This window comes from Agrobacterium sp. 22-210-1 (genome assembly GCF_053522525.1).
Genome location: NZ_JBNWCI010000001.1, coordinates 2,466,209 through 2,523,021, shown reverse-complemented (window position 1 = coordinate 2,523,021; position 56,813 = coordinate 2,466,209). Strand labels below are relative to the sequence as shown.

The 56,813-nt window shown below is 59.2% G+C and carries 52 protein-coding genes (2 of these 52 running past the window's edge); 21 read left to right on the top strand and 31 right to left on the bottom strand.

Annotated elements, in window-relative coordinates; all coding sequences use genetic code 11:
- From cyoC to cyoA, 3 genes are all read right to left on the bottom strand, one after another.
- Positions 1 to 413: the 5' portion of a cytochrome o ubiquinol oxidase subunit III gene (gene cyoC / locus ACQZ5F_RS12655; protein ID WP_142840769.1), read on the bottom strand. Its footprint begins 214 nt before the window's first position; 413 of the gene's 627 nt are visible here — the first part of the coding sequence; the start codon lies at positions 411 to 413; its stop codon lies beyond the left edge, outside the window.
- Between the two features lie 5 nt (positions 414 to 418).
- Positions 419 to 2,422 (bottom strand): cytochrome o ubiquinol oxidase subunit I, encoded by a 2,004-nt coding sequence (gene cyoB / locus ACQZ5F_RS12650; protein ID WP_046799148.1) that lies wholly within the window; start codon positions 2,420 to 2,422, stop codon positions 419 to 421.
- Between the two features lie 73 nt (positions 2,423 to 2,495).
- Positions 2,496 to 3,569 carry a ubiquinol oxidase subunit II gene (cyoA, locus tag ACQZ5F_RS12645; protein ID WP_046799149.1) on the bottom strand — a complete coding sequence of 358 codons (1,074 nt, stop codon included), beginning with the start codon at positions 3,567 to 3,569 and terminating at the stop codon, positions 2,496 to 2,498.
- Between the two features lie 305 nt (positions 3,570 to 3,874).
- On the opposite strand from cyoA, the gene ACQZ5F_RS12640 reads away from it, so the two are divergent.
- From ACQZ5F_RS12640 to ACQZ5F_RS12630, 3 genes are all read left to right on the top strand, one after another.
- Positions 3,875 to 5,203, top strand: a complete 1,329-nt coding sequence (locus ACQZ5F_RS12640) for an MFS transporter (protein WP_225339613.1) — start codon at positions 3,875 to 3,877, stop codon at positions 5,201 to 5,203.
- A gap of 409 nt (positions 5,204 to 5,612) precedes the next feature.
- Complete coding sequence (locus ACQZ5F_RS12635) at positions 5,613 to 11,117, top strand: glutamate synthase-related protein (protein WP_263647278.1); 5,505 nt, start codon at positions 5,613 to 5,615, stop codon at positions 11,115 to 11,117.
- Positions 11,114 to 12,880 (top strand): diflavin oxidoreductase, encoded by a 1,767-nt coding sequence (locus tag ACQZ5F_RS12630; protein ID WP_082178953.1) that lies wholly within the window; start codon positions 11,114 to 11,116, stop codon positions 12,878 to 12,880. Before ACQZ5F_RS12635 ends, ACQZ5F_RS12630 begins: the two co-directional genes overlap by 4 nt.
- 43 nt (positions 12,881 to 12,923) lie before the next feature.
- On the opposite strand, the gene ACQZ5F_RS12625 is transcribed toward ACQZ5F_RS12630, so the two are convergent.
- From ACQZ5F_RS12625 to fabA, 5 genes are all read right to left on the bottom strand, one after another.
- Positions 12,924 to 13,517 (bottom strand): TadE/TadG family type IV pilus assembly protein, encoded by a 594-nt coding sequence (locus tag ACQZ5F_RS12625; protein WP_046799152.1) that lies wholly within the window; start codon positions 13,515 to 13,517, stop codon positions 12,924 to 12,926.
- Entirely contained in the window at positions 13,514 to 14,110 is a 597-nt protein-coding gene (locus ACQZ5F_RS12620) for a TadE/TadG family type IV pilus assembly protein (RefSeq protein ID WP_046799153.1), read from the bottom strand. Before ACQZ5F_RS12620 ends, ACQZ5F_RS12625 begins: the two co-directional genes overlap by 4 nt.
- A 185-nt stretch (positions 14,111 to 14,295) precedes the next feature.
- Positions 14,296 to 15,102, bottom strand: coding sequence for an enoyl-ACP reductase FabI (fabI, locus tag ACQZ5F_RS12615; protein ID WP_046799154.1), 807 nt, complete (start codon positions 15,100 to 15,102; stop codon positions 14,296 to 14,298).
- 6 nt (positions 15,103 to 15,108) lie between these two features.
- Positions 15,109 to 16,332: a beta-ketoacyl-ACP synthase I gene (fabB, locus tag ACQZ5F_RS12610; RefSeq protein ID WP_137085683.1), complete on the bottom strand. Its 1,224-nt coding sequence runs from the start codon at positions 16,330 to 16,332 to the stop codon at positions 15,109 to 15,111.
- A gap of 75 nt (positions 16,333 to 16,407) precedes the next feature.
- On the bottom strand, positions 16,408 to 16,923 hold the full coding sequence (fabA, locus tag ACQZ5F_RS12605; RefSeq protein WP_035219583.1) for a 3-hydroxyacyl-[acyl-carrier-protein] dehydratase FabA: 516 nt from the start codon (positions 16,921 to 16,923) through the stop codon (positions 16,408 to 16,410).
- Between the two features lie 317 nt (positions 16,924 to 17,240).
- Here fabA and irrA point away from each other — a divergent pair, with 317 nt between their 5' ends.
- Positions 17,241 to 17,660, top strand: a complete 420-nt coding sequence (gene irrA, locus ACQZ5F_RS12600; RefSeq protein WP_046799156.1) for an iron response transcriptional regulator IrrA — start codon at positions 17,241 to 17,243, stop codon at positions 17,658 to 17,660.
- Positions 17,661 to 17,733: 73 nt separating this feature from the next.
- Here irrA and ACQZ5F_RS12595 read toward each other — a convergent pair whose 3' ends face one another.
- Positions 17,734 to 18,372, bottom strand: coding sequence for a trimeric intracellular cation channel family protein (locus ACQZ5F_RS12595; protein WP_046799157.1), 639 nt, complete (start codon positions 18,370 to 18,372; stop codon positions 17,734 to 17,736).
- Between the two features lie 76 nt (positions 18,373 to 18,448).
- On the opposite strand from ACQZ5F_RS12595, the gene ACQZ5F_RS12590 reads away from it, so the two are divergent.
- Complete coding sequence (locus ACQZ5F_RS12590) at positions 18,449 to 18,967, top strand: hypothetical protein (protein WP_046799158.1); 519 nt, start codon at positions 18,449 to 18,451, stop codon at positions 18,965 to 18,967.
- A 12-nt stretch (positions 18,968 to 18,979) separates the two neighbouring features.
- Here the strand turns inward: ACQZ5F_RS12590 and ACQZ5F_RS12585 are convergent, their stop codons facing one another.
- Positions 18,980 to 19,690, bottom strand: coding sequence for a YoaK family protein (locus ACQZ5F_RS12585; RefSeq protein WP_225339611.1), 711 nt, complete (start codon positions 19,688 to 19,690; stop codon positions 18,980 to 18,982).
- A 201-nt stretch (positions 19,691 to 19,891) separates the two neighbouring features.
- Here ACQZ5F_RS12585 and ACQZ5F_RS12580 point away from each other — a divergent pair, with 201 nt between their 5' ends.
- The 8 genes from ACQZ5F_RS12580 (at position 19,892) to ACQZ5F_RS12545 (ending at position 27,244) form a co-directional block, all read left to right on the top strand.
- Positions 19,892 to 20,833 (top strand): ABC transporter substrate-binding protein, encoded by a 942-nt coding sequence (locus ACQZ5F_RS12580; RefSeq protein WP_225339610.1) that lies wholly within the window; start codon positions 19,892 to 19,894, stop codon positions 20,831 to 20,833.
- Positions 20,834 to 20,975: 142 nt separating this feature from the next.
- Positions 20,976 to 21,749, top strand: a complete 774-nt coding sequence (locus ACQZ5F_RS12575; RefSeq protein WP_225245025.1) for an ABC transporter permease — start codon at positions 20,976 to 20,978, stop codon at positions 21,747 to 21,749.
- Positions 21,749 to 22,534 (top strand): ABC transporter ATP-binding protein, encoded by a 786-nt coding sequence (locus ACQZ5F_RS12570; protein ID WP_046799161.1) that lies wholly within the window; start codon positions 21,749 to 21,751, stop codon positions 22,532 to 22,534. The genes ACQZ5F_RS12575 and ACQZ5F_RS12570 overlap by 1 nt, the downstream gene beginning before the upstream one ends.
- A 35-nt stretch (positions 22,535 to 22,569) precedes the next feature.
- On the top strand, positions 22,570 to 23,307 hold the full coding sequence (gene hutC / locus ACQZ5F_RS12565) for a histidine utilization repressor (protein WP_052820138.1): 738 nt from the start codon (positions 22,570 to 22,572) through the stop codon (positions 23,305 to 23,307).
- Positions 23,308 to 23,500: 193 nt separating this feature from the next.
- Complete coding sequence (gene exbB, locus ACQZ5F_RS12560; protein ID WP_225339609.1) at positions 23,501 to 24,709, top strand: tonB-system energizer ExbB; 1,209 nt, start codon at positions 23,501 to 23,503, stop codon at positions 24,707 to 24,709.
- A 6-nt stretch (positions 24,710 to 24,715) separates the two neighbouring features.
- Complete coding sequence (gene exbD, locus ACQZ5F_RS12555; protein WP_046799164.1) at positions 24,716 to 25,201, top strand: TonB system transport protein ExbD; 486 nt, start codon at positions 24,716 to 24,718, stop codon at positions 25,199 to 25,201.
- Positions 25,198 to 26,124, top strand: coding sequence for a TonB family protein (locus tag ACQZ5F_RS12550; protein WP_052820140.1), 927 nt, complete (start codon positions 25,198 to 25,200; stop codon positions 26,122 to 26,124). Before exbD ends, ACQZ5F_RS12550 begins: the two co-directional genes overlap by 4 nt.
- Before the next feature lie 130 nt (positions 26,125 to 26,254).
- Positions 26,255 to 27,244, top strand: coding sequence for an Ldh family oxidoreductase (locus ACQZ5F_RS12545; RefSeq protein WP_225339608.1), 990 nt, complete (start codon positions 26,255 to 26,257; stop codon positions 27,242 to 27,244).
- A gap of 223 nt (positions 27,245 to 27,467) precedes the next feature.
- Here the strand turns inward: ACQZ5F_RS12545 and ACQZ5F_RS12540 are convergent, their stop codons facing one another.
- The 16 genes from ACQZ5F_RS12540 to phnG form a co-directional block, all read right to left on the bottom strand.
- Positions 27,468 to 27,713, bottom strand: a complete 246-nt coding sequence (locus tag ACQZ5F_RS12540; protein ID WP_046799167.1) for a helix-turn-helix domain-containing protein — start codon at positions 27,711 to 27,713, stop codon at positions 27,468 to 27,470.
- Between the two features lie 468 nt (positions 27,714 to 28,181).
- Positions 28,182 to 29,222, bottom strand: coding sequence for a helix-turn-helix domain-containing protein (locus ACQZ5F_RS12535; RefSeq protein ID WP_225339607.1), 1,041 nt, complete (start codon positions 29,220 to 29,222; stop codon positions 28,182 to 28,184).
- Positions 29,223 to 29,309: 87 nt separating this feature from the next.
- The gene (gene phnN / locus ACQZ5F_RS12530; RefSeq protein WP_052820143.1) at positions 29,310 to 29,909 is read right to left on the bottom strand and encodes a phosphonate metabolism protein/1,5-bisphosphokinase (PRPP-forming) PhnN; all 600 of its coding nucleotides are present in this window, start codon (positions 29,907 to 29,909) and stop codon (positions 29,310 to 29,312) included.
- Positions 29,906 to 31,042 carry an alpha-D-ribose 1-methylphosphonate 5-triphosphate diphosphatase gene (locus ACQZ5F_RS12525; RefSeq protein ID WP_046799170.1) on the bottom strand — a complete coding sequence of 379 codons (1,137 nt, stop codon included), beginning with the start codon at positions 31,040 to 31,042 and terminating at the stop codon, positions 29,906 to 29,908. The genes phnN and ACQZ5F_RS12525 overlap by 4 nt, the downstream gene beginning before the upstream one ends.
- Positions 31,039 to 31,737 carry a DUF1045 domain-containing protein gene (locus ACQZ5F_RS12520; protein WP_225339606.1) on the bottom strand — a complete coding sequence of 233 codons (699 nt, stop codon included), beginning with the start codon at positions 31,735 to 31,737 and terminating at the stop codon, positions 31,039 to 31,041. The genes ACQZ5F_RS12525 and ACQZ5F_RS12520 overlap by 4 nt, the downstream gene beginning before the upstream one ends.
- A gap of 285 nt (positions 31,738 to 32,022) precedes the next feature.
- Positions 32,023 to 33,372, bottom strand: coding sequence for a phosphonate ABC transporter, permease protein PhnE (gene phnE, locus ACQZ5F_RS12515; RefSeq protein WP_225339605.1), 1,350 nt, complete (start codon positions 33,370 to 33,372; stop codon positions 32,023 to 32,025).
- On the bottom strand, positions 33,372 to 34,358 hold the full coding sequence (phnE, locus tag ACQZ5F_RS12510) for a phosphonate ABC transporter, permease protein PhnE (RefSeq protein WP_046799172.1): 987 nt from the start codon (positions 34,356 to 34,358) through the stop codon (positions 33,372 to 33,374). The genes phnE (ACQZ5F_RS12515) and phnE (ACQZ5F_RS12510) overlap by 1 nt, the downstream gene beginning before the upstream one ends.
- A gap of 72 nt (positions 34,359 to 34,430) precedes the next feature.
- Positions 34,431 to 35,336, bottom strand: coding sequence for a phosphonate ABC transporter substrate-binding protein (gene phnD, locus ACQZ5F_RS12505; RefSeq protein WP_046799173.1), 906 nt, complete (start codon positions 35,334 to 35,336; stop codon positions 34,431 to 34,433).
- A gap of 85 nt (positions 35,337 to 35,421) precedes the next feature.
- Positions 35,422 to 36,282, bottom strand: coding sequence for a phosphonate ABC transporter ATP-binding protein (gene phnC, locus ACQZ5F_RS12500; RefSeq protein WP_137085693.1), 861 nt, complete (start codon positions 36,280 to 36,282; stop codon positions 35,422 to 35,424).
- Between the two features lie 238 nt (positions 36,283 to 36,520).
- Positions 36,521 to 37,138, bottom strand: coding sequence for a transferase hexapeptide repeat family protein (locus ACQZ5F_RS12495; protein ID WP_052820147.1), 618 nt, complete (start codon positions 37,136 to 37,138; stop codon positions 36,521 to 36,523).
- Complete coding sequence (phnL, locus tag ACQZ5F_RS12490; RefSeq protein ID WP_046799176.1) at positions 37,135 to 37,842, bottom strand: phosphonate C-P lyase system protein PhnL; 708 nt, start codon at positions 37,840 to 37,842, stop codon at positions 37,135 to 37,137. The genes ACQZ5F_RS12495 and phnL overlap by 4 nt, the downstream gene beginning before the upstream one ends.
- A 4-nt stretch (positions 37,843 to 37,846) precedes the next feature.
- Positions 37,847 to 38,623 carry a phosphonate C-P lyase system protein PhnK gene (gene phnK / locus ACQZ5F_RS12485; RefSeq protein ID WP_003524419.1) on the bottom strand — a complete coding sequence of 259 codons (777 nt, stop codon included), beginning with the start codon at positions 38,621 to 38,623 and terminating at the stop codon, positions 37,847 to 37,849.
- On the bottom strand, positions 38,620 to 39,522 hold the full coding sequence (locus tag ACQZ5F_RS12480; protein ID WP_448730446.1) for an alpha-D-ribose 1-methylphosphonate 5-phosphate C-P-lyase PhnJ: 903 nt from the start codon (positions 39,520 to 39,522) through the stop codon (positions 38,620 to 38,622). Before ACQZ5F_RS12480 ends, phnK begins: the two co-directional genes overlap by 4 nt.
- Before the next feature lie 133 nt (positions 39,523 to 39,655).
- The gene (locus ACQZ5F_RS12475; protein WP_225339604.1) at positions 39,656 to 40,765 is read right to left on the bottom strand and encodes a carbon-phosphorus lyase complex subunit PhnI; all 1,110 of its coding nucleotides are present in this window, start codon (positions 40,763 to 40,765) and stop codon (positions 39,656 to 39,658) included.
- Between the two features lies 1 nt (position 40,766).
- Entirely contained in the window at positions 40,767 to 41,375 is a 609-nt protein-coding gene (gene phnH / locus ACQZ5F_RS12470; protein WP_225339603.1) for a phosphonate C-P lyase system protein PhnH, read from the bottom strand.
- Complete coding sequence (gene phnG, locus ACQZ5F_RS12465) at positions 41,375 to 41,836, bottom strand: phosphonate C-P lyase system protein PhnG (protein ID WP_137085705.1); 462 nt, start codon at positions 41,834 to 41,836, stop codon at positions 41,375 to 41,377. The genes phnH and phnG overlap by 1 nt, the downstream gene beginning before the upstream one ends.
- Before the next feature lie 82 nt (positions 41,837 to 41,918).
- Here phnG and phnF point away from each other — a divergent pair, with 82 nt between their 5' ends.
- Positions 41,919 to 42,656 (top strand): phosphonate metabolism transcriptional regulator PhnF, encoded by a 738-nt coding sequence (gene phnF / locus ACQZ5F_RS12460; protein WP_225339602.1) that lies wholly within the window; start codon positions 41,919 to 41,921, stop codon positions 42,654 to 42,656.
- A 2-nt stretch (positions 42,657 to 42,658) separates the two neighbouring features.
- Here phnF and dapB read toward each other — a convergent pair whose 3' ends face one another.
- The 4 genes from dapB to mepA form a co-directional block, all read right to left on the bottom strand.
- Positions 42,659 to 43,486 (bottom strand): 4-hydroxy-tetrahydrodipicolinate reductase, encoded by an 828-nt coding sequence (gene dapB, locus ACQZ5F_RS12455; protein WP_225339601.1) that lies wholly within the window; start codon positions 43,484 to 43,486, stop codon positions 42,659 to 42,661.
- Between the two features lie 139 nt (positions 43,487 to 43,625).
- A complete protein-coding gene (locus ACQZ5F_RS12450; RefSeq protein WP_225245033.1) occupies positions 43,626 to 44,648 on the bottom strand; it encodes a glucokinase in 1,023 nt (340 codons plus the stop codon).
- 25 nt (positions 44,649 to 44,673) lie between these two features.
- The gene (locus ACQZ5F_RS12445; protein ID WP_046799184.1) at positions 44,674 to 45,057 is read right to left on the bottom strand and encodes a methylglyoxal synthase; all 384 of its coding nucleotides are present in this window, start codon (positions 45,055 to 45,057) and stop codon (positions 44,674 to 44,676) included.
- Positions 45,058 to 45,158: 101 nt separating this feature from the next.
- Positions 45,159 to 46,214 carry a penicillin-insensitive murein endopeptidase gene (mepA, locus tag ACQZ5F_RS12440; protein ID WP_225339600.1) on the bottom strand — a complete coding sequence of 352 codons (1,056 nt, stop codon included), beginning with the start codon at positions 46,212 to 46,214 and terminating at the stop codon, positions 45,159 to 45,161.
- Between the two features lie 202 nt (positions 46,215 to 46,416).
- On the opposite strand from mepA, the gene ACQZ5F_RS12435 reads away from it, so the two are divergent.
- The 7 genes from ACQZ5F_RS12435 (at position 46,417) to ACQZ5F_RS12405 (ending at position 56,474) form a co-directional block, all read left to right on the top strand.
- Complete coding sequence (locus tag ACQZ5F_RS12435; protein WP_225339599.1) at positions 46,417 to 48,261, top strand: extracellular solute-binding protein; 1,845 nt, start codon at positions 46,417 to 46,419, stop codon at positions 48,259 to 48,261.
- A 140-nt stretch (positions 48,262 to 48,401) separates the two neighbouring features.
- Positions 48,402 to 49,496, top strand: coding sequence for a microcin C ABC transporter permease YejB (locus ACQZ5F_RS12430; RefSeq protein WP_046799187.1), 1,095 nt, complete (start codon positions 48,402 to 48,404; stop codon positions 49,494 to 49,496).
- Positions 49,496 to 50,641, top strand: a complete 1,146-nt coding sequence (locus tag ACQZ5F_RS12425; protein WP_225339598.1) for an ABC transporter permease — start codon at positions 49,496 to 49,498, stop codon at positions 50,639 to 50,641. Before ACQZ5F_RS12430 ends, ACQZ5F_RS12425 begins: the two co-directional genes overlap by 1 nt.
- 5 nt (positions 50,642 to 50,646) lie before the next feature.
- Positions 50,647 to 52,287 carry an ABC transporter ATP-binding protein gene (locus ACQZ5F_RS12420; protein ID WP_225339597.1) on the top strand — a complete coding sequence of 547 codons (1,641 nt, stop codon included), beginning with the start codon at positions 50,647 to 50,649 and terminating at the stop codon, positions 52,285 to 52,287.
- Between the two features lie 101 nt (positions 52,288 to 52,388).
- Positions 52,389 to 53,636, top strand: coding sequence for an NAD(P)/FAD-dependent oxidoreductase (locus ACQZ5F_RS12415; RefSeq protein WP_225339596.1), 1,248 nt, complete (start codon positions 52,389 to 52,391; stop codon positions 53,634 to 53,636).
- A gap of 173 nt (positions 53,637 to 53,809) precedes the next feature.
- On the top strand, positions 53,810 to 55,171 hold the full coding sequence (locus tag ACQZ5F_RS12410; protein WP_046799191.1) for a glutamine synthetase family protein: 1,362 nt from the start codon (positions 53,810 to 53,812) through the stop codon (positions 55,169 to 55,171).
- 1 nt (position 55,172) lies between these two features.
- Entirely contained in the window at positions 55,173 to 56,474 is a 1,302-nt protein-coding gene (locus ACQZ5F_RS12405) for an NAD(P)/FAD-dependent oxidoreductase (RefSeq protein WP_225339595.1), read from the top strand.
- 58 nt (positions 56,475 to 56,532) lie between these two features.
- Here ACQZ5F_RS12405 and ACQZ5F_RS12400 read toward each other — a convergent pair whose 3' ends face one another.
- Positions 56,533 to 56,813, bottom strand: the 3' portion of a protein-coding gene (locus tag ACQZ5F_RS12400; protein WP_046799193.1) for a gluconokinase. It continues 208 nt past the right edge of the window; 281 of the gene's 489 nt are visible here — the last part of the coding sequence; the start codon falls outside the window, past its right edge; it ends in the stop codon at positions 56,533 to 56,535.

Below are 56,813 nucleotides of genomic sequence, written 5' to 3'. Positions count from 1 at the left end.
GCCGAACGCTGTGGGCCGGCGCCTTCCGCGATCAGGTGATGGAACTCGTAGATTTCGACCGCGAGGAAGGCGAGGCCGAACAGGCCGGTGACGCCGAGCCATATCAGCGTCGTTTTCACCTTCTTCTTTTCCATTTCCAGCATGGCGAAGCCATAGGTGATGGAGGAGAAGAGCAGGAAGCCGGTGTTGATGGCGACCAGCTTCAGGTCGAACAGGTCCGCACCCGAAGGGCCGGCCGCATAGTTGCGGCCGACAACGGCATAGGTGGCAAACAGCGTCGCGAAGATGAGGCAGTCGCTCATCAGATAAAGCCAGAAGCCCAGCGACGTGCCGTTCTCCGGATGGTGGTCTTCCTTCAGGTAGAAGACCGGTGGTTCAGCGCCGGCGGCGCTTTGTGCAGGTGCATGAGCCATATTCGTTACGCCTGTTCCGCAAGCAGCTTTGTACGCTCAGCCTCAACGGTCGAAACGTCGGAAGCCGGAATGTAGTATTCGCGGTTGTAGTTGAAGGTGTGGGCAATCGAGACTGCGATGATGGCAAGCATCGAAAGAGCCGCAAGCCACCAGATATGCCACACCAGGGCGAAGCCGAGGACGACGCTGATGGCGCTGATGATGACGCCCGCGCCGGTATTCTTCGGCATATGGATCGGGATGAACCCTTCCTGCGGACGGTCGTAACCACGCTTCTTCATGTCCGCCCAGGCATCCACGTCATGAATGACCGGCGTGAAGGCGAAGTTGTAGGCGGGCGGTGGCGACGACGTCGACCATTCCAGCGTGCGGCCATTATAGGGGTCGCCCGTCACGTCGCGCAGCTGATCGCGCTTCAGGTAGCTGACGATGAGCTGAATGACGAAGGAGGCGATGCCGAGCGCGATCAGGAAGGCGCCGAAGGCGGCGATCAGGAACCATATCTGCAGCGAATTGTCTTCGAACTGGCTGATACGGCGGGTAATCCCCATCAGGCCGAGAATATAGAGCGGCATGAAGGCGAAGTAGAAGCCGATGAACCAGAACCAGAAGGACAGCTTGCCCCAAAACGGATCGAGACGGTAACCGAAGGCCTTCGGGAACCAGTAGACGATACCTGCAAGCACACCGAACACCACGCCACCGATAATGGTGTTGTGGAAGTGGGCGATGAGGAACAGCGAGTTGTGCAGCACGAAATCCGCAGGCGGAACGGCAAGAAGAACGCCGGTCATGCCGCCGATGACGAAGGTGATCATGAACCCGATCGTCCAGAGCATCGGAACGTCGAAATTGATGCGGCCCTTATACATGGTGAAGAGCCAGTTGAAGATTTTCGCGCCCGTCGGGATCGAGATAATCATCGTGGTGATGCCGAAGAAAGCATTGACGCTTGCACCGGAACCCATGGTGAAGAAGTGGTGCAGCCACACGATGTAGGCAAGGATGGTGATGACACCCGTTGCATAAACCATCGAGGCATAACCGAAGAGGCGCTTGCGGGAGAACGTCGCAACGATTTCCGAGAAGACGCCGAATGCCGGCAGTACCAGAATGTAAACTTCGGGATGGCCCCAGATCCAGATGAGGTTGACGTACATCATCGGGTTGCCGCCGAGATCGTTGGTGAAGAAATTGGTGCCAACGTAACGGTCGAGGGTGAGAAGCGCGAGTGTGCCGGTCAGGATCGGGAACGAAGCCACGATCAGGATGTTCGAACACAGCGATGTCCAGACGAAGATCGGCAGGCGCATCATGGTCATGCCAGGCGCGCGCATCTTGATGATCGTCACGATCAGGTTGATGCCTGAGAGTGTCGTTCCCACACCGGCGATCTGCAGACCCCAGATGTAATAATCCACCCCGACGCCCGGGCTGCCATCAATACCGGAAAGCGGCGGATAGGCGAGCCAGCCGGTCTGCGCATATTCACCGATGAACAGCGAGATCATGGTTATGACGGCGCCGGCCGTGGTCATCCAGAAGGAGAAGTTGTTGAGGAAAGGGAACGAAACGTCGCGGGCGCCGATCTGCAGCGGCACGACGAAGTTCATGAGACCGGTGATCATCGGCATGGCCATGAAGAAGATCATGATGACGCCATGGGCCGTGAAAATCTGGTCGTAATGGTGTGGCGGAAGATAACCTTCCGAGCCGCCGGAGGCGATCGCCTGCTGGACACGCATCATGATGGCGTCGGCAAAGCCGCGCAACAGCATGACAAGCGCCAGAATGATGTACATGATACCGATCTTCTTGTGATCGATGCTCGTGAACCATTCGTTCCAGAGATAACCCCACAGCCGGAAATAGGTGAGGGCGCCAACGACGGCGATGCCGCCCAGCGCCACGGCCGCGAAGGTGGCGACAAGAATGGGCTCGTGAAGCGGGATGGACTCCCATGTCAGCTTCCCGAACAGGAACGACGTTTGATCGGAATTGACGATCATTTTCAGCCTCTTGCGATTCTAAGACGTAAGGTCGGCGCAGCCAGGCCGCGCCGAAGAATGCCGGGACGTATCGTCAGCCAGCGACTTGTTTGGTTTCCGGCAGCGCCGCAGGTTCGAAAGTCTGACCTTTGATCGCAGCTGGAGTGGATTGGGGGCCGCTGGCGACGCCGTAAGGCGCAAGCGGTGTGCAGACAACGGAGTTCAGCGCCTTGGCGATGTCGATGCCTTCCTTGCCTCCGCCGCCCTTGGCGTCGATATGCATCATGTCGCGCATGCAGAGCTTGTTGGGTTCGACACAGCGGTTGAGGATGGCGCTGTAAAGCTGCGGATCGACCGAGGCGAAATATTGCACCGGCTCGCGCTCCGAGGGCTTTGCAAACTCCAGATATTCCTGACGGCCGAAGCCCTTGCCGCCTTCTTTCGCCTTGGCAACCCACTCATCAAAGCCTTGCTGGCTGAGACCGTGGAACTTGAAGCGCATGTGGGAGAAGCCGGGGCCGGAGAAGTTGGCCGAGAAGCCGTCATAGACGCCTTCCTTGTTGATGACGGCGTGCAGCTTGGTCTGCATGCCGCCCATGGCATAGATCTGGCCGGCGAGTGCGGGAACGAAGAAGGAGTTCATCGCGGTCGTGCCGGTGATCTTGAAGTTGATCGGAACATCGACCGGAGCGGCGAATTCATTGACGCTGCCGATACCGAGTTCGGGATAGAAGAACAGCCACTTCCAGTCCATGGCCACCACTTCGACAGTGATCGGCTTGATATCGGCGGTGACCTGACGGTTTTCGTCGATGCGCTCCAGAGGACGGTAGGGGTCGAGACGGTGGGTGGAAATCCAGGTGACCGTGCCGAGCATCAGGATGATGGCGACAGGGGCCGACCAGATCACCATTTCAAGGCGCGTGGAGTGGTGCCATTCGGGATCGTAATCCTCGGCTTTCGCCGATTCGCGATATTTCCACGCGAAGAACAGCGTCAGCACGATGACCGGGACGATGATCAGCAGCATCAGAACCGTGGACGTGATGATGAGATCGCGCTGCTGGATGGCGACGTCGCCCGAGGGATTCATGACCACGAGGTTACAGCCGCTGAGCAGCAGCAGTACCGGAATAGCCAGAAGGGCGGATGGGATTTTTTTGATCATGCGCACGTTCTCTGAACTCGTACAGTTTGGATTATGCCGCGAATAATTGCCGAACATCATTTTTAGAATGAGGTATATTGTCGCGGTGCAGCGAAACCTTCGCGATGCACCATGTGCGGGCAGAGCTGCGTTTGAAGGCGGAGCGGCTGCATTATCGCATAGCGAGCTTGCGGGGCAAGCCTTTCTTATCAAACTTCAATTGACGTTACGGAGGGTGCGTGTGACAATCCGTCGCATCGTAACGCAACGGAAGAGGAGCCCGAGCGTTACAGGGAATGGTTCGACCATGACGCAGGAGGGATATTATGAGTTATAGCAATGCTGCTCCATCATTTGGGCAGGCGCCGGAAGCCAATGGTCATGGAACAGATCCGGTCAAGGTAGATCCGGATCGCATCACGATTGCGGTCATTCTTGCCAGAATGACGGAGTTTTTCGACTTTTTTATCTATGCCATCGCCTCCGCCCTCGTTTTTCCGCACGTCTTCTTTTCCTTCGTCGATCCGCTGACGGCCACGCTTTACTCCTTCGCGGTGTTCTCTCTGGCCTTTATCGCAAGGCCGATCGGCTCGCTGATTTTCCTCCAGATCGACCGCAAGTTCGGCCGCGCCGTCAAGTTGATGGCGGCCCTGTTCACGCTCTGTGGCTCCACCATGGCGATCAGTTTCCTTCCGTCCTATGCGGAAGCAGGAATGCTTGCTCCCTGTCTTCTGGCAGTGTTCCGCATCGGCCAGGGTCTCGGTCTCGGTGGTGCCTGGGATGGCCTCGTCTCGCTGCTTGCCATGAATGCACCGCAGAAACAGCGTGGCTGGTACGCCATGATGCCGCAGATCGGTGCGGCCATGGGCTTCGGTCTTGCCAGCGCCTTTTTCATCGTTTTCGTCACGCAGCTTTCCAATGCGGAATTCCTCGCCTGGGGCTGGCGTTTCCCCTTCTTCGTGGCGCTGGCGCTCAATGTTCTCGCGCTCTTTGCCCGCCTGCGCATGATCGTCACGCCGGAATTCCAGGCCATGCTGGAACAGCATGAGCTGGAGCCGCGCCCGATGTTCAAGATGCTGCGCTCGCAGTTTCCGGTCGTGGTCACCGGTGCCTTCGTGCCGCTGGCAAGCTTTGCGCTCTTCCACCTCGTCACGGTATTCCCGCTGAGTTGGGTGTCGCTCAATACAAGCCAGCGTGTCTCGGACTTCCTGTTCGTGCAATTCGTCAGCGCCATCATCGCCGGCGGTATGATCGTGGTGTCCGGCATTCTGGCCGACAGGATCGGGAGGCGGAAGCTTCTGGCTATCGCTGCGGTTCTCATCGGTCTTTTCAGCGTCGTGGCACCCGTTCTTCTGGGTTCCGGCGATATCGGCCGCTACTTCTTCGTTCTGATCGGCTTCGCGTTGCTTGGCCTGTCCTTCGGTCAGGCGGGCGGTGCACTGGCATCCCGCTTCAGCCGTGAATACCGCTATACCGGCGCATCACTTACCTCGGATATTTCCTGGCTGATCGGCGCCGGTTTCGCACCGCTCGTTGCACTCGGATTTTCGTCCAAATTCGGACTGTTCGCCGTCGGAATTTACCTGATGTCGGGTGCCGTCTGTACGCTGGTTGCCCTCTGGTTCAGCCGAACGCTGGAAATGCCTTCGGACTGATCTGGGCAATTTAACAATCCCTGCAGCCATCGCGCCGCGGAATCCTGTCGGATTTCGCGGCGTTTTTGTTTTTTTATTGCGCAAGACCGATTTTAATCTTGACTCACTACATCATGAAATATTATGTAAGCAATACTGACATAATTAAGTGTGTCTCAGTGCCGGAAATGCCGGCCATCAGGGAACGCGATGCGAACGACGACGATCATTATTTGCGAAAAAGCGGCCATTGCCGCCACGCCGTTTGCCGGCCGCAAAACGACCGTTCGCGCCATTAAACGCCGATAAGCAGAAAAAAGAGGAGCAGCCAGGTCGCCTGCGGCTCCGCCCGCAGAGTGCCGGCTGACGCGCCGGGTTTCGGGAAAAAGAGGGTGATGCCGCGCGAAATGCGCAATGAGAGGAGAGTGCCTTGAGCGTGACGGAGCAAAAATTCGGCCTTTACGATGCGGCTTTTGAAAAAAGCAGCTGTGGCGTCGGTTTCATCACCCGCAAGGACGGCGTGCAGACGCATGATGTGCTGAAGCGCGGTCATGAGGCGCTCTGTGCCGTGCCGCATCGCGGCGGCATGTCGGCGGAAGGCGTTGGCGATGGTGCGGGCGTGTCGCTGGACCTGTCGCTCTCCTTTTTTCGTGAGCTGACGGGACAAGGTGCCCTCAAGGCCGGCCGGTTCGGCGTCGGCAATTTCTTTCTGCCGCAAAACCCGGCTTTCCACGGTGAGGCCGTCGGTATTATCGACAGCGCCCTGAAAGAGCAGGGCTTTTCGGTCCTGCTGGTCCGCGATGTACCGGTCAATGACGCGGCCATCCGTCCCGCCGCAATCCCCTACCAGTTACCGATTCGCCAATGGGTCTTTTCGGCACCAGTGGAATGCGCAACCCTTGCCGAGTTCGATTGGCGCATCCACAAGGCGCTGCTTGCCATCGAAGCGCTCGCTTACACCGTGCCGCAGCTTGCCGGTTTTTACCCTCTGTCGCTCAGCGCGCGCACGCAGGTGCTCAAGGGCCGTCTGAACTCCCAGGAGGTTATGCCCTATTTCTGCGATCTGACCGACCCGCGCCATGAAGTGCATACGATGTATTTCCACACGCGGTTCTCCACCAATACCGATCCGCACCCCTCCATGGCGCAGCCCTTCCGCCTGATGGCGCATAATGGTGAGCTGAACACCGACAAGAAGAACCGGCTGTCAGAAGCGGCGGTGGCGCTGGCGAAGAATGCCAGCATTATCCGGCCGAAGGGCCAGTCGGACAGCTGCCGTCTGGACCAGACATTGCAGGCGCGGGTGATGGAGGATGGCCTCGACCTCGTCACCGCCGTGGTCTCGATGATGCCGCCGGCCTGGGAAAACGACGACACCCTGTCGCCGGGTGTGAAGGCGATGCTGGAATATTTCTCGCTCTATGAAGAGAAGAACGACGGCCCCGCCGCGCTGATCTTCGGCGACGGCACGATCATTGGTGCGCGTCTCGATCGCCTTGGCCTGCGCCCGCTACGCACCGTCGAGACGGAAGACTATCTCTGCGTCATGTCTGAGGCAGGTCAGATCGCCTTTCCGGCGGAAAGCGTCATCCGCCGCGGCCGCATTGAGGCGGGCGGCATGCTCTATTACGATCATGCCGAGCGTCGTGCCTTTTCCACGGTCGAGGCGCTGGAGCTTCTGGCCTCGCAGCGGGACTATTCGTCGCTGCTATCGGAAGCGCGCGTGATGCTTGGTGATCTGCCGGAAGTGCCCGCCGACAAGCAAGGCTCACCGTTGCGCTATAATGGCGATCTGGAACGGCACCAGCGTTATGTCGCCTATTCGCACAATCAGGAGAGCTTCAAGTTCCTGATGGACCCGATGCTGGCCTCCGGTGCGGAAAAGATTTCGGCGATGGGTTACGGCAATGCCATCAACGCATTGTCCGATCAGGAAGGTGGGGTTGCGAAGTATTTCTCGCAACGTTTCGCGCAGGTCACCAATCCGCCGCTCGACAGTATCCGTGAGGCCGATGGTATGACGCTGCGGGTGGCGTTGGGCGCAAAGCCGAATAGCGGCGCTGCCAAGGCCCGCCAGATCGTCGTGCGGTCGCCGATCCTCACCCACCTCGACATGCTGCGTATTCGCGAGCAGCCCGAGACACCGGTTCGTCGTTTCGAAATGCTCTATACGCCGATCTTTGATGCGGCTGATGCCAATGAGGCAGTGCTTCGGCAAGCGATCGATGGCCTCTGCGACGAGGTTGCGGCTTTCGCAGCCGAGCAGGGCGGGATTGCCGTCATCACCGACCGCCATGTCTCGGCAGGCCGCGCGGCCTTGCCGATGATCATGGTCGTTTCCGCCATCAATCAGCGGCTGATCGAGGAAGGTCTGCGGCTACGTGTTTCCCTGATCGTCGAGAGCGGCCAGTTTTCCTCCTCCCATCATATCGCTGCCGGCCTCGGTTTCGGTGCTTCGGCGGTCTATCCGCTCGGCGTACAGTTCCGTGCGGAAGAGAAATTCGGCGCCGAGGCCGACAAGGCGTTCAAGCGCTTCGCCAAGGCGGCGGAAAAGTCGCTGATGAAGACCATGGGCAAAGTCGGCCTGTGCACGGCGGAAAGTTATATCGGCGGCGAGTTCTTCGAGCCGAATTTCCTCGACACCAACGATCCCGTCCTGAAGCGCTATTTCCCGAATGTGAAGACCCCGGTTGGCGGCGTCACCTTTGCCGTCATCGCGCAGGCTGTTGCGGACTGGCACCGCAAGGCGCTTTCGGTGAAGGGGGAGAACGACATTCCGCTGCTCGGTCTTTTCAAGGAACGCGCTGAAGGTGCCGGGCATTCCTATGGCACGACGGCAGTTCGCGGCTTCGTGGACATGACGGAGGAAAAGATCGGTTTCGACAAGGGAACCGAAAACGAGGAGGCTCTGCGCCTTCTGCCGCTCAACCGGCTGGAGGACGCTTTCGGTCTTAATGATGCGGCCTATTATCACAACAGCTTCGACCGACTGACCCCGGAGGCCATCGACGCATTCGAGGTGACGCCCGGTTATCGTTCTTTTGCTCGTATGATGGCAGAAGAAAGGGCGCGCCGCCCGGCCGCCCTGCGCGATGTTCTGGAATTGCCGGCCGATGTGACCTTTGCCGGTTCGGCCGAAGAATTCCGCCGGGAAATGGGGCGGTTTTCCCGGCAGGGCAATAACAGCTTCATGGTGCGCGGATTGCGCTGCGAAGAGGCAGGAGACAGCGCGTTCCGGCTACAGCTGATCGGCCCACACGGTCATGAACTTGCCCGCCTAGCGGCACTCGGCCAGTCGCTGCTCGACCGTTTCGGTGACGACATCGCCGGCCATTGGCTGGAAGGTGGTGCGCTCATGGTGCAGGCGAAGGGAGAGGCATCCGCTTATCTCTCACTTATCCGCACCGCACCTGATAGTATTCCGCTTGAGACCGTGCAAAAGGCCAGTGAGATCACCAAGACCCTCGCATCGGGTGCCATGAGCCACGGCGCGTTGGTCGCGGCTGCCCATGAGGCGGTTGCCCACGGCACCAACATGGTTGGTGGCATGTCCAATTCCGGAGAGGGCGGCGAGCATATTTCCCGTTACGGCACCATCCGTGCCTCGCGCATCAAGCAGTTCGCCTCCGGCCGCTTCGGTGTCTGGGCCGGTTATCTTGCCGATCCAATGCTGGAAGAGATCGAGATCAAGATCGGCCAGGGCGCAAAGCCGGGCGAGGGCGGGCAGTTGCCGTCTCCCAAGGTGACGGTGGAAATCGCGGCGGCACGCGGCGGCACGCCAGGCGTCGAACTCGTCTCGCCACCGCCGCATCACGATACCTATTCGATCGAGGATCTGGCCCAGCTCATTCATGACGCCAAGGCGGCGCGGGTGCGTGTCATCGTCAAGCTCGTGTCGTCGGAAGGCATAGGCACGATTGCAGTCGGCGTTGCCAAAGCTGGTGCCGACGTGATCAACGTTGCAGGCAATACCGGCGGCACTGGTGCGGCGGCCGTTACCAGCCTCAAATATACCGGCCGCGCGGCGGAAATCGGCATTGCCGAGGTGCATCAGGCGCTCTGCGCCACCGGCCTTCGTGCCAAGGTGCTGCTGCGTTGTTCCGGCGCGCACCAGACGGCGAGCGACGTGGTGAAGTCGGCGTTACTTGGCGGCGACAGTTTCGAATTCGGCACAACGGCGCTGATGATGCTGAAATGCGTGATGGCGAAGAACTGCAACATCAAGTGCCCGGCCGGTCTCACCACCAATCAGGAAGCCTTCAACGGCGATCCGCGGGCGCTGGCGCAATATCTCATGAACATCGCCCATGAAACGCGCGAGATTCTGGCCGGGCTTGGCATTGCCTCGCTGCGGGAAGCCCGTGGTCGTTCTGACCTTCTTCACCTCCTCGATCATCCGGCAAGCGTCGGCCAGCTTGACCTCCGGGCAATGCTTGCCGTGGTCGAAGAGGTGAAGATCGACAGCCCGGTCTATATGGAAAAGGACTTCGCACTCGACGATGCCTTCATCGATCTCGTGCGTTCGGCGTTGGTTGACAGCAAGCGCGAGAACATCGAGCTTGGCGGCAATCGTTTCCTCAACAATTGCAACAAGAGCGTCGGCGGCCAGCTCGCCGTCGATATCGAACGCATGTTGAACCACGAACTTTCCGATGAGCAGCTGGACGCGCTTCCGGCCGTCAAGCGGGATGGCCGTGGCCGCCGTTTTCTGGAAGCGGGTTCGGTGCGCATCGATACGTCAGGTTCCGCCGGTCAGTCCTTCGGCGCTTTCTGCAACGACGGCATGGTCATGGTGCATACCGGCACCTGCAATGACGGTGTCGGCAAAAGCGCTTGTGGTGGCACCATCGTCGTGCGCTCGCCCGGCGGCGGTTCGCAAGAGGCGGGTGGTAATGTGCTGGTTGGTAATTTCGCGCTGTTCGGCGCAACCGGCGGCCGCACCTTCGTGGAAGGGCAGGCGGGCGACCGTTTCGCGGTGCGTAATTCCGGCGCCACCGCCGTGGTCGAAGGCGTCGGCGATTTTGCCTGCGAATATATGACCAACGGCGCGGTTCTCAACCTCGGCAGTTTCGGCAAGGGTTTTGGTAACGGCATGAGCGGTGGCTTCGTCTATCAATATGATCCCTATGGCGATCTGCCAAAGAAGGTCAGCCACGACTCCATCCTGCTCGGCTCGATCACCGGTGAGGATGAACAGGCAGCGATCCACAATCAGGCAGTCCACCAGCTTCTGAGCCTGCATGTCGCAGAGACCGGCTCGGCCAAGGCGGCATGGCTTCTGGAAAACTGGGAAAGCGAACAGCATAATTTCGTCTACGGTATGCCGCGCGCCCTGCTGCTTTATCAGGACAGCGACGAAATCCTCAAAGCCAAGCCCCGCAAGGAGCTGCTGGAGGAGCTGGCGTCGGCACTTGCCGCCCATCAGCTGCGCAAGTTCAAGCTCGCCTATCGCGACCGCAAGGCTGTTTTGAATGGAACGGTGCCGGGTTATGGCGAGACGGATACGGAAGACATGTATGCGCTGCTCAATAACTATACCGTGTTGAGCATGGCGCAGGCCATCGCCCTGCAACGGTTGCCGATGGCATCCGGCCCTTCTGATCCTGCCATCGAAAAGGCTGTGCGCAATCTCATCCTCACGGAAGATTACGCGCTGATGCAGCGGCTGCTGAAATATGCCCGCGAAGCGCTTTCCGACCATAGCGACGAACAGCTTGCGGTGATGATCGCGGCCAAGCGGCTTGACGATTACAAACAGGCGCTGGCGCGCCGGAACATCTGGTCGGTGGATAGCCCCGGCACCTATGGCTGGATCATTCAGCAGAACCGGAAAAACATCGAGAAGATCGGCCGCCTGCCGGGCTTCGAGGAGCTTTTCGCCGCTCGCGCCATTCCAGACCTTGCCACCGCATCCAGCCAGAACAGGGCAGCATGATGAAGATACCTTACATTCCACAGGATGCGCCGTTTAACGGCGACCAGCGCGCCTGGCTCGCCGGTTTTCTGGCGGGGCTCCACTCCCGCACCGCCATCAGCCTCGACACATCGGTGGCCGCTGCTGCCCCCAAGGCGGCGGCCAGCCTGCTGAACATCCTTGTCGGCACCCAGACTGGCAACGCCGAGGCCTTGGCGATGGATATCGCTGCCGCTGCCCGCACCCAGGGCATGCAGCCCGTGGTAACGGCGCTGGACGACGTTTCCATGGACAGTCTCGGCTCCATGAAGCGGGTCATCGTGGTCACCTCAACCTATGGCGAAGGCGAGATGCCTGACAATGCCCAGCTGTTCTGGGAAGCGCTTGCCGCCGATGGTGCACCACGATTGGATGAGATGAATTTCGCCGTTCTTGCACTCGGCGATACCGGTTATGACGGCTTCTGCCAGGCGGGCAAGCTTATCGATACGCGCTTCGAACAGCTCGGCGGCAAGCGCATGAAGACGCGTATTGACTGCGATATCGATTTTGAGGATGCCGCCGCCGCCTGGATCGGCGAGACGCTGCCGCTTGCCCTCGCCATCGATGGCGGCAATGCAGCCGCGGTGACGCCTGTGGTCGCCGAGCCGCCGGCACGGGCAAAACAGGGCTGGGGTCGCAAGAACCCCTATTCGTCACGGGTGAGCGTCAATCGCCTCCTTTCCGGCCCGGCCTCGTCCAAGGAGATTCGTCATTACGAATTCGATCTCGGCGCGAGCGGCCTCGACTATGAGGCCGGTGATGCACTTGGTGTGGTCCCCCTCAACGATCCGAAACTGGTCGGTGCTCTGCTCGATTGCTTTGGAGCGAGTGCGGATGGCGAGGTCGCCGGGCTCGACCGGCCGGTTGGCGATGCGCTTCTGAACATGTTCGAGATATCGACGCCTTCGCGTGAGTTGGTGGCCGAAATCGGCAAGCGCGCAGGATATGACGAGTTGAGCCATATCCTTGCCAACGGAGACAGGGAGCAGCTTGCCGCCTTTCTCTGGAGCAAGGATATTCTCGATCTGCTCAATCTCGGCGGAAAGCCCATATTCGATCTTGCCGAATTCGTGACCTTCCTGAAGCCGCTGCAGCATCGCGCTTACTCCATCTCCTCCAGCCCACTGGTTGCGGAAAACAGCGTGCATCTGACGATCGCCAGCGTGCGTTATCGTGCCGAGGGCCGCGAGCGTGGCGGCGTATGCTCCACCTATCTGGCGGATCGGGTGGAAGCCAACCAGAATGCCGGGATTTTCGTTTCGCCCAACAAAGCATTTCGCGTGCCGCAGAATAATGACGCGCCTGTCATCATGGTCGGACCGGGCACGGGCATCGCGCCTTTCCGGGCCTTTCTGCAGGAGCGGCAGGCAAGGGGTGCAAACGGCAGGAACTGGCTGTTCTTTGGTGACCAGCACCGCCAGTCGGATTTCATCTACGAAAACGAGCTTGGCGACATGAGTCGTGATGGCGTGCTGACGCGCCTCGACCTTGCCTTCTCGCGGGATCAGGCGGAAAAGATCTATGTCCAGACCCGCATGCGCCAGAACGGCAAGGCGCTTTATCAATGGCTCGAAGAAGGCGGATATTTCTACGTCTGCGGTGATGCGACCCGCATGGCGAAGGATGTAGATGACGCCCTGCACCAGATCGTCGCCGACGAAGCCGGCATTTCTGCTGAAGCGGCAAGCGATTATGTGAACCGGTTGAAGCGCGAAAAGCGTTATCTGCGTGACGTCTATTAGAAGCGGAGTATGTGGGAGGTCCCCTCTTGCTGCGCCTTATGGCTCAGCAATTGGTGCAGGTGACCTCCGCATCGCGCTGCTTGAAGAAATAATCACGGCCGATGGTGATCGACCTTACGCCGGACGAGGCGATGTCGGGCATGAACATCAGCAACTCATGCTGGATGGAAAGCTCGACGTGAATGAGAAAGCTGTTTTCGATGAGCAGGCGGGTTGGAACCGCCACTGCCGATCCCACCGCATATGGTCTCTGGTCGTTCTCATCCCAGGACCAGGCAATTTTCGCTTGTTTCTGCTTGTCAATCGTTACGCCACTGATCTTCAGCTTCAAACCGTTCGTGCTGTAAGGCGCGAAGACAGCCGCCGCAACATTCTGCATGTTTTTGAGATAAGTCTTGTCGACGGAGCTCGTTTTGGAGATCAGGTCGTTTATCGTCGCTGAAGCGCTGCTTGCCCGCTTATAGGTATTGTAACCGATGGTCAGCTCGAAGGATGTCACGTAAAGGGCGAGCAATATCGGGAAGAGAATTGCGAATTCCACAGCGCCCACACCACGGCGATCTTTTACGAAGCGTGTGACGAGTGCTGTAAAACGAAGTCTGCCGTTCGCGACGGCGGCCATCAGCCCTGCCATCATGAGCCCCCGCTTGTGGTGTATTTCTCGTTCACGAAAGCGTCGGTCGCGACGATAAGGAAATGCGAGGGCATAGACCCGTCAGCTGGACGTATTTTTGTAAGATAAGGTCGGATGATATCGGCGATGACACGCCAGCGATAATAAACGCGCAGCATGTTGATCGTTTCCGGTCCGCCCGGCTTGAAGCCGAATTGCGCCGTGTCGAGATCGTAATATTCGCCGTAAGCCTTCAGTGGTACCGTCGTGGGAATGTCCTTGAAGGCAGGAAAGGAGCGAAGGTCGATATAGAGTTTTTGTTCGGTTTTGATCTCATCCGCAGAGCAGGTGATCATCACCGAGACTTCGTTGCAGAAGCTCTTGCGAAAATCCTCTTTCGAAATCGAACTGCTGATCTGCCCGGTGCGCAGACGCCTCGCCATGGTTTCCGTGGCATTCACGACGACCTGTTCCGCCATCAGGGCGATGAAAGTCTCAATAATCGCAAAAACGACGAGGAAATAGGGAATGGCGAGAATCGCGAATTCAATGGCCGCTGTCCCTTCGCGCGAGACCCCGAATTTTTTCAGCAATGGCGTCAGTCTGGCCAGTCGCATATGTGTCGATCTCTAGAATATGCGGCAAGCGCAACCGTTGAATTTGTTGCGGACCATAACCAGCCCGGTGTTTAAATTCAGTTACTTCGATGAATTATACTTTAGTGATTTCCGAAATTGAGACGGTGCATAATACAAAAAGCCCGGCATATTGCCGGGCTTTCGTTGAACCTGAAAAGGCTGGGTTATTCTGCATCCGCTCTGGAGAGAACCTCGAGCGTGGGTGTCGAGGTGATGTTATAACCGCAGTCCACATAATGGCATTCGCCGGTTACGCCGCGCGACAGGTTGGACAGCAGGTAAAGCGCCGATCCGCCGATATCCTCGATATCCGCCGTACGCCTCAGCGGCGCGTTCTTCTGGTTCCATGCGTAAATAGCACGGGCGTCAGAAATGCCGGCGCCCGCCAGCGTGCGGACCGGGCCAGCCGAGATGGCGTTGACGCGAATATCGCGCGGGCCGTAATCGGCAGCGAGATAACGCACGGACGCTTCGAGTGCCGCCTTGGCGACGCCCATGACGTTGTAGTTCGGGATGACGCGTTGCGAACCATTATAGGTCAGCGTCAGCATCGAGCCGCCATTCGTCATCAGTTCAGCGGCACGCTTGGCGATTTCCGTAAATGAGAAGCAGGAAATGACCATGGTGCGGCTGAAATTGTCGCGGGTTGTGTTCGCGTAGAGACCCTTCAGCTCATTCTTGTCGGAAAAGCCGATGGCGTGCACGACGAAATCCAGCGAGCCCCATTTTTCGCGGATTGCCGCAAAAAGCGCGTCCACAGAGGCGATGTCCTCGACATCGCAAGGCACGATGAAGTCGGAACCGAGTTCTGCGGCAAGCGGTTTTACGCGTTTGCCAAGCGCTTCGCCCTGATAGGTGAAGGCCAGTTCCGCGCCCTGCGCCGCAAGTGCCTTGGAAATACCCCAGGCGATGGAGTGATTGTTTGCGACGCCCATGATGAGGCCGCGTTTACCCTGCATGATGCCGTTCATGGGCAATTATCCGTTATGACGCTGGAAGACCAGCGTGGCGTTGGTGCCGCCGAAGCCGAAGGAATTGGAAAGGATGGTGTCGATCTTGGCGTTGTCGATGCGGCTGCGAACGATCGGAACGCCCGCAAATTCCGGGTCAAGTTCGGAAATATGTGCGCTTTCGCCGATGAAGCGTTCCTGCATCATCAACAGGCCGTAGATCGATTCCTGCACGCCGGCCGCACCGAGCGAATGGCCCGTGAGGGACTTGGTCGACTGGATATGCGGGATCCTGTCGCCGAAGACTTCCCGGATAGCACCGATTTCCTTGCTGTCGCCAACCGGCGTCGAGGTGCCGTGGGTATTGATGTAGTCGATGTCGCCCTTGACGGTGGCGAGTGCCTGCCGCATGCAGCGGATCGCGCCTTCGCCTGATGGAGCCACCATGTCGTAACCGTCGGAGGTTGCCCCGTAACCGACGATCTCGGCGTAAATCTTCGCACCACGCGCCTTTGCATGTTCCAGCTCTTCGAGAACCAGTACGCCAGCGCCGCCAGCGATGACGAAGCCGTCGCGATTAACGTCATAGGCCCGCGAAGCGAGGGAAGGCGTTTCGTTATATTTGGACGACATTGCGCCCATGGCGTCGAAGAGGTTGGACATCGACCAGTCGAGGTCTTCGTGGCCGCCTGCAAACATCACATCCTGCTTGCCCCACTGGATCATCTCGGCGGCGTTGCCGATGCAATGCGCCGAGGTGGAGCAGGCTGACGAGATCGAATAGTTGACGCCGTGGATCTTGAACCAGGTGGCGAGTGTCGCGGACGCGGTGGACGACATGGCCTTCGGCACGGCGAAGGGGCCGATACGCTTCGGGCTGTTGTTCTTCAGCGTGATATCGGCCGCTTCAACGATGGTGCGGGTGGAAGGACCGCCCGAACCCATGATGATGCCGGTGCGTTCATTGCCGCTGATGTCGCTCTCTTCGAGACCGGAATCGGCGATCGCCTGTTTCATGGCGACATGGTTCCACGCGCCGCCCTGCGACAGGAAGCGCATGGCGCGGCGGTCGACCAGTTCGGTCGGGTCGAGAGACGGCTTGCCCCAGACCTGGCATTTGAAACCGTGTTCGGCAAAATCCGGCGAAAATGAAATGCCGGATTTGGCATCGCGCAACGATGCGGTGACTTCAGCGGCATCACCGCCGATGGAAGAAACAATACCGAGGCCGGTGACAACAACTCGTCTCATGAAAGGGACCTTTTCTTAAGATTTCGGCTGGACGACCGACGCCGCCCGGCCTTGCCAAGACTTATTCCGTCTGCTTCAGGCGGTCTTTTCTTTCGACAGCCCTACACGAAGGTCCGTCGCCTGATAAATGGTTTCTCCGTCGGCCTTCAGCCAGCCGTCGGCGGTTCCAAGCACCAGACGGCCGCGCATCACACGCTTGAAATCGATACCGTATTGCAGGAGCTTGGTGTTCGGGCGAACCATGCCCTTGAATTTGACTTCGCCGGTGGAAAGCGCCATGCCGCGGCCTTCTTCACCCAGCCAGCCGAGGAAGAAACCGGTCAGCTGCCACATGCCGTCAAGGCCGAGGCAGCCCGGCATGATCGGGTTGCCCTGGAAGTGGCAGGGAAAATACCAGTCATCGGGGCTGACATCGTATTCGGCGCGGATGAAACCCTTGTCGAACGCGCCGCCGGTTTCGGAAATTTCGGTGATGCGGTGAACCATGAGCATGGGGGGCAATGGGAGCTGGGCATTTCCCGGGCCGAACAATTCGCCGCGACCGCAGGACAGGATCTCCTCATAATTGTAACTTGATTGCCTCGTTGCCATACCGCTTTCACTTCCCCAGTTACTGGTGTTGATTGACTTCACTAGAGCAAGTTAGGTTCAAAATGAAGCGCTGCAAGGGCAGAGGCCGTTTCGCCCCCATTCTTTGTCTTCAGAACCTTCTTTGCAGAAGTCATTACCTCAATATGTCGTCCGCATACAGGAACCATCCGGCAGGAACCAGAGGAAATTTGCAAGAATGGCCGGTTTGCCGCCATTTGCCGCGTCTCGCGGCGCTGAAACTATTGAAAGCATTCGCTGCAAAAGATATATGCTAATGCAATTGGTGAATTTCACCCCTGTGCTTGGAATGGGATTGCATGGCATTTGACGCCACTTTGGATATCGGAACGAGGCTGCGGCGCTCGGGGCTGCGCCCCACGCGTCAGCGTGTGGCTTTGGGCGATCTTCTCTTCGCAAAGGGTGATCGCCACCTGACGGTCGAGGAACTGCACGATGAGGCGGTCACGGCCGGCGTGCCTGTTTCTCTCGCCACGGTCTATAACACGCTGCATCAGTTTACCGAGGCCGGCCTCATCCGCGTTCTGGCTGTCGAGGGTGCCCGCACCTATTTCGACACCAACGTGTCGGATCACCACCATTTCTTCGTTGAGGGCGAGAACGAGGTTCTCGACATCCCCGTCAACAATCTCCACATCGGCAACCTGCCGGAAGCGCCTGAAGGCATGGAAATCGCCCATGTAGATGTGGTCATCCGCCTTCGCCGCAAGCGCGGCTGAGGCCCTCGGCAGATACCGGAAATGAAAATGGCGCCCACGGGCGCCATTTCTGTTTCAGGCGGCTTTAGCCCGCTCACTTCATGATGTCTTCGGGGCGCCTGCCGGGCTTGGCCCTGTAGGGCGGGAAAGTCCATCCGAAGATCAGCGCTCCAGACCGGACGCCGAAAGCCGTCAATACGCCGGCGGCGGATGCGGCATAAAGCGGCGCGCCGAGGAAATAGACGACAATGAAGGTGGAAGAGCCCAAAAGCGCGCAGGTGATGTAGATTTCCGGTCGCAGAAGCACGGATGGTTCCCCGGCAAGAATATCGCGCAGCACGCCGCCGAATGTGGCCGTCAGAACACCGGTGACAATGGCAACCGTTGCAGAGCCGCTTGCGGCGAGGCCCTTGGCTGCCCCCATCACGCAATAAGCGGAGAGGCCAAGGGCATCGAGCCATAGCAGCACCCGGTAACGGGATTCGAAAAGATGTGCTGTAAAGAACAGCAGGACAGCGACCGATACGCAGACCAGAATATAGGTTGGGTTCACCACCCAGAAGACCGGCGCCCTGCCCAGCACGAGGTCACGCACCGTGCCACCGCCGATCCCGGTCGCGGCTGCGAAAAACAGGAAGCCGATCAGGTCGAGCTGCTTGCGCGAGGCGGCCAGGGCACCGGTTGCGGCAAAGATGGCGACACCGGCATAGTCGAGAAAACCCAGCAGTGTCATAAAAAGGTTCCCCCGAAACATGGGCTGCGAACACGTCAGTGTCGCGCAAGCACTAAACTCTAGGCTGGCCGCCCGGATGATCGCAACATCCATAACCGAAACGGATGCAAAGGAAAATGCCGTGCGAATCGCTATCGTTGTCGCTCTTCAGACACTGGTTCTTCTGATGTTTCCGGTGGCGCTGGCGGCACAGCAGCAGCTGGTGAACGATCCCGAGATTTATGAAAAGGACCATTTCCGCAAGGAGTGCAAGGTGGCGGCCTTCGGCGACGATTTTGTCACACGGCTGGATATCAATAATGACGGGCTGATGGATGCCGTCGTCAATCACGGTGTTCTGGATTGCGACGGCGAAAAAGGCCGCGCCTGTGACGACGAGGGATGCCCTTACAATTTCTATGTCCAGGTGAAGGAGGGCGGTTATCTGATGATCGCCACGGCCCGAATTTACGGCTACGATTTCATCAAGCGTTTCGGCAACATGGTCTTCGTGCTGAAGATGCATCCGCGTTATTGCGAACGCACCGACAAGGAGCCTTGCCTGATGACGGTGCGGGTGCGCGGCACGAAATTCGTCACCATTTCGCGTAAGTGACGGCGGCAGCCCTTATGGCGCAATCCGCCGGATTTTGACCCTCTGATTGTATCGCTGGCGAAGCGAGCGCGGAATGACGAGGGTGGTGAAGCCTATAGCGAAAACCGAAGCCGCAACCACCCATAGGGCATCCGAATGCAGTGTGGCGCCTAACACGGCGCCGCAGATTGCGCCGGTGATCATGCCGAGCCATGGTACGATCTGGATGCCCCAGTCGAGGCTGCGTTCGCCGAGCAGAAAGCGACCGATGCCGCGACCGAAACGGGAAAGGGCGCCGGTTACATAGGTCAGCCCGATAGGCAGCCCCTCAATATGCTCCACGGCGGCATTGACCATGCCCATGGCAAAAACGACGAGATAAAATTGCACGAGACCGGAAGCCTCGTCGCGCAGCAGTGCCGCAATCGCCAGCAGCCCGCCCACCGTCATAAGAACCGCAAAGATGCGTCGGTCGAATTTATGCGCCACTACGATGCCGCCGGCATTGCCCGCCACGAAGGCGACGATGGCGAAAAGCAGTTTGACGGCGTGGGCGTATATGCCTGCCTCCATCGAGACTGCAGCGCGTGTGGTGTTGCCAGTCATGAAGGAGACGAAATCTCCGGAAACGTAAAGACCCACCGCATCCGTCATTCCGGCGATGAAGGAAATGGCGGCAACCAGCGCAATGCCGGTTCCGGTGCGCCTTGCCTTGATGATGTTACGGCGTCTCTGTCTGGTCATGGCAGCCCGATGCGAAAACGGCGAACCGGTGCAGGTCCGTATAACTCTATGTGTAGGACGGTAGGTGCCCGATTTGCAATCTTTCCGGAAGCGAGCAAACGCCTCTACTTTGTCTAGACAAATCTAAAAACCCTGCCTACGATGCCTCAAATAAAGCGATAAAAAATGTCGCACAAAAATAAACCAAAAGGGGTTCAGACCATGAAAAAAACGTGGGTTATCGCCACAATTGCAGCGCTTGTTTCATCCGCTTCCGCCTATGCTGAGACATCGGTGACCATCGGCATGTCCGGCTGGACCGGTTTTGCGCCGCTTACCCTTGCCAAGCAGGCGGGTATTTTTGAAAAGAACGGCCTGAAGGTCGATATCAAGAAGATACCGCAGGCCAGCCGGCATCTGGCCCTCGCTTCCGGTGACATCCAGTGCGCCGCCACCACGGTGGAAACATGGATCGCCTGGAACGCCAATGGCGTGAAGTCCACCCAGATTTTCCAGATGGACAAATCCCATGGTGCCGATGGTATCGCGGTGCGCAGCGACGTCTCAAAGGTCGCGGACCTCAAGGGCAAGACGATTGCCGCTTCCGCGCCGGGCACCTCTCCCTATTTCTTCCTTGCCTGGATCCTCAAGGAAAACGGCATGACCCTGAAGGATGTGAAGGTCGTCAACCTTGAGCCGGGACCGGCCGCGCAGGCATTCGTCGCCGGCCAGAATGATGCGGCCATGACCTATGAACCCTATCTCTCCACAGTGCGCGCTGCCCCCGACAAGGGCAAAATCCTCGCCACGACGCTCGATTATCCCGCTGTTATGGATACGTTCGGCTGCACGCCGGATTTCCTGAAGGACAATCCGCAGGCGGCGAAAGCCCTGGCGGACAGCTATTTCCAGGCGCTCGACCTCATCAAGGCGGACCCTGAGAAATCCTATGCGACGATGGGTGCCGATGTGAAGCAGGCGGGAGAGGCCTTTGCGGCTTCGGCAAAGTTCCTGGAATGGCAGGACAAGGCCGCCAACCAGAAATTCTTCGAAGGTGAGTTCAAGACCTTCTCCGAAAAGTCGGCCGATCTGCTTCTCGAAATCGGCGTGATCAAGTCGAAGCCCGATCTTTCGACGCTCGCGGATACATCCTTCATCAAGTAACGCCCACAGGCGGCTTCATTCCCCTGCCGGAATGTTGCCGCCAATGACATGCAGGAAAGCGTCTTCTACGCCGCGAATGGTGTGGAGGCGCCTTGAGGCCGCGGCGCAGCTGCCGCGTCGGTTCTCCCACACAGGCGACAGAATGCAACCACTTCAACCCATCAGGAACAGCACGAGAATTGCCCTCGGCATTCTGTTCTTCATGCTGTTTTTCTCCGCCTGGGGCCTCGCCACGCTGGGCGGCTTCGTATCGCCGACTTTTCTGGCAGACCCCATCACCATGCTGAAGGACGGCATCTATCTGCTGACCGATCAGGGCTTTGCCAGTGATATCGGCATGACCATCTGGCGCGTGGTGGGCGGTTTTGTGCTGGCATCGGTCGTCGCCGTGCCTGTTGGCATCGCCATGGGGGCCTATAAGCCCATCGAGGCATTGCTTGAGCCCTTCGTATCCTTCGCCCGCTATCTGCCGGCTTCCGCCTTCGTGCCGCTGCTTATTCTCTGGGCCGGCATTGGTGAGATGCAGAAACTACTGGTTATCTTCATCGGCGCGGTCTTCCAGATCATCCTGATGGTGGCCGTGGCTGTCGCCGGCACGCGGCGCGATCTGGTGGAGGCCGCCTACACGCTGGGTGCGAAAGACCGGGGTGTGGTGCGCCGTGTCCTTATTCCCGCCAACGCGCCTGACATTGCCGAAATCCTCCGTCTCGTTCTCGGCTGGGCCTGGACCTATGTCATCGTCGCCGAACTCATCGGTGCTTCCTCGGGCATCGGTTATATGATCATCAACAGCCAGGCGCTGATGGCGACCGGCCAGATCATCTTCGGCATCATCGTCATTGGTGTTATCGGCCTCATTTCCGATTTCGCGTTCAAATCGCTGAACCGGAAGCTTTTCGCCTGGAGGCTTGCCTGATGAGCGAACTCGTTATCAAGGGCGTCAGCCGCACCTTTCCGGGCGTGCAGGGCGGGCAGCCGACACTGGCCTTGCAGCCGACCAATCTGGAAATCCCGCGCAATGATTTCGTTACCATCCTCGGCCCGTCGGGCTGCGGAAAATCGACCCTGCTGCGCATCATCGCCGGGCTTGACCGCCCGACGACCGGCGAGGTCCTGCTGTCCGGCAAGGCGGTGACGGGGCCGGGAGCGGATCGCGGCATGGTGTTCCAGTCCTACACGCTGTTTCCCTGGCTGACGATCAGGGAAAACGTCGCCTTCGGTCTGCGCGAACGCGGCGTCGCCGAGAAGGAAAAATGGGAGATCGTCGATAGTTATATCGATAAGGTCGGCCTGCGCGGTTTCGAGAACCATTGGCCGAAACAGCTGTCCGGCGGCATGCAGCAGAGAACGGCCATTGCCCGCGCCCTGGCGAACGGCCCGAAAATCCTGCTGCTCGATGAACCTTTCGGCGCCCTCGACAACCAGACGCGCGGGCTGATGCAGGAATTGCTGCTCGGCATCTGGGAACGGGAGCAGAAGACCGTCATTTTCGTCACCCATGACATCGAAGAAGCGGTCTTCATGGCGTCGCGTGTGGTGACCATGTCGGCAAGGCCGGGTCGCATCAAGTCGATCACGCCGGTCGACCTGCCGCATCCGCGTCACTACACCGTCAAGGCCAGCCCGGAATTTTCGCAGCTGCGCGCGAAGCTGACGGAGGAAATCCGCAGCGAGGCGATCGCCGCCGCTGCCCATGGATAGTTGATCCAGCGAACCGGGAGGAGAGAAGCATCGGGATGAGGAGTACAGGCGCCGATCTTCAGGAGAAATCACTGCACGAGCGCATCCGCAACGATGTCGAGCGCCATATCATGTCAGGCGAATGGCCGCCGGGGCACCGTATTCCTTTCGAGCACGAGATGACCCGGCAATATGCCTGTTCGCGCATGACGGTGAACAAGGCGTTGGGCGAGTTGGTGCAGCGCGGCCTGATTGAAAGACGCCGGCGCCTCGGAACCTTCGTTCGCCAGCCCCATGCGCAATCGGCCGTGCTGGAAATCCATGATATCGAGCGGGAGGTTCAGGCGCTCGGCCTCGTTTACGGATACCGTCTCGACAAGCGACGTCTGCGCCCTGCGGGTGAAAAAGACAGTGCGGCAATGGCGCTTGCCGCCGACGCCCGGGTGCTGGAACTCACCTGCACGCATTTTGCCGGCGGCATTCCCTTTTGCCTTGAAGAACGCATTATAAATGTCACCGCCGTCCCGGAGGCGGAATTTACGGATTTTTCGCAGACCGGTCCGGGCACCTGGCTGTTGAAGATGGTGCCCTGGAGTGCAGCCGAACATCGCATCAGCGCAGTCTCCGCCGACCGCAAGAATGCGGTGGCGTTGGGCATCGCATCCGGTGCAGCATGTCTGGTCATCGACCGCCGTACCTGGCACGGGACGGATTACGTCACCCGCGTTCGGGTGACCTATCCCGGCGACCGGCATGCCCTGGTGGCGCAATTTTCGCCGTCGCAAAACGGCTGAGGCCACGCGAGCGGTCACTTTTTTGTAAAGAAGAGTTTACGGGTCGTCTTTTGATAATATAATAGTTGTCAAAAGAACTCAGGTTTATTATCGGAACGTCAAGCTTTCACGACGGCATCCGTTCATGACCCCGGCTTTCACGAACCGGCCAATCTACGGATGAGTTCATCGACGGAAATCCGGGATAAAAATTATGTCAGCTGAGACCTCCACTTCTTCCGCGTCCTTCACCAGGGCAAACAAAACACGGCATGTTTCCCTCGCTGTGGCAGTTACACTGCTGGCCGGGCTGAGTGCAGGCGCGGGTTTGGCTCAGACAGCATCCGAACCCCAGGCCCAGCCCGCGCCTCAGGCGGAAACGGTTCAGCCCGCCCAGCCGCCGGTGGAAACGCCAGCGACGCCGAGCGCTCCGGCACTCCAGCCTGTTGCGCCGCCGTCCGCAACCGCACCGGAACAGCCGGCCGCTGCCCCCGTCCAGCCGCCATCGAACCAGCCTGCACCTGCTCAGTCCGCAACTGAAGGCGCTGCGCCGCAGCCGACGCAGACCGAGCAGCCACCCCAGACGAATGGAACGCTTGCGCCGAACGAAGTCTCCACTCCGGTAGAGCCCGTCAGCCCCGAGCCCACCAGCGCCCAACCCGCTAGTGCCGAACCCACTAGCGCCGAGCATCGTGCGGACATCCCGCATAACCTGTCGCCATGGGGCATGTTCATGGCCGCGGACTGGGTCGTGAAGGGCGTGATGATCGGTCTTGCCTTCGCCTCGCTCATCACCTGGACGGTCTGGGTGGCGAAGTCTATCGAGCTTGCGGGTGCGCGGGTGCGTGCCGGGGCAACGCTCAAGGTCATTCGCAGGGCGAAAACCCTGACGGAAGCGACCGATGCCGTCGAAAACAAGGGCGGACCGGCGGCACTCATGCTGCGCATGGCAACCCATGAAATGCAGCTTTCCGATGCGGTGGTCGAACACACGGACGGCGGTGGCATCAAGGAGCGTGTCTCCTCGGCACTGTCGCGTATTGAAACCCATGCCGGTCGCCGCATGTCACGCGGAACCGGTGCTCTGGCGACAATCGGTTCCACCGCTCCTTTCGTCGGCCTGTTCGGCACGGTCTGGGGCATCATGAACTCCTTCATCAGCATTTCGGAATCGCAGACCACCAACCTTGCCGTCGTGGCGCCGGGCATTGCCGAGGCGCTGCTCGCCACCGCCATCGGCCTCGTTGCCGCTATTCCGGCGGTGGTGATCTACAACGTCTTTGCCCGTTCCATCACCGGTTACCGTCATCTGCTGGCGGATGCCGCCGCCGGCGTGGAGCGCCTCGTGAGCCGCGATCTCGATTTCCGCCGCATTCCGCCGGGCAGCACCAGCAAGCCCGCAGTCTCGCTGGTTGGACGGTGATCGGTCATGGCTGGCGGTATTCGCGAAAATAGCGGAGACGATCTCTCCGAAAACCACGAGATCAACGTCACGCCATTCATCGACGTGATGCTGGTTCTGCTCATCATCTTCATGGTAGCTGCGCCGTTGGCCACGGTGGATGTGAATGTTGACCTTCCCGCATCCACCGCCAAGCCGGCGGAGCGTCCGGAAGAGCCGCTTTATCTGACGGTCAAGGACGATCTCTCGCTCAACCTCGGCAATGATGTCGTTGCCCGGGAAGCACTGGCGGCCTCGATCGACCGGCAGACGGGAGGCAAGAAGGATACGCGCATTTTCCTGCGCGCCGACAAGGCGGTCGACTACGGTCACTTCATGGAAATCATGAACCTGCTCAGGGATGCCGGCTATCTGAAGATCGCCCTGGTGGGTCTGGAAAATGTCGGTGCGGCATCGCCGCCCGCCAATGCTGCCCAGCCCGCCGCGCCGACGGCGCCGGGAACGGCGCCATGACTGAAAACGGCTACCCGCAGTCCCGACATTCCCGTCTGGGGGAAGTGACGCTGTGGTCCGCTGCGGCGCTGCTGATGCTGAGCGTTCATGCCGGTTTTGCCTATTATCTGATGCAGGAACCGGAAGAGCTCGATGCCGGTGGGCCGCCGCCAGCCGCGATCATGATCGAGATGGCGGCGATACCGGAAGCCGTCCACACCGAGGAAACGACACCGGCGCAGGACGTCGAGGACGCCGAAGAGGTAAAGAGCGACAACAGCCAGCCGATGGAGGAACCTCCACCGGAGGAACCGCCGCCACCCGAACCGGTTGCGGAAACGCCACCGCCGGAACCCGTGCAGCCGCCGGAACCGCCGGTTGAGGAGATTGTCGAGCCGCAGGAAATTCCTGAGCCGGTAGAGCAGATCGACCCCGTGCAGGAACAGATGATGGCGGAACTCGAAAATATCGAGGTTCCCTTGCCTGTCATTCGGCCGCCACCGCCGCCCGTTGAAAAGAAGGTCGAAAAGAAAGAGCCGGAAGAGAAAAAGAAGGTCGAGCGCCAGCGCCCCAAACCGCAGCAGGCATCGGAATTGCGTGAAACGGCAAAGGCCGAGGCACAGCAGTCCGACAGGACAGCGGCATCGCGCAACAATGCCGGGTTCTTTTCTTCTTCTTCCGCCTCACCCGCAAAATGGGGATCGAAGGTTCGTTCCCATATCCAGCGGCGCAAGCCGCGTTCGCTTCGCAGTGATGCAATGACAGCAACGGTGCGGTTCAGGGTCAATGATGCAGGCGCGATCAGCGGGGTCAGCGTGGTCCAATCCACCGGCGATTCCTCAATCGACCAGCAGATTGCGGCTTGGATTCAGAGTGCGTCACCTGTGCCTGCTCCGCCTCCGGAAGCAAGCAAGACGATCACGCTACCGATCAGCATCCGCTAGAACCCGTTTAAATCAAACGGACATGTCCACTATTCCTCACGCGCATATCCGTTTGCGCGTGAATAAGATTTCGCGAATGTTTTCGATGGTGTAGGTCTTTGTCGACTTTACCAAGCAGAGGCATTCCGGAATGAAATTCTCAATCGCAGAGGCGGAGGATCTCGTATCCTCTATCTTTGAGCGCAACGGCGTTCTGCCGCAAAACGCCCGCTCGGTCGCGAAGGCGCTCGTCGCATCTGAAGCTGCCGGCCAGCGCGGTCACGGTTTTCGCCGTATCCCCGTTTATGTCCGCCAGGCGCGGGTGGGAAAAGTCGATGGCAAGGCGCGGCCGGTGGCGACGCGCGTGAAGCCGGGCGTCCTGTCGATCGACGCCAACCACGGCTATGCCTATCCGGCGATTGATTGCGCGCTGGAGCAGTTGCCTGAAATGGCCCGGCAGCAGGGCATTGCGCTTGCCACCATCCATCGTTCCCATCACGCCGGCGTCATGGCATTAACTGTCGAGCGTTTTGCCGAGATGGGTCTTGTCGCGCTGATGTTCGCTAATGCGCCAGCATCCATGGCCCCGTGGGGTGGCAACAAACCCCTCTATGGCACCAATCCGATCGCATTCGCGACCCCGGTTGGCAACGCCGATCCTCTGGTGATCGATCTGGCGCTTTCCAAGGTCGCGCGCGGAAAGATCATGGCGGCCCGCCAGAAGGGCGAGACTATTCCGGGTGACTGGGCGCTCGACAGAAACGGCCGGCCAACGACCGACCCTGAAGAAGCCATCGAGGGAACCATGGTGCCCGCGGGCGAGGCGAAGGGTGCCGCACTGGCGCTGATGGTGGAAATCATGGCCGCGGCGCTCACCGGCGGAAATTTCGCGTTCGAAGCCTCTTCCCTTCTGGATGATAAGGGCGCGCCACCATCACTTGGCCACACGATCATCGTCATCGATCCGGTATCCTCGGGTGGTGCAGTCTTTACTGAACGACTGGCGCTCATAGCCGGCGAGATAGAAAAGCAGGAGAATGTCCGCTTGCCCGGCCGCCGTAGCCAGGGCGTTCGCCGGCAGGCGCTGAAAAGCGGCATCGTCGTCGAAAGCGATATTCTCGTTGAAATCCAGTCGCTTTAAACAGCTGTAAAATGAAAAACCCGGCGGACCTGATGATCCGCCGGGCAAACCGTTTATGGCCGCTTTGCATTTGCGTCGATATGGACAGGAAATCATTTCCGGTCCGCTTTTGGTCCGCCATCCCGCCATCGAAATGATGGGATTTTGACGCAGAAAGCCGCTCATCCGGTTTTGGCTTATGGGAAGGGGACGTCTCCACATAAGCCTCTGAAGCGAAAAAGCCTTAGATATCCTGCTCGATCAGGCCACGCAGCAGGGCAATGCTGACGGCATTCAGCAGATTGGTGGCACCCAGCCGGTTACGCACCACTTCCAGCGCGTCCTTCACCTCTGCTTCGGTCGCACCGGTCACAAGGGCGATGTGGGAGGGGTGTTTACCCCGCGCCACCAGTCCCAGATAGTGCCGTTCCCGGTCAGATAGGGCGATCTCGCGCGTCTGGCGATGTTCATGCGGCGTTTTTAAAGACATGTTCTTTCTGCCTCAAAAGAGATTGACCTTCCCGGCTTTGCGATCAGGTAATGATTTCATTCCCCGAGGCCCGCCCGCGAACGTTCTGTCTGCACGCGAACGGAAACGTCGATTTCGCCAATAAGTTTCATCCAGCATCAGGAATATGCAATGATGGCCGCTTTCGCAGCCAGCCGGCCCAGCATCGACGTTGTTCCTGGGCATAGGGAGCGCTGCCCCACTGACACTCACAAAACCGGAATCGGTTGTGGATCAGAACAATGTGCAGATTCAAAGCTTTGGAATGTTTTCCGTCACACCCGAAGGGCCACGCGGCGCTCTAATAGGCGATATAATGCGCCAATAGAATAACATCTCGCGCCAAGTTTTGCGCTTTTATTGTTATGTTTCGGCACAGAAGCCGGGAAAAGCCGACATATTTCTGAATTTTAATGTGTAATTTCGAAATATTGGTGCTGAAAATCTGTTTTATCCGGCGGAATGATGCGCATGTTTCTTGCGAATATCCGTCGGAGTCGCCCCAAACCAGCGGGAAACGGAGCGCGAAAACGCACCGGGCGTCGAATATCCCAATCGATAGCTTATGTCGGAAACAGAAAGGTCGCTCTCCACCAGAAGCTTGAAGCCTGCATTTTTGCGTATGGCGTCCTTTATCTCGTTGAGATTGGTGCCAAGTTCGGCAAGCCGCCGCTGAAAACTCCGTTCGGAAAGATTGAAGTAGGGGGCGATTTCGCCAAGTGAAAGCTCCGCATCCGACAGCCGCATCTGCATATACCGTTTTACCTGATCGATGAAATGTGTTGCATCCGCTGATGTTTCCGGTCGCAGCATCCGGCATTGAAGGTTCATCAGTTCGAACAGCCGCTCATCTGCGTTCGGATTGGCCACGTCGAGGAGCGATACAGGAAGACGCATCGTGTGGATCGCCTGGGAGAAGCTGATCCGCTTGGTCATTCTTTCTTTAAATAGCTGAATATTATTCGGTTTCTGTCGCTCCAGACCGATTTCGACCTGATTGATGCGCTCACCCAGAATATCGCGAAGACGCTGGATCAGAACTGTCAGGGAAAGATCCACATATTGATCACGCTTGACGATGACGGGCGCGAAGGACCAGGAAAGCGTTACATGTGTGGTATCCGTAACCATGGTAAAATTGCTGTTGTTGGTCGCATAATAAACGTGATCCTGAAGAAATCGCAGGAAAGCCCGCACCGTCGGCGCGCTGATCAGACCGTAACCAAATGCACCGGATGCGCCGGCCGGAAAAGCGGAGGCGCATTGCAGACCGAAGGCGTCGTCACCGGAAATCAAGGCGCAGGTTTCGAGCAATCGGCATAATCTGTCGAGGCTTATGCGCTCCGTCAAACTGTCGAAAGTGGCGGGATCAATATCGAGAGCCTTGCAGATGGGGACGATATCGATGCCGCGCGAGCGCGCATAATTGCTAACGCCGGCGGCCAGACCAGCCACCACAGTTATCTCGTCACTGACCCTCTTTTCGGGCATCCCTCGCCTTGGCGTACCATGTTTGGAAATTGTCGCCTGATGGTAAGCTTTGTGTGACCTTTTGTCGAGCGGTCCGGGCCGGGGACATTAAGATCGGTCGGGGCCGACGCTTTGTTCCAGCACCTGCATGATGGTCTTGCCCGCATCTTCGATCGCGCCGCTATTATCCACCGTCGTTACGTCAAAGTCGCCGACGACCGTAAGCGAGCTGCGTTCCAGGCGCCGCAGAATATCCTCGCGGCTTTCCCGCCCGCGCTGTTCCAGCCGCTGCGCCAGCACTTCCGGCCGGGCGACGATGTTCACCACCCTGAGACGGGAAAAGGCGGAACTGAACTCAGGCAAGGCCGAGCGGGAACCGTTGGCAATAACCACGTCTCCCGCCTCAAGTTGGCGATAGACGGCAGCCGGGATGCCATATTTCAGCCCATGCGCCTGCCAGAAGACGGCGAATGCGCCCTCATCCTGCAGCCGGTTGAACTCCTGCATCGAAACGGCATCGTGATTTTCGCCGCCGGCATCCCCGCTGCGGGTAATCACCCGGCGGGTGAAATGAAAGCCGGGCCGTCCGGACAATTGCCTTGCCGCATAGTCCATCAGCGTATCCTTGCCGGCCCCGCTTGGGCCGACAACCACGATCATCGTGCCGGGCGTTTTCTCACGCCGGCTGTCTTCTCCGTTGCCGGTCATGCCACGCGCTTGCCCTGACGCCAGACCGAGCGGGTGACGGGCACGCCATCTTCGCGGTGAACCCGCACCAGATCGGCCCGCAATCCAGTTGCGATACGGCCGCGGTCAAGAAGACCAACCGTCCGAGCCGGCGTCGCGGTCACCATACGCAGCGCTTCCGGCAGGGTGATGGCTTCCACCTGATCGGCGAGCAGGAACGGTGCGAAAAGCAGGCTGAACGGCACATAGTCGGAAGAAAGGACATCCAGCACGCCGATCTCGGCGAGATCGCGGGCGGCGATGTTGCCGGAGTGAGACTTGCCGCGAACGATGTTCGGAGCGCCCATCAAGACGCTCATGCCGGCGCTGTGAGAGGCTTTTGCAGCCTCGACGCTGGTGGGGAATTCCGCCAGTTTAACGCCGTGGCCGATGGCTTCGCCCACATGCGCTTCGGTGGCGTCGTCATGGCTTGCGACGGTGATGCCGCGTTTGGCGCAGCTGGCGGCCAGATAATCACGGTGCTTGGCGGAATATTCGGCCGATGCGGCCTGCCGCCGGCGCACGAATTCGGCAAAAGCCTCGTCGCTCAGCCCGCGCTTCTTCTGGTAATAGAAAATGTACTGATCCATGGACTGGAACTGGCGCTGACCCGGGGAGTGGTCCATCAGCGAAATCAGCCGCACACGCGGATCGGTTTCGAAATCTTCGAAATGATCCAGAACATCAGCGGAGGCGACCTCACAGCGCAGATGCAGCAGGTGATCTGCGCGCAAGCGGTTCTGATCCGCCGCCGCTTCGATGGCGTCAGCCATTTCCCGCATTTCGCCCTTTTTGAAGCCGCCATCCTCGTCCGAGCCGAGCCTCAGGCAATCGAATACGGTGGTGATGCCTGATGACGCAACCTGTGCATCATGGGCCTGAATGGCGGCGATCTTATCCCAGATCACGCCGGGGCGCGGTGAATAATGCTGTTCCAGATGGTCGGTATGCAGTTCCACCAGACCCGGGATCAGGAAATCGCCTTCGAGGTCTTCTCCGGTTTTGGAGGCGCCTTCACTGATATCGGCAATCTTGCCGTCGCGGATCAGAACGGACCCCAGAATGATATCGTCTTCCAAAACGATACGGGCATTGGAGAGGGCGTGCTCGGTCATGGGTTCGCATCTTTCTTTGGCTGCTGGCCAAACGGGTGCCAGCGATGAACGATAAAGGGCGCGCCGCGCGTTTCTTCAATGAACAAAGCGAGGCCGGAAATGGTGAGAGGCTGATCGACGAATTCGGCAAAACGCGCAGAAAGCACCTCTTGCATGGTGGGCTGGTCGTCCTCGTCGATACGACCGGTCAGTGTCATGTGAAAACGGAAGTCGTCCATGACATGCGGATAACCCCAGAGTGACAGATTTTGCCGCTGGCTTTCCGTCAGCATTTGTGGCCGCCGGCGGGCAATATCGGTCTCGGACAGAGGCGCGCGAAATCGGTCAAAATGGTCGACGATCTCGGCCGCGAAATCCTGCAGTGGCTGGTAGGTCCGGTCTGGAACCAGCGCGAAAAACGGTCCGAGCGCGCCAACGACGACACGCGGGATGTCGAAGGCCGGCTGGCTTGCGGCAAAACCCTCGACGGCGGCGAGAAGCTCGGCCTCGCTGTATTTTTCGGCAAGCTCGAAAGGAGCCTTCAGGGTTGCGTGGAAACCGTAACGGCGGGGTTCTTCCGTCATTTCCGCATAGGCGTCATGATCATCATGCAGCGTACCGGAAAATGCATTGCGCCCAAGCCAGCGCGACGCTGCTTCAGTCAGCGGATGATCTTTAGCCGGAGAAAAATAGATGGCGTAGCGCACGGCAAGCACTCTTCAGTGTCATGGAAAACCAGGGATGAGAAGCTATTTGGCGTGACTCGCCCGCTTCCCGCAAGGTCAGGAGTGCGAGGTAATCGCTTTCCGTGACAGAATGATGATGCAGATGGAAAAAAGCACATTCGAAATGCGGTTAAGCCCCCGCACGCACCTTTGGGGTGCCCGGACCTCGGGGTGAATGCGTCAGGGACAAAAAAACGTCTTTGTGCGGGTGGTTTTATGGGGCGGGGAAAGGAAAGCCGTTACGGCCTTCGCATACAGTCCCGCCCCTTTTATGGCCTAATGCTGCGTTTTCCCAATCAGGCGCGAACGCAGCGAATTGGAGATATGGTCGAACAGGAAAACGACGAAGAGGATGAGCAGGACCATATAGGCAACCTTGTCCCAGTCGGCGTTGGTACCCATCGCTTCCAGCAGCTTCAGGCCGATACCGCCCGCACCCACCGCACCGATGATCGTGGCGGAGCGGGTGTTGCTTTCCCAGAAATAAAGCGACTGGGAAATGAAGACCGGTAGTACCTGCGGAAGCACGCCGAAACGATTGACGGCAATCGGGGAAGCACCGACCGATTTGACGCCCTCGCGCTGCTTGTCATCGACATTCTCCAGCGCCTCGGCATAGACCTTGCCGAGCGCTCCGGTATCGGTGAAGAAGATCGCGGCAATGCCGGGGATCGGTCCGGGACCGAAACTGCGGGTGAAGAACAAAGCCCAGATCAGCATGTCGATCGAACGCAGGAAGTCGAACAGACGCTTCATGCCCCAGTTGGCAGCCCTGTTGGCGGTGATGTTGCGCGCGGCGATGAAGGCGAGCGGCAGGGCAACGAGCGTGCCGAACAGCGTGCCCACAAAGGCCATGACCAGGGTCTGCATCAGCTTGGAAAGAATATCGGCATGCTGCCAGACGCTGTTGTCGAGGAAATCATCGACCATGTGGTTGATATTCGAGCGCTCGGGATCGAGCCTCTCACCCCACAGCGCCAGAGCCGCGAGTTCGCCATAGCCTTTGCCCCAGAATTCCGACTTGGTATCGAACAGGAAGTTTGCCCATCCGAGGAACCGGCGCTGCACATAGACCTGGCTGGTGCGGATTTCCGCCTGGCCGGCAAAACCGTAATGGACGAGAACCTTGTTACCGTCCTGCTGGATTTCTTCCGGCAACCCCTCAGGTGCCCGCGCCTGCTCACCATTGATGATGACGGGGTAGTTCTTGCCGTCGACATAAACATCCACCCGGGTTGGCGTCACGTCGAGGCGGTTTTCCATGCCTGCATAAATCACGCTGTAGCCGCCATCCGGCAGGGGCAGCAACCAGTCGATCCTTGAGTCGACCGGATATTGCCCGCGGCTGGACCACTGCGGCGCCACCTTGCCATCTTCGAAGCGCAGGCGCGGCTGGGCACGCCAGGAATACCAGTCCTGAATATAGCTCGAGGCTCGATCCCAGCGGCCCTGCATGAAAGCCGGCCCGACATTAAAGAAGAAAAAGCAGCTGATGAGATAAACGACGGTGGCGAGAATACCGACCAGCAGACCGTAACGCTGCATGAAGCCGCGTTTGAAAATCGCGGGATGCGCGGCGGTCAGCCTTTCGCGCTCGGCAGTGTTGAGAATGAAGCTTGAGGACATCAGGCTGCTCCCCGTCCGAATTCGAAGGATTGATGGCCGATCAGTCTGCGGCGCAGCCAGCTGGAAAACTGGTCGACGGCGATGATGGTGATCAGCAGCAGGATGATGATGGCATAAGTTTTGGAAGCATGATCGTTGCCGATCGACAGCCGGAACACCTCCCCGATGCCGCCGCCGCCGACAGCACCGATGATGGTTGAGGCACGCACGTTGATTTCGGCGCGCAGCAGCGCGTAGGAGACGAAGTTAGGCAGAACCTGCGGCACGATGGCGAAACGGACCCGCTCCAGCCAGTTGGCGCCGGCGGCGCGCAGGCCTTCATCGGGCTTCATGTCGGCATTTTCCACCACTTCGAAGAACAGCTTGCCCAAAGCGCCGATCGTGTGGACTGAAATGGCGATGATCGCCGCAATGGGACCGATCGAGAGAATGGCGGTCAGCAAGCCGGCGACGACGATTTCCGGAAAGGCGCGCAGCACTTCCATTACCCGGCGCACCACCCAGCGCACGAGACCGGCGCCGACAAGGTTTGTGGAGGCGAAGAAACAGAGCACGAAGGCGAAGCCGGTGCCGATGATTGTCGAAACAAGCGCGATGTTGAGCGTGATGATCAGCTGATAGATGAAGTGCGGGATGTAGAAGCTGTCGGTGATGTAAACACGGTCTGCGACGTAATTATATTTCAGCGAACCGTCCGCATAGGGTGACGGCAGGTCGAACATCGCCCGGAAGATTTCCAGCGGGCTGTCCGGCACGAAGGTTTTCATGAAGTCGAAGAAATAGGGCAGGCGCTCGAAGAATTTGCCTGAATTGGCCGCGTTGGCGAAGTTCAGGGAAGCGGCGAGGATGACGAGAAAGATCACGAGCGAAATAACGGTATAAATCCGTCTCGTCGCAAGCTGCTGTTGATAATGACGCATGACCGTCTGGGACGATGCGCTCAATCCCTTGGGGGAGAGGGTGCCATGATGCAGTGAGGTCGCCATGCCGCTTTTTTCCTTTATTGGCAAAAGCGGCGGCGCCGCAAGGCACCGCCGCTTTCGGGTATGATCGCAGGATCAGCCGCCGATAACGGACTTACGGGCGTCGATGATCGTCTGGTAGAAGGACGGGTCGACCTTGATGTAAGCGGTGTTCTTGCCCTGGGTGAAACCCTGGAAGCAGGCGAGGTCCTTCTTCGGCAGTTCCATGAAGAAGTTTTCTACCTTCTGCTTCATGGCGTCGCCGAGCTTGTTGGTGACCATGAGCGGGCCGTTCGGGATCAGCGGCGACTTCCAGACTTCGACGATATCGTCCATGTCGAGGTTGCCCTTCTTGACCATCTGGTAGAGGTTGCCGGCGGTGTAGCCCTCTTCCCACTTGCCAACGCCCGAACCGAAGGTGGTGCCAACGTCGAACTTCTTGTCGAGAACGGCGAGAACGAGGTTTTCATGGCCGCCGCCGAAGCCGGTTTCAGCGAAGTACTCCTTCACCGGAACGCCGGTTTCCTTCGGAATAGCCACGTTCGGGACGAGGAAGCCCGAGGTGGAGTCAGGATCGGCAAAACCGATCTTCTTGCCCTTGGCGTCAGCCAGCGTCTTGATGCCGCTGTCCTTGCGGGCAACCATGATCGTGTAATAGCCGGTCGAACCATCGGCGCCGGCCGTGGTCAGGATCGGATCGACGGCTTTCGGATCGGCAAGAGCGATCTTGGCGTAGGAGGACGCGCCCATGGAAGCGATGTCGATGGTGCCGCCGAGCAGACCCTGGATGACGCCGTTATAGTCCGGCGACGGGAAAACCTGAACTTCGGAAACGCCGGTCGCAGCCTTCAGGCCATCGGCAACGCACTTCGTGTTGCGGATCTGGTCGGCTTCGTTTTCCGAACCGTCGAGACCGATACGCAGGACCTTGACGTCCTGAGCCATGGCGGAACCGGCCAGAACGCCAAGGGCGACTGCCGAAAGAAGGATTTTCTTCAACATGGACTTTCTCCTGTTTCCCGGCGAGCCGGAGTTTGTTGTGAAGTGTCGGCCCTTGACGCGGGCACAAACGATGCTGAGCGGTTCCTCAGAGCCCGGCGAGAGCGAGCGGTTCGGGACCGGCAGATTGCTGCACCGGACGCGCGGGAAGCTGCGCGCCGGGAATATTGATGCTGGTCGAGGTCATGGTCTCATCGATGCCAGCCCCTTGAGAATCGGTTCCGTAAATCTCCGTTACGGCCGAAGCGGTCAGTTCCGCCGGCGTTCCGTCAAAGACGACGCGGCCCTGCGACATGCCGATGATGCGCTCGCAATAATTGCGTGCCGTATCCAGCGTATGCAGATTGGTGATGACGGTGATGCCTTCGCGCTCGTTGATGTCGCGCAGCGCATCCATCACGATCTTGGCGTTGAGCGGGTCGAGCGAGGCAATCGGCTCATCGGCCAGAACCATCTTCGGAGACTGCATCAGGGCGCGGGCGATGGCGACGCGCTGCTGCTGGCCGCCGGAAAGCGTGCCCGCGGCCTGCATGGCCACATGTTCGATGCCGAGCCGCTCGAGCGCGGCGATCGCCATCAGGCGCTCATCATTGGTGAAGATGTTGAACAGGCTGAGCGCTGTCGAACGGTGGTTGAGACGGCCGAGCATGACATTGGTGAGCACATCCAGGCGCGGCACCAGATTGAACTGCTGGAAGATCATGGCACAGTCGCGCTGCCAGTTGCGGAGCGCCGCACCCTTCAGCGCCGATACTTCCGTGTCGTTGAAATGGATGGAACCCGAGGAGGGATCAACGAGGCGGTTGATCATGCGCAGCAGCGTTGATTTTCCCGCACCCGAGCGTCCGATAACGCCGACCATCTGGCCCTGCGGTATTTCGACGTTCACGGCATCGACCGCAGTATGGTTGCCGAAACGGCGCGTGACTTGCTTCAGGTGAAAGCTCATTTCCCCGTCCAATCTTCTTTTTTGACGGGGTTCGGCGTAACAGCGGTGCGTGAAGTGTGGATGTCAGTTTCATGAATAAAATATTACAGAATTCGCAGATACGACACCCGGGGGTTCGCCGACAAACCTCTCGTCAGGCATGTCATGAGCAGGAAATCCCGCCGGCATATCTGGAGCCGACAAACAGAAATCCCGGGACGTGGCCCGGGATTTGCAATTGCTTCGCTATGAGCGGAGTTCATCCACCATATTTCGCCACGAAATCCTCGGCGGCGAGGGCGCGGAAATCATCGAGCGCGCCGCGCAGTCTGGCATGGTCCCAATCCCACCAATTCAGATCGTCCATGCGCCGGCCAAGCTCCGCTGGAAAACGCTCGCGGATCAGCCGGGCGGGCACGCCACCGACGATGGTATAGGGCGCGACATCTTTCGATACCACCGCGCCAGCCCCGATCACTGCACCGTTCCCCACCGTCACGCCGGGCAGGATGGTCGCGCCATGGCCGATCCAGACATCATGGCCGATCACCACCCGCTTGGCGCGGCGGGCGGCGAAGAAATCCGTTTCATCCTCAGCGTCGTCCCAGTAACTGCGGGCGCGATAGGTGAAATGGTGCAATGTCGCCCGCTGCATCGGGTGATTGGTGGCGTTGATGCGGACGGAGGCGGCGATATTGACGAATTTGCCGATGGTGGCGCACCAGATCGCACCGTCCTGCATGACATAGGAATAGTCGCCCATCTCAACCTCCTCGAGGCGGCAGCGTTCCGAAATTTCGGTATAGCGGCCGATCGAGGAGTTGGTGACGCGGGCGGTTTCGTGAATGGCGGGTTCGAGACCGACCTTGACACTCATGCCGCTGCCTTCCGGGGAGAGAATTGCGAGACGTCGAGAATGCGGTCGGCCACGGCTTCCCGCACTTCCTCGTCGTGGAAGATGCCCAGCAGCGCGGTGCCCTTTTCTTTTTTCTCCCTGATCATGTCGACGACCACGCGCCGATTTGTGGCGTCGAGTGAGGCCGTCGGCTCGTCGAGAAGCAGGATCGCATGATCGGTGATGAAGCCGCGCGCGATGTTGACGCGCTGCTGCTCGCCGCCCGAAAAGGTTGCGGGCGGAAGCGACCACAATTCCCGTGGCAGGTTCAGCTTCGAAAGCAGCGTCGCCGCCTGTTCGCGCGCATCTTCGGCGGCGACCTTGCGGGCCAGGAGCGGTTCGGCAACGACATCGATGGCAGCGACACGCGGCACGGTGCGCAGGAACTGGCTGACATAACCGATCGTGTGATGGCGAATTTCGAGGATCGTGCGCGGCGAGGCATTGCCGATATCAACGACCTGATCCCCGTGGCGGATGAGGATCTGCCCGCTGTCGATGGCGTAGTTGCCATAGAGCATTTTCAGGATCGAGCTTTTGCCGATACCCGACGGGCCGCCGAGCACGACGCATTCGCCGCCGCAAACGGAGAAATTGACATCGCGAACGACCGGCAATTCGATGCCGTCGCGAAGATGCATGGTGAAGCTTTTGAAGACTTCCGAAACGATAAGGGGCGTCGGCATGGCGTCAAACCTGCAGAATAGAGGAAACAAGCAATTGCGTGTAAGGCTCGCGCGGATCGTCGAGCACCCGGTCGGTGAGACCATGCTCGATGACGTCGCCGCCCTTCATCACCATCATGCGATGGGACAGCAGTCGCGCCACCGCCAGATCATGGGTGACGACGACGACGGCAAGGCCGAGATCGTTGACGAGGCCGCGCACGAGATCCAGCAGGCGTGCCTGCACGGAAACATCGAGACCGCCGGTCGGTTCGTCCATGAAGACGAGGCGCGGCGAGGTGACGAGATTGCGGGCGATCTGCAGGCGTTGACGCATGCCACCGGAAAAGGCACGCGGCTGATCGTCGATACGGTCAGTGCCGATTTCCACCCGCTCCAGCCATTCGCTGGCCGATTGCCTTATATTGCCATAATGCCGATTGCCCACGGCCATCAGCCGTTCGCCGACATTGGCGCCGGCCGAAACAGCCATACGCAACCCGTCCGCCGGGTTCTGGTGAACGAAGCCCCAGTCGGTGCGCATCAGGAAACGGCGTTCGGCCTCACCCATGTGGTAGAGGTCGCGCACAGAGCCGTCGCGCATGCGATATTCCACGCTGCCCGCCGTTGGCATCAGCCGGGTGGAAATGCAGTTGAGAAGCGTGGTCTTGCCGGAACCGGATTCTCCGACAATGGCCAGAACCTCGCCCGGATAAAGTTCAAAGGAAACGTTGCGGCAACCAGCCCGGTCGCCGTAATATTTGGAAACGTCCCGGACTTTCAGAAGTGGTGCGTCGCTCATTCTGCGGCCTCCTTCACATCCGCCAGCATATGGCCCTTGTGGCCATGGGCGCGGCGGTCCTCGCAATGGTCGGTATCGGAGCAGACGAACATCCGCCCGCCCTTGTCATCAAGCACCACCTCGTCCAGATAGACATTCTCGCCGCCGCACAGTGCGCAGGGCTTGTCAAAGCGCTGAATTTCAAACGGATGGTCCTCGAAATCCAGGCTGACCACGTCGGTATAGGGCGGCACGGCATAGATGCGCTTTTCGCGCCCGGCGCCGAACAGCTGCAGCGCGTTCGACATATTCATTTTCGGATTGTCGAATTTCGGCGTCGGCGAAGGATCCATCACATAACGTCCGGCAACCTTCACCGGGTATGCATAGGTGGTGGAGATGCGGCCGTTGCGGGCGATGTCTTCGTAGAGCTTGACGTGCATCAGGCCATATTCTTCCAGCGCGTGCATGACACGGGTTTCGGTCTCGCGTGGCTCGAGGAAGCGCAAGGGTTCGGGAATGGGAACCTGATAGACCAGAACCTGTCCGGAATGCAGTTCTTCCTCCGGAATGCGGTGCCGCGTCTGGATGATGGTCGCATCCCTGGTGCGGGTGGTGACGGCAACATTCGCCACCTTCTGGAAAAAGGCGCGGATGGAAACCGCGTTGGTGGTGTCGTCGGCGCCCTGGTCGATGACCTTCAGCACATCGTCGGGGCCGACGATGGAAGCGGTCAGCTGCACACCGCCGGTGCCCCAGCCATAGGGCATGGGCATTTCACGGGAGGCGAAGGGGACCTGATAACCGGGAATGGCAATGGCCTTCAGGATCGCCCGGCGGATCATCCGTTTGGTCTGTTCGTCCAGATAGGCGAAGTTGTAGGCAGCCAGCCCGTCGTCAAATGAAACTTCTTTAAGCATTGCGCGTTAACCTTGCGAAAAAAGGAGTACAAGCTCATGGAGATTGGAATTCTTGCAGCCGTGTTCTTTGCTGTGTTTGCAGCATCGACCGTCTTTTGCGCTTACTGGTTTGGAGAGCAGCACAGCCGCTGAGCTATTCGGCTGCATCGCCCATCCACTCCGCGCCATCAGCGTTGATCGCCTCGAAATCGGCGCGCATTTTCCTGACCAGACCGAGTTCGGCCTGAAAATCCACGTAATGCGGCAATTTCAGATGTTCGACGAAACCCGTCGCCTGGACGTTGTCTGCATGTGAGATGACGAATTCTTCATCCTGCGCCGGGGCGACGACATCTTCGCCGAATTCACCGGCGCGAAGCGCGCGATCGACCAGCGACATGGCCATCGCCTTGCGTTCGCTCTGGCCGAAAACCAGACCATAACCGCGGGTGAACTGCGGTGGCGCTTTGGCCGAACCCTTGAATTGGTTGACCATCTGGCATTCGGTAACCTGAATGTCCCCAAGCGAGACGGTAAAGCCGAGTTCGGGAACCTCCAGTTCCACTTCAACATCACCGATGCGGATTTCACCGACGAAGGGATGCGTGCGGCCGTAACCGCGCTGTGTCGAATAGGCGAGTGCGAGAAGGAAGCCCTCGTCACCGCGTGCCAGCGATTGCAGACGCAGGTCGCGTGGCATCGGAAATTCCATCGGCTCGCGCGTCAGATCGCCGGCAATATGCTCATCAGGCATATCACCATCGCTTTCGATCAGCCCTTCTTCGGCGAGAATGTCGGAAACCCGCATGACATAATCCGGCTCGCCTTCACGAATGGCGGGGGTTTCGACAGCCTCGTCTTCGAGCAGCGTGGGATCGAGTAGACGGTGGGTATAATCGAAGGTCGGTCCCAGCAATTGCCCGCCCGGCAAGTCCTTGTAGGTTGCCGAAACGCGTCGCTGCACCGTCATGTCAGCCGTATTGACCGGCAGCGAATAGCCGAACCGTGGCAACGTGGTGCGGTAGGCGCGCAGCAGGAAGATGGCCTCGATCATGTCGCCGCGTGCCTGCTTGACGGCAAGGGCTGCAAGCGACTGATCGTAAAGTGAGGCTTCCGCCATGACGCGGTCGACGGCGAGTGAAAGCTGGGAAACGATCTGCGTGACAGTCATCGCCGGCAGGTCACGGTCTCCGCGCCGCTTGTCGGCCAGAAGCCGGTGGGCGTTGGCGATGGCGGTTTCCCCGCCTTTGACAGCAACATACATCTTATGCCTCCACGGATTTAATACGCGTCGTGCGCGGCAGGCAGACGAATTTGTCGGCGCAGGTCAGAATGACATCGACGCCGCGCGGGAAAATGGCGTTGTTCTCCGCCCAGAGCCTCGGGAATATCTCCGGCAGGCCGGAAGGGCTGATGATATTGATGTGGCGGATGCCGGGGCCGGACAGCAGTAATTCCTGTCCGCCATCAAGATCTGGCAATTCGATGATGACCGTCGTCGAACGGTCGGGATATTCCTGGCTTCCCTGAGAGAAAAGGCCGAAGGAGGCAATGGTGCTGCCCGCCTCGATCACGGCGAACTGCGCAGCCCCCTTTTCTTCCGTCGCAATCGCGCCGGTGTGAAACCCAACCCAACCCGGCACGGCCGTTTTCCGCAGCGCGCCGCTCAGCCAGACTGGTGTGTCGTGGTCGCAGAGCGCCAGCAGAACCGCACCCGTTGCGGTGGCAAGCGGTGCCGGCGGGGCAACTGCGGTTTCGATCGTCTGCGGTGTGCCCGGCCGGGCCATGCCGTCCATCAGCTTTTTGAAAACCCGTTGGGAATCGAAGACGGCGTCGGAAAAACCGCCCGTCAATGCTTCGGCTTTGACACCCATCAATCTTCTCCTCGAACCATGGTGAAGAAATCGACCCGCGTGGCGGCGGTCTCTTTTGTTTTCCGCTGTTTTTCCTCGGTCAGTCTTTTTTCGACCGGTGAGAGAAGCTCGGTTTCAATGAAGTCCCGCGTCGGATTTTCCTGCCAGAGCGCGTCGAAAACGGCCGCGTACCAGGCCTTCTTGCGGCCGGTGCCGAGAACATGGGCATGGCCGACAGTGCCGGAAGCAAGCTTGATCGTTGCGCGGGTAACGGTGGTTTCACCCAGATTGAAAGGCGCGCCGCCGCCGCCGATACGTCCCTTGACCATGACGAGGCCGGTTTCCGGTCCGCGCACATTTTCCGTTTGCGGGCTGGCGTCCTGCCGGTTCCAGACCGTTTCGAGTTCCTGAACGGTTGCGCGGGCGAGAAGGGCCGCCACCCGCTTCCTTCCCGCATGTATATTCGCAGCTTCGTTATTCATCGCTTGACCTCTAATGTCTATTGATATAGACAACTATACAATATAAGCTACAATTAACGGCGATGAATGACAAGCGTGTGACATGAGCCCTGCAGCAGCAATGAAAAGAAAGAACGGCGTCGCGCTCTGGCGGCAGATTGCCGACCGGATCAGAGGCGAGATCGCGGCAGGCGATCACGACGAAACCGGCATGTTGCCGCCGGAAATGGCGCTGGCCGAAAAATTCGGCGTCAACCGCCACACCGTCAGAAGCGCCATTGCCGCATTGGCGAGCGAAGGCATCCTCGAGCCGATGCAGGGGCGTGGCACGATTATCGCCCGCAAGGAACGGCTGAGTTTTCCGATTTCACTGCGCACACGGTTCACGGCAGGCATCGCAGATCAGGTGAAGGAAATGGAGGCGCTGCTTCTTTCCCACACGACCGAGCCCGCAAGTGCCGATCTGGCAGCGCGGCTGCAACTGCAGACCGGCGCACCGCTCGTGCGTCTGGAGACCTTGCGCAAGGCTGACACCCGGCCGGTGTCCCGCTCGACCACGTGGTTTCCGGCGGATCGTTTTGCCGGAATTGGCGAGGCCTATCAGAAAAGCGGCTCGATCACGGCCGCTTTCAAATCGCTCGGCGTGGCCGACTACGTGCGCATTTCCACCGTCATCTCCGCCAGCCATGCGGATACGCAGGATCTGGCCGATCTCGAATTGTCGCCGGGCGCGATTCTACTCGTCACCCAGGCGCTGAATGCCGATATGGATGGCGTGCCGGTGCAATATGCCGTCAGCCGATTTTCGGCCGATACCGTCGAATTCACGGTGGAAAATTAGGCTTATTCCGTCTGCGAAAGACCGAGCACATCCAGCATGGAATAGAAGCCCGGCTTCTTGTCTAAAGCCCAGACAGCTGCCGTAATCGCACCGCGTGCGAAAATGGAGCGGTCGCCGGCATAGTGGGAAAGCTCGACGCGTTCACCCTCGCCGGCAAAGATCACCGAATGTTCACCGATTACCGAACCGCCGCGTAGCGTGGCGAAACCGATGGTGCCAGTCTCCCGCGCACCCGTATGTCCGTCGCGCACGCGAACGGAAGAGGTGGTGAGATCGACCTTGCGGCCGGCCGCGGCCGCTTCACCCAGCAAAAGCGCCGTGCCGGAAGGCGCGTCCACCTTGTGCTTGTGGTGCATTTCCAGGATTTCGATGTCCCAGTTCTGCGCATCCAGCGCCTGCGCCGCCTGCTGCGTCAAAACGCTGAGCAGGTTGACGCCGAGGCTCATATTGCCCGACTTGACGATGCGCGCATGGCGCGACGCCGCCTTGAATTTTTCCTCGTCATCCGGCGAACAGCCGGTTGTGCCGATGACATGCACGATGCGGGCCTGCGCGGCGAGACCGGCGAAGGTGACGCTGGTTGCCGGTGAGGTGAAGTCGATCACCCCTTCGGCATGGAGAAAGGCTTGCAGCGAATCGCTGGTGATTTCGACGCCGATGGGCCCAAGACCAGCAATCTCGCCGGCATCGCGGCCGACAAAGGCCGAGCCTTCACGTGCGACGGCGGCATGCAGCTGGACGCCTGGTGTCTGGTGAATGAGGCGGATCAGCGCCTGTCCCATGCGGCCCGCAGCGCCGACCACCACCAGTTTCATGTCGCTGCTGCCCATGTTTTCACTCACTTTTCATGTCGGGCGGATCGGAACCCGCCGGTATCGGACGTTTGATGTTTGCAGCGGTGACGTTAAAGACCAGCCGCTCGCTTCGCAAGCGTCACAAGGGAAGGATAGCCCGTTGAGAGGAGAGCGATCAGGCTCTCCAGCGCCGCCCATCCAGCGCCAGGCCGAAATCGGCAGGCGTTCTCGCATAGGTGGCGAGGCCGGAAAGGGCCGCCTGCGGATGGGTGACCACGAAGGTCGGAATGGTCCGCATCAGTGCGCTGTGTGGCGCCTTGTCTTCAAAGGCAGTCCGGAATTCCGGGCTCTTCAGCGCCGGGATGATCTTCTGCGAAATGCCGCCGGCGAGATAGACGCCGCCCTTTGCCATGAAAATCAGCGCGAGATCGCCCGCCACGCGGCCGAGATAGGTGCTGAAAAGCGAAAGCGTTTCTTTTGCCTGCGCGTTCTGGCCCGAAAGCCCCTGCGAGGTGATATCGGCCGGATCGGAAAAGACGGGTTCGATGCCATCGGTCTTGCAGACGGCGCGGTAAAGATTGACCAGTCCGCGCCCGCACAGGATCTGTTCGCCGGCAACACGGCCCTCAATGGTTTCGATATGCGGGAAAACCGCATAATCACGCGCACTTCTTGGGCCGACATCGATATGGCCGCCTTCGCCGGGCACCGGGAACCACATATGACGGGCGTAAACCAGACCGGCGACGCCGAGACCCGTGCCCGGTCCGAGAACGACGCGCGACGCCAGCATGTCTTTCTTGCCGGAGCCGATAGGCTCGCGGTTGTCGTCGTCAAGCGCTGCAATCGCCAGAGCCTGTGCCTCGAAATCATTGATGACGATGACATCCTTCAGGCCGAGATTAGCCAGCATGCCCTTTGGCTTGACGACCCAGTGGCAGTTGGTGAGCGGTATCTCGTCGCCTTCTATGGGGCCGGCAATCGCAAGAATGGTCGAGACCGGCTGAAGCGATGTCTTGTCCAGGACCGCTTTCTGGATGGCGTCGTCGATCGTCGGATATTCCGCCGTCTTCACGGTAGTGAGGTGCACCGGTTCCGCAAAGGAATCGATCAGGATGGAAAAGCGGGCATTGGTGCCGCCGATGTCGCCAAGAAGGATCGGAAAGGACAGATATTCGGTATCGGACGTCTTCGGCATTGCCTGTTCCATATTGGGGTGCGGGTCAGTCGGCGGAGTTGAAGTCGATGAGATTTTCTGCGGTGGCGCGGTTGAGCGCCATGGGAATATCGTAAACCGTGGCAAGCCGGGTCAGCGCCTTTACATCCACATCATGTGGCATGGCCGTCAGCGGGTCGGTGAAAAAGATCAGCATGTCCACTTCGCCGGTGGCGATCATCGCGCCGATCTGCTGGTCGCCGCCAAGCGGTCCGCTTTTCAGACGAATGACCTCGAGCCCCGGGCAGGCTTCCTGTACCCGCCCGCCGGTCGTGCCGGTGGCGACGATCCTGAAACTGGAGAGCGCCTTCTGGTGATGACGGGCGAAATCCGCCATATCGTCTTTTTTCTCGTCGTGAGCGATGAGCGCGATACAGCGTTGCCCTTCCATGGTCCCAGCCTGTCCCCGTAAAGAATTAAATCGATTTGAAGCCTTCTATAACAGCTTGCCGCCATTTGAAAAGGGAAGCTGTTGAATGCCTCATTTCTGTTTCAGTTCAATGTCGGACGTTGGGTCGGAAGCGGAATATCCGAAGGCGGCTGGAGGGTCGGAGCGTTCTGAATAACCTGTTCCACGCTTTGCTGGCGTACGGCCTGGACCGGCGCGGGGGAATATGCCTGCGCTGCAATACCCTCGGGGTTGGCGGAAGGGGCGGCGGCCACGGCGGCGCAGGCGGCGGGCAGGTCGGAGACCATGACCGGACGCGGTTTCACCGGTTTGGCATTGGGGTCTTTTTTCGGCGGCGCCCATGGCTCTTTGGTAAACCACCAGGCGAGCGACTTGTCGCAGCCATCGCCTTTGCCCACGGCCGCCTGCGGTTTGCAGTTAGGCGCGCCGGGCGGGCATTCGAGGCGAATGTGGAAATGTTCGTCGTGCCCATAGATCGGCCTGATCTTGCCCATGAAGGTGCGGTCGCCGGTCCATGTCTGGCAAAGCTTCTGCTTGATGGCCGGGTTGACGAAGACGCGCTCAACCTGCGGATAGCTCGCCGCCATCATCACCAGCCGGGCATTGAGCGGCGACCATTTGCGGTCATCGACCGTCAAAAACTTGGCTTTGTCCAGCATGGAGATGAACGGCACCGTTTCGCGCTGCTCCACACTCAGCCGAGGATTAGGCATTGGCCGCCACCAGACATCCACATCGAGGCCGATCTGGTGCGAAGCATGGCCGGTCAGCATCGGCCCGCCGCGTGGCTGGGAAATATCGCCGAGCAACAGACCCGGCCAGCCGATCTTCTGCGCATCCTGCGAAAAGCGCTCGAGGAAGGAAATCAGCTGCGGCTGGCCCCAGCGCCGGTTGCGCGAAAGCCGCATGGCCTGCCAACCGGGACCGTCGGTCGGCATGGCGATGGCGCCGGACTGGCAGCCCTTGGCATAGGAGCCGATCGGCTGGGAGGCCGCTGCGGAGGGCAGGGCCGTGTGGCCGAACACTTCTTTCGCGGGCCGGTCCTCAGCCGATGCGGTTTCAATCTGCAACTGCAGCGCGGAAACGACCGAAATCGCCAGCATGGCCGCCTTGAAAACTCTCGATGATCCCGCCGTCATATAGCCGTGTCCGTCCGATCAGATGATTCTCTTCCCCTTAGAATAAACTGGAACGGGATTTTGTTGAAACCATGTTTCGCCCTGTTTGTGCAAAGCAGGGAATTAAGGGTGCCGATAAAGAGCTTGTGAGTCGAAGCATCTGTTTTTTGCCAATCTTTGTTTTATGCTCTGCGCAACAAACACAAAACAGGAACCGCCCCGAATGATATTGGCTCCACTGAAATCCCGCCTTCTGATCGCCCTTGCGGCATCCGCCATGCTGATCCCGGCGGCGGCCTTCGCCCAGTCGGGCGATGTCTGGCGAAAGGGGATTTCGACGGTCGGGGAACTGAAACATCCTGATGGTTTCGATCATTTCGACTATGTGAACACCAAGGCCCCGAAAGGCGGTGCGCTGCGCATGTCGACGACGGGAACCTTCGATACGCTCAATCCGCTACTCGCCAAGGGCGAGGCGGCGACCGGCCTTTCGCTGGTTTTCGATACGCTGATGAAATCGACGGAAGAAGAGCTGTCAGCCTCCTACGGGCTTCTGGCCGAGGGCGTCAGCTATCCCGACGATATTTCGAAGGCGACATTCCGGCTAAGGGCGGAGGCCAAATGGGCAGACGGCAAGCCGGTGACGCCGGAGGACGTGGTTTTCAGCTTCGAAAAGGCCAAGGATCTGAGCCCGCAGCTTGCCACCTATTACACCCACGTCACCAAGGCGGAGGTGAGTGGCGAGAGGGACATCACCTTCACATTCGATGAAAAGAACAATCGCGAATTGCCGCAGATCGTCGGGCAGTTGCTCATCGTTCCGAAGCACTGGTGGGAAGCCGCCGGCCCAGACGGCAAGCCGCGTGATATCTCCCGTGGCACGCTGGAGCCGGTTATGGGCTCCGGCCCCTACAAGATCGCCTCCCTGTCTCCCGGTTCGACGATGACCTATGAGCGTCGCGACGACTATTGGGGCAAGGATGTCAATGTGAATGTCGGGATGAACAATTTCAAAACCATCACCTACAATTTCTTTTCCGATCAGGATGTGGAATTCCAGGCCTTCAAGTCCGGTACGGTCGATTTCCGCCAGGAAGCCTCTTCCAGCCGCTGGGTTACCGGTTACGATTTTCCGGCCGTCAAGGAAGGCCGCGTCAAGAAGGAAGAATTGCCGAACATTTATCGCTCCGTCGGCATCATGCAGGCCTTCGTGCCGAACATGCGCCGTGAAAAGTTCCAGAACCCGAAACTGCGCAAGGCGCTCAATTACGCCTTCGATTTCGAGGAGCTGAACCGCACGCTGGCTTATGGCCAGTTCCAGCGCATCAACAGCTTCTTCATGGGCAGCGAGCTCGCCTCTTCCGGCTTGCCGACCGGGCGCGAGCTGGAACTGCTTCAGGAACTGAAGGACCAGGTTCCGCCGGAAGTCTTCACCACCGAATACCGTAACCCGGTGGCAGGCGATCCCGCCAAGCAGCGTGACAATCTGCGCGAGGCGGTGAAGTTGATGAAAGAGGCCGGTTACGAGCTGCGCGGCAACCGCATGGTCAATGCGGCAACCGAACAGCAGCTGGATATGGAATTCCTGATCGATTCCTCCGGCATGGAAAGAACGATCCTGCCCTATGTCCAGAACCTCAAGAAGATCGGCATCAATGCCACGATCCGCACGGTCGATGCCTCGCAATATACCAACCGCGCCCGCAGCTTCGATTTCGACATCGCCGTCAAACTCTGGGCGACATCGGCCAATCCCGGCAACGAACAGGCGGATTTCTGGGGCTCGGCCGCCGCCGATCGGCAGGGATCCAACAACCTTGGCGGCATCAAGAACCCCGCCGTCGATGCTTTGGTCAGAAAGGTCATATTTGCGCCCAACCGGGATGAACAGGTGGCCGCGGCGCGGGCGCTCGACCGGGTGCTTCTGGCAAACAGCTACGTCATTCCGCAATTTTACCGCGGCGAGATGTTCCTCGCTTACTGGAACACACTCACGCGTCCTGAAAACCTGCCCGAATACGGCATCGGTTTTCCGGACGCATGGTGGTCCAGTCAGGCCGGAAACTGACGCTGGCCTTGCTTTCGCGCCGAAGGCTTGATTCACATAGGGCGAAACGAATCGCTTAAGGCGCAGGCAAGCGCTTTCAGGAAAGGACCGGGTTTGACAGAAACGAAAACCGCTGACGTGTCGGCCGGGAGCCGAGGCTGATGGGCGCCTATATCCTCAGACGTCTGGCGTTGATGATCCCGACCATCATCGGCATCATGGGCATTTCGTTTCTCGTCATTCAGTTCGCGCCGGGCGGGCCGGTGGAGCAGGTTGTCGCGCAGCTGACGGGGCAGGGCGACAGCGCCTCCGACCGGCTCTCGGGCGGCGGCGATCTCATGGGTCAATCCGGCGGCTTCGATGAAAGCGGCTCGAAATATCGCGGTGCGCAGGGGCTTGATCCGGAGTTGATCGCCAAGCTCGAGAAGCAGTTCGGTTTCGACAAGCCGCCGCTTACCCGTTTTCTCGAAATGATGTGGAATTACATCCGCTTCGACTTCGGGGACAGCTTCTTCCGCAATTCCTCGGTCATCGATCTCATCATCGACAAGCTGCCGGTGTCGATGTCGCTTGGTTTCTGGATCCTGATCATCTCCTACATCATCTCCATTCCCCTCGGAATCAAGAAAGCCGTTTCCGATGGCTCGACGTTCGATGTCTGGACCTCCGGCATCATCATCATCGGTTATGCGGTGCCGAGCTTCCTGTTCGGTATCCTGCTCATCGTGCTTTTCGCCGGCGGATCGTTCTTCGACTGGTTCCCGCTGCGCGGTCTGGTGTCGGATAATTTTGACCAGCTGAACTGGTGGCAGAAGATCATCGACTACTTCTGGCACCTGACGCTGCCATTGATCGCGCTGTCGCTCTCGGCTTTCGCAACGACGACGCTTCTGACGAAAAACTCCTTCATCGACGAGATCAAGAAGCAATATGTCGTCACCGCCCGCGCCAAGGGTCTCACCGAACGCAAGGTTCTCTATGGCCACGTCTTCCGCAACGCGATGCTGATCGTGATTGCCGGTTTTCCCGGCGCTTTCATTTCGGCCTTCTTCACCGGCTCGCTGCTGATCGAGAACATCTTTTCGCTGGATGGTCTGGGCCGTCTCGGTTATCTCTCGGTTGTAAACCGTGACTACCCGATCGTGTTCGGCACGCTCTTCATCTTCTCGCTGATGGGCCTCGTTGTCGGCCTCATATCGGACCTCATCTATACATGGATCGATCCGCGCATCGATTTCGAGCGGAGGGACGTGTGATGACGCTCGCCCACACCGCCGCTACTGAAACACTGGTAAAGCCGAAGCGCCCGTGGTTTTCGCCGACAACCAAACGCCGCTGGCAGAATTTCAAGGCGAACCGGCGTGGCTACTGGTCCTTCTGGCTGTTCCTGATCCTGTTTTTTCTGAGCCTGATCGCGGAATTCATCGCCAATGACAAACCCATTCTCGCTTCCTACAAGGGTGAGATTCTGGTGCCGGTCATGGTCGATTATCCCGAGGAGAAATTCGGCGGCTTCCTTGCCCAGACCGACTACAAATCCTCCTTCATCCAGGATGAGATCAACGCCAATGGCTGGATGATCTGGCCGCCGATCCGTTATTCCTACCAGACGGTCAATTCCAATATTCCGCATTCAGCGCCCACCGCGCCCTTCTGGCTGATGGATAAAAAGGATCGCTGCTCGGCTTACCCGCAGGGCGATGCCGATCCCGGTTGCACCCTCGGCAATCTGAATTGGCTGGGAACCGACAATCAGGCGCGCGATGTCACGGCGCGAATGATTTATGGTTTCCGCATCTCCGTGCTGTTCGGCCTGACACTAACGATCGCGTCGGCCCTTGTCGGCGTCACCGCTGGCGCCATTCAGGGTTATTTCGGCGGCTGGACCGATTTGCTTTTGCAGCGTTTCATCGAAATCTGGTCGTCCATGCCGGTGCTCTATATCCTGCTCATCATCGCGGCCATTCTTCCACCCGGCTTCTTCGTACTGCTCGGCATCATGCTGCTGTTCTCATGGGTCGGCTTCGTCGGCATCGTGAGAGCGGAATTCCTGCGCGCCAGAAACTTTGAATATGTCCGCGCCGCCCGCGCCCTTGGCGTTGGCAACTGGACGATCATGTTCCGGCATCTTCTGCCCAACGCCATGGTGGCGACGCTGACTTTCCTGCCGTTCATCCTCTCTGGCTCGATCACGACGCTCACCTCGCTCGATTTCCTCGGCTTCGGCATGCCGCCGGGATCGCCGTCGCTGGGCGAGATGATTGCGCAGGGCAAGAACAACCTTCAGGCCCCCTGGCTTGGCCTCACTGCGTTTTTCACCATGTCCATCATGCTCTCGCTGTTGATTTTCGTCGGTGAAGCGGTGCGCGACGCCTTCGATCCACGCAAGACGTTCCGGTGACCGCCATGACGGAAAAAACCATCCAGCCACTTCTCTCCGTCCGTGACCTTTCGGTCGCCTTTCATCAGGGCGGCGCGACCAGCATCGCCGTCGATCACGTCTCCTTCGACCTGATGCCGGGCGAAGTCGTTGCCCTCGTTGGCGAATCCGGTTCTGGAAAATCGGTGACGGCGAATTCCATCCTCAAATTGCTGCCCTATCCGGCGGCGAGCCACCCGTCTGGAAAAATCCTATTTGACGGCAAGGACATGCTGGCCCTGCCGGAACGCTCCCTGCGTGCGGTCCGCGGCAACGACGTCACCATGATCTTTCAGGAGCCGATGACCTCGCTCAATCCGCTCCACACCATCGAGCGGCAGATCGGCGAGATTCTCGAGCTGCACCAGGCAATCACCGGGGCTGAGGCGCGGGCGCGCACGCTGGAACTGTTGCTGCAGGTCGGCATCCGCGAACCGGAAAAGCGCCTGAAAGCCTATCCGCATGAATTGTCCGGCGGCCAGCGGCAGCGTGTGATGATCGCCATGGCGCTTGCCAACCGGCCGAAACTGCTGATCGCCGATGAGCCGACCACCGCGCTCGACGTGACAGTGCAGGCGCAGATCCTCGAGCTTCTGAGTGATCTGAAGACGAAGCACGGCATGTCCATGCTGTTCATCACCCACGACCTCGGTATTGTCCGAAAATTTGCCGACCGCGTCTGTGTCATGACCAAGGGCAAGATCGTCGAGACCGGCACCGTGGAGCAGGTGTTTACTGATCCTCAGCACGCCTATACGCGCCATCTTCTTGCAGCCGAACCCAAAGGCGAGCCGCCGCATTCTGATGCGAGCAAACCGGTGGTCATGCAGGGTGACGACATCAAGGTCTGGTTCCCGATCAAGGCCGGGCTGATGCGCAAGGTGGTCGATCACGTGAAGGCAGTCGATGGCATTGATATTACCCTGCGCGCTGGCCAGACGGTGGGCGTGGTGGGCGAATCCGGCTCGGGCAAGACGACGCTTGGTCTGGCTCTCTCCCGGCTGATCGCATCTGAGGGACGCATCAGCTTCATCGGCCAGTCGATAGATCATTATTCCTATGAGATGATGAAGCCACTCAGGAACCGGCTGCAGGTGGTGTTTCAGGATCCCTATGGTTCGCTTAGCCCGCGCATGTCGGTGGGCGAAATCGTCGCCGAGGGCCTGAAGGTGCACGAGCGGTCCCTGTCCGCCGATGAGCGCGATACACGTGTCGCCGTCGCGTTGGAAGAGGTCGGCCTCGATCCGGCCACCCGCTGGCGCTATCCGCACGAATTTTCCGGCGGCCAGCGCCAGCGCATCGCCATCGCCCGCGCCATGGTGCTTAAACCCCGTTTCGTCATGCTGGATGAGCCGACATCCGCGCTCGACATGAGCGTGCAGGCGCAGGTGGTCGATCTGCTGCGCGATCTCCAGGCAAAGCATGAACTCGCATACCTCTTCATCAGTCACGATCTGAAGGTGGTGAAGGCGCTCGCCAACGACCTGATCGTCATGCGTCACGGCAAGGTGGTGGAGAGCGGCCCGGCGGCGGAGATTTTCGCCAACCCGCAGCAGGACTATACCAGGGCGCTGCTGGCGGCCGCCTTCAATATTGAGGCTGTCGAAACCAAAGCGGTGAGCCAGTAGGCGCATCGCGCTTCTATTAAGGCAATGATTTTTCTGTTGCTTTGCGGAAAATGCCGACCCATGTTGCGGAGGCAATGTGACGCGGAAACGGATTGATTGTCATGGCAGCGGATGTGATTGTTCTGGGAGCGGGGATCATCGGGGTCTCCGTCGCTCTGCAACTGGCCCGAAGGGGAAAATCGGTGGTGCTGGTCGACCGGCGCGGGCCCGGCGAGGAAACCTCCTTTGGTAATGCAGGGCTGATCCAGAGAGAAGGCGTCGTGCCTTACGCCTTCCCGCAGGATATCGCCCTGCTGCTGCGTTATTCCCTGAACAACAGCATCGATGCTCGCTATCACCTTTCCGCCCTGCCGAAGATCGCGCCTTTCCTCGGCCGCTACTGGTATAATTCCGCAGCCACACGCCACGGGGCGATTGCCCGCGCCTATGCGCCACTAATCGAGCATTCGGTTTCCGAACACAGCATTTTGATCGATGAAGCGAAGGCTGGCGATCTGATCGTGAAAAACGGCTGGATGGAGGCTTACAGGACTGCAGCAAGGCGGGATGCGGATTATGCCTTCGCCGAGCGGCTGGCGCGGGACCACGGCATTTCCCACACGAAACTGGATGCTGAAGAGCTTGCCTCCGCTGAACCGCATCTCAGCCGTGATTTTGTCGGCGGTCTGAAATGGAACGATCCCTGGTCGGTGCTCGATCCGCACGCGCTGACGCTCGCCTATCTCAGACTGTTTGAGAGCTACGGTGGAACCTTTGTCCGGGGTGATGCATCGACGCTCAGCCAGACGGTAAGCGGTTGGACGGTGCGTACCGAAACCGGCGCAGTTGAGGCGGAACATGCCGTCGTGGCGCTTGGTCCGTGGGCAGATATAGTGACAGAGAGGCTGGGTTATCGTTTCCCGCTCGGGGTGAAGCGTGGTTATCACATGCATTATGCGCCGCAGGAAGGGACAAAGCTCAACAACTGGCTGATCGATGCCGAGCGCGGCTATTTCCTGGCGCCGATGCGAAAAGGCATCCGCCTGACGACCGGCGCGGAGTTCGCCGAACGCGATGCGCCGAAATCCCCGGTACAGATCGAGCGGGCCGAACGGGTGGCTCGCAGCGTCTTTCCCCTCGGCGGCAGGCTGGATGCGGAACCGTGGATGGGCGCGCGTCCCTGCACGCCGGATATGATGCCGATCATCGGCAAGGCGCCAAGGCACAGGACATTGTGGTTCGCTTTCGGGCATGCCCATCACGGCCTCACACTCGGGCCGATCACCGGTCGTGTGCTTGCGGAAACCATGCTGGGCGAAACGCCTGTTATCGCCATCGACGCTTATCGCCCTGAAAGGTTCAATCCCTAATAGCTAAATCCGCTGGCCTTCCTGTGACAGGCCACGTAACATGGTCCCATGCAAAGGGGAAAAGGGGCAAGCGTCATCATGGTGGCGAGGTTTCTCATTTATCAGCAGCAGGATGATTTTCGTTAGCGAAGCGCTTCTGCGCGCGAAACAGAAGAGAAACGGCCTGCTGGTGCATGATGGATGATATTGAAAAAGCAAAGAAATTTTTCGCCGACAACCCCGATATCGAAATTCTCGAAGCCTTCGTCATAGATGCGAACGGTGTTCCGCGCGGCAAATGGATTCCGCGTGAGAGGGCAATCGACGTGCTCGAAAAGGGAATGGCCATTCCCCGCTCCGTTTATGCACTGGATATTTGGGGCCGGGATGTGCACGCCGCAGGCCTTGCCGAAGGTACGGGCGATCCGGACGGTTTTTGTTTCCCCGTTCCCGGCACGCTGTCGCGCGTGACATGGCTTGGCCGTCCAACGGCGCAGGTTCTGCTGGCGATGAGAAACCCGGATGGAACCGGCTTTTATGGCGATCCGCGCCATGTTCTGTCGCAGGTTCTCAGCGCCTATAAAAAGGCTGGCCTCACGCCGGTCGTGGCGACCGAACTTGAATTTTACCTGATCGATCCAGTCCGCTCTGCGCTTGATCCCGTGCGCCCGCCGCACAGCCGCGAGGGACGCTGGCACACGGGCCAGACCCAGGTTCTGTCGATTTCCGAATTGCAGGATTTCGAGGATGTCTTCCATGATATCGCCACAGCCTGCCGGGCGCAGGGTGTGCTTGCCGATACGACGCTGCGGGAAAACGGGCCGGGGCAATATGAGATCAACCTCAACCATGTGCCGGACGCCTTGCAGGCCGCCGATTTCGCCGTTTTCCTGAAACGAATCGTCAAGGGCGTGGCGCGGCGGCATGAGCTCGACGCCACCTTCATGGCCAAGCCTTATGGCTTGCAGGCCGGCAACGGCATGCATGTGCATTTTTCCGTTCTCGATAGGGACGGCAGGAATATTTACGCCGGCGAAAACGGCCCGTCGGATGCACTGATGCATTCGGTCGGCGGCCTTCTGGAAAATATGGGGGAAAGCATGGCGATCTTCGCCCCCCATGCCAATTCCTACCGCCGCCTGACACCGAGCGAACATGCGCCGACCTACGCTTCCTGGGGCATCGACAACCGCTCGGCGGCGGTGCGCGTTATCGTTGCCAGCAAGGCCGCGACGCGTATCGAACACCGGGTCGCCGGCGCCGATACCAATCCCTATCTCGTCGTCGCAATGATCCTGAGTGCGGCACTTGCCGGCATGAAGGAAAAGCGCCAGCCCGGTGGAGCGATCGCGGGTGACAGCCATGCCATCAACCACGAACCGCTGCCCACCAATTGGGACTACGCCCTGCAACGCTTCACACGATCGAGCTTTGCTTATGCAACGCTCGGCCAGAAGTACCGCACGCTGTTTTCCGCCTGCAAGCAGCAGGAGCTTTCCGAATTTTCCCTGCGTGTAACCGACGTCGAATATGACGCCTATATCAGGACGGTGTGAGATGGCTGAGGTAACGACTATTCCCAATCCAGGTCACACATCCTCATGGTATGCGGCCTCCGCCAATGTCAAATCCGTGCGACCGACGCTGGAAGGCGGGCTGGAAGCTGATATCTGCATCATCGGCGGCGGTTTCACCGGCATTTCCGCAGCACTGGAACTCAGTGAACGCGGTTATGCCGTCATCGTTCTGGAAGGCGTGCGGGTTGGCTTCGGCGCCTCGGGCCGCAATGGCGGCCAGATCGTCAACGGCTATAGCCGTGATCTTGAAACCATCGCCGGCCGTTATGGGCATGACAAGGCGGTGAAGCTCGGGGAAATGTCGCTGGAAGGCGGCGCGATCATCCGTAGCCGCATCGCCAAATATGCCATCGATTGCGATCTCGTCGATGGCGGCTTCTTTGCCGCCTTCACGCCGAAACAGATCCGCGAGATGGCGGCCCACAAGGCCCATTGGGAAAAGCACGGCCATGGCGGGCTGGAGATGGTCTCCAGGGCGGATGTCGGCATTTATGTAAAGTCCGACCGTTATGCCGGCGGCATGATCGACCGCCTGGGCGGGCACATCCACCCGCTCAATCTGGTGCAGGGCGAGGCGGCGGCAGCCGAAAGCCTTGGCGCGCGGATTTTTGAGAATTCGCGGGTCATCTCGGTAGAACAGGGTGCAAACCCAGTGGTGCGCACGGCGACGGGCAGCGTGAAGGCGAAATATGTACTCGTCTGCGGTAATGCTTATCTCGGCACATTGCTGCCGGAAATCGGCGAGCGGATGATGCCGGTCTCAAGTCAGGTCATGGCGACGGAGCCGCTCGATGCCGATCTGATCGAGGCGCTTTTGCCCGCCGATTATTGCGTCGAGGATGCCAATTATATTCTCGATTATTACCGTCGCACCTCGGATAACCGCCTGCTTTATGGCGGCGGCATCGGTTATGGCGGCAGCGACCCTGCCGACCTGACGGGCGTTATCCGCCCGAACATGCTGAAGACCTTTCCGCAACTGGAAAAGACCAGGATCGACTTCGCCTGGAGTGGCAATTTTGCGCTGACGCTGACGCGCATCCCGCATATGGGCAAGCTTTCGGACAATATCTATTTTTCGCATGGTGACAGCGGCCATGGCGTCACGACCACACATCTGCTCGGCAAGATACTGGGCGAGGCCGTTGCTGGCCACGCCGAACGTTTCGACGTCTGGAGTTCGCTGCCGAACTATCCGTTCCCCGGCGGCAAGACCTTCCGCGTGCCACTGACCATGCTTGGCGCCTGGTGGTACGGCATGCGGGACAGGCTCGGCTTTTAGAGCATTTCCCGCGAAAGCGTGAAGCGGTTTCGCATCCGGAAATGCAACAAACAAGGAGTTAGAACGTCACCGTTTTAAGGCCGGAAAGCGCATTCTTCGCGATTTCTTCCGGTGTGGTGTCGATGCTGACGGTTACGACGCCCGGTTCGCCGGTCGGCACTTCCAGCGTGGCAAGCTGGGTCTGAAGCAGCGAGAGCGGCATGAAATGGCCCTTGCGTTCACCCATGCGCCGGCTGAGAAGCTCCAGGCTGCCATCCAGATAAACAAAAGCAAGCGGGCTGCCGGTGGCCGTGCGAAGCCGGTCGCGGTAGATTTTCTTGAGTGCCGAGCAGGAGACGA

Excerpts from the sequence above, each read along its gene's own strand:
- ACQZ5F_RS12540 (WP_046799167.1), bottom strand. The coding sequence starts at position 27,713 with ATGTCTTTAAAAACGCCGCATGAACATCGCCAGACGCGCGAGATCGCC.
- ACQZ5F_RS12625 (WP_046799152.1), bottom strand. The coding sequence starts at position 13,517 with ATGATGGCAGGGCTGATGGCCGCCGTCGCGAACGGCAGACTTCGTTTT.
- phnN (WP_052820143.1), bottom strand. The coding sequence starts at position 29,909 with ATGACCGGCAACGGAGAAGACAGCCGGCGTGAGAAAACGCCCGGCACG.
- ACQZ5F_RS12550 (WP_052820140.1), top strand. The coding sequence starts at position 25,198 with ATGACTGAAAACGGCTACCCGCAGTCCCGACATTCCCGTCTGGGGGAA.
- phnE (WP_225339605.1), bottom strand. The coding sequence starts at position 33,372 with ATGTCCTCAAGCTTCATTCTCAACACTGCCGAGCGCGAAAGGCTGACC.
- ACQZ5F_RS12405 (WP_225339595.1), top strand. The coding sequence starts at position 55,173 with ATGGCTGAGGTAACGACTATTCCCAATCCAGGTCACACATCCTCATGG.
- fabA (WP_035219583.1), bottom strand. The coding sequence starts at position 16,923 with ATGGCAACGAGGCAATCAAGTTACAATTATGAGGAGATCCTGTCCTGC.
- ACQZ5F_RS12495 (WP_052820147.1), bottom strand. The coding sequence starts at position 37,138 with ATGAGTGTCAAGGTCGGTCTCGAACCCGCCATTCACGAAACCGCCCGC.
- ACQZ5F_RS12630 (WP_082178953.1), top strand. The coding sequence starts at position 11,114 with ATGATGAAGATACCTTACATTCCACAGGATGCGCCGTTTAACGGCGAC.
- ACQZ5F_RS12525 (WP_046799170.1), bottom strand. The coding sequence starts at position 31,042 with ATGACCGAGCACGCCCTCTCCAATGCCCGTATCGTTTTGGAAGACGAT.
- ACQZ5F_RS12410 (WP_046799191.1), top strand. The coding sequence starts at position 53,810 with ATGATGGATGATATTGAAAAAGCAAAGAAATTTTTCGCCGACAACCCC.
- ACQZ5F_RS12590 (WP_046799158.1), top strand. The coding sequence starts at position 18,449 with ATGATCGCAACATCCATAACCGAAACGGATGCAAAGGAAAATGCCGTG.
- ACQZ5F_RS12640 (WP_225339613.1), top strand. The coding sequence starts at position 3,875 with ATGAGTTATAGCAATGCTGCTCCATCATTTGGGCAGGCGCCGGAAGCC.
- ACQZ5F_RS12570 (WP_046799161.1), top strand. The coding sequence starts at position 21,749 with ATGAGCGAACTCGTTATCAAGGGCGTCAGCCGCACCTTTCCGGGCGTG.
- fabI (WP_046799154.1), bottom strand. The coding sequence starts at position 15,102 with ATGAACGGCATCATGCAGGGTAAACGCGGCCTCATCATGGGCGTCGCA.
- phnH (WP_225339603.1), bottom strand. The coding sequence starts at position 41,375 with ATGGGTGTCAAAGCCGAAGCATTGACGGGCGGTTTTTCCGACGCCGTC.
- ACQZ5F_RS12585 (WP_225339611.1), bottom strand. The coding sequence starts at position 19,690 with ATGACCAGACAGAGACGCCGTAACATCATCAAGGCAAGGCGCACCGGA.
- ACQZ5F_RS12430 (WP_046799187.1), top strand. The coding sequence starts at position 48,402 with ATGGGCGCCTATATCCTCAGACGTCTGGCGTTGATGATCCCGACCATC.
- ACQZ5F_RS12420 (WP_225339597.1), top strand. The coding sequence starts at position 50,647 with ATGACGGAAAAAACCATCCAGCCACTTCTCTCCGTCCGTGACCTTTCG.
- cyoA (WP_046799149.1), bottom strand. The coding sequence starts at position 3,569 with ATGATCAAAAAAATCCCATCCGCCCTTCTGGCTATTCCGGTACTGCTG.
- ACQZ5F_RS12575 (WP_225245025.1), top strand. The coding sequence starts at position 20,976 with ATGCAACCACTTCAACCCATCAGGAACAGCACGAGAATTGCCCTCGGC.
- ACQZ5F_RS12450 (WP_225245033.1), bottom strand. The coding sequence starts at position 44,648 with ATGCCGAAGACGTCCGATACCGAATATCTGTCCTTTCCGATCCTTCTT.
- dapB (WP_225339601.1), bottom strand. The coding sequence starts at position 43,486 with ATGGGCAGCAGCGACATGAAACTGGTGGTGGTCGGCGCTGCGGGCCGC.
- phnL (WP_046799176.1), bottom strand. The coding sequence starts at position 37,842 with ATGCCGACGCCCCTTATCGTTTCGGAAGTCTTCAAAAGCTTCACCATG.
- ACQZ5F_RS12480 (WP_448730446.1), bottom strand. The coding sequence starts at position 39,522 with ATGCTTAAAGAAGTTTCATTTGACGACGGGCTGGCTGCCTACAACTTC.
- cyoB (WP_046799148.1), bottom strand. The coding sequence starts at position 2,422 with ATGATCGTCAATTCCGATCAAACGTCGTTCCTGTTCGGGAAGCTGACA.
- phnK (WP_003524419.1), bottom strand. The coding sequence starts at position 38,623 with ATGAGCGACGCACCACTTCTGAAAGTCCGGGACGTTTCCAAATATTAC.
- phnG (WP_137085705.1), bottom strand. The coding sequence starts at position 41,836 with ATGAATAACGAAGCTGCGAATATACATGCGGGAAGGAAGCGGGTGGCG.
- mepA (WP_225339600.1), bottom strand. The coding sequence starts at position 46,214 with ATGACGGCGGGATCATCGAGAGTTTTCAAGGCGGCCATGCTGGCGATT.
- phnD (WP_046799173.1), bottom strand. The coding sequence starts at position 35,336 with ATGTTGAAGAAAATCCTTCTTTCGGCAGTCGCCCTTGGCGTTCTGGCC.
- hutC (WP_052820138.1), top strand. The coding sequence starts at position 22,570 with ATGAGGAGTACAGGCGCCGATCTTCAGGAGAAATCACTGCACGAGCGC.
- ACQZ5F_RS12620 (WP_046799153.1), bottom strand. The coding sequence starts at position 14,110 with ATGCGACTGGCCAGACTGACGCCATTGCTGAAAAAATTCGGGGTCTCG.
- exbD (WP_046799164.1), top strand. The coding sequence starts at position 24,716 with ATGGCTGGCGGTATTCGCGAAAATAGCGGAGACGATCTCTCCGAAAAC.
- fabB (WP_137085683.1), bottom strand. The coding sequence starts at position 16,332 with ATGAGACGAGTTGTTGTCACCGGCCTCGGTATTGTTTCTTCCATCGGC.
- ACQZ5F_RS12545 (WP_225339608.1), top strand. The coding sequence starts at position 26,255 with ATGAAATTCTCAATCGCAGAGGCGGAGGATCTCGTATCCTCTATCTTT.
- ACQZ5F_RS12580 (WP_225339610.1), top strand. The coding sequence starts at position 19,892 with ATGAAAAAAACGTGGGTTATCGCCACAATTGCAGCGCTTGTTTCATCC.
- ACQZ5F_RS12445 (WP_046799184.1), bottom strand. The coding sequence starts at position 45,057 with ATGGAAGGGCAACGCTGTATCGCGCTCATCGCTCACGACGAGAAAAAA.
- irrA (WP_046799156.1), top strand. The coding sequence starts at position 17,241 with ATGGCATTTGACGCCACTTTGGATATCGGAACGAGGCTGCGGCGCTCG.
- ACQZ5F_RS12425 (WP_225339598.1), top strand. The coding sequence starts at position 49,496 with ATGACGCTCGCCCACACCGCCGCTACTGAAACACTGGTAAAGCCGAAG.
- exbB (WP_225339609.1), top strand. The coding sequence starts at position 23,501 with ATGTCAGCTGAGACCTCCACTTCTTCCGCGTCCTTCACCAGGGCAAAC.
- phnC (WP_137085693.1), bottom strand. The coding sequence starts at position 36,282 with ATGAGCTTTCACCTGAAGCAAGTCACGCGCCGTTTCGGCAACCATACT.
- ACQZ5F_RS12415 (WP_225339596.1), top strand. The coding sequence starts at position 52,389 with ATGGCAGCGGATGTGATTGTTCTGGGAGCGGGGATCATCGGGGTCTCC.
- phnF (WP_225339602.1), top strand. The coding sequence starts at position 41,919 with ATGAGCCCTGCAGCAGCAATGAAAAGAAAGAACGGCGTCGCGCTCTGG.
- ACQZ5F_RS12435 (WP_225339599.1), top strand. The coding sequence starts at position 46,417 with ATGATATTGGCTCCACTGAAATCCCGCCTTCTGATCGCCCTTGCGGCA.
- ACQZ5F_RS12535 (WP_225339607.1), bottom strand. The coding sequence starts at position 29,222 with ATGCCCGAAAAGAGGGTCAGTGACGAGATAACTGTGGTGGCTGGTCTG.
- ACQZ5F_RS12595 (WP_046799157.1), bottom strand. The coding sequence starts at position 18,372 with ATGACACTGCTGGGTTTTCTCGACTATGCCGGTGTCGCCATCTTTGCC.
- phnE (WP_046799172.1), bottom strand. The coding sequence starts at position 34,358 with ATGGCGACCTCACTGCATCATGGCACCCTCTCCCCCAAGGGATTGAGC.
- ACQZ5F_RS12475 (WP_225339604.1), bottom strand. The coding sequence starts at position 40,765 with ATGTATGTTGCTGTCAAAGGCGGGGAAACCGCCATCGCCAACGCCCAC.